Origin of the sequence: Paenibacillus swuensis (assembly GCF_001644605.1) — a bacterium.
GTDB lineage: Bacteria > Bacillota > Bacilli > Paenibacillales > DY6 > Paenibacillus_N > Paenibacillus_N swuensis.
Map to the genome: position 1 here is coordinate 2,632,501 of NZ_CP011388.1, position 57,671 is coordinate 2,690,171.

48 protein-coding genes, 10 tRNA genes, 1 rRNA gene and 1 other RNA gene are annotated in these 57,671 nt (G+C 50.7%); 56 read left to right on the top strand and 4 right to left on the bottom strand.

Annotated features, from left to right (window positions below; genetic code table 11):
• The first annotated feature begins 11 nt into the window (after positions 1–11).
• The 17 genes from SY83_RS11610 to SY83_RS11690 all read left to right on the top strand — a co-directional run bounded on the left by SY83_RS11610 (position 12) and on the right by SY83_RS11690 (position 10,947).
• Positions 12–87, top strand: a tRNA-Ala gene (locus SY83_RS11610).
• A 219-nt stretch (positions 88–306) separates the two neighbouring features.
• Positions 307–3,234: ribosomal RNA gene (locus SY83_RS11615) — 23S ribosomal RNA — on the top strand.
• 122 nt (positions 3,235–3,356) lie between these two features.
• Positions 3,357–3,447: transfer RNA gene (locus SY83_RS11620), tRNA-Ser, on the top strand.
• A 31-nt stretch (positions 3,448–3,478) separates the two neighbouring features.
• A tRNA-Met gene (locus SY83_RS11625) sits at positions 3,479–3,555 on the top strand.
• Between the two features lie 48 nt (positions 3,556–3,603).
• Positions 3,604–3,676 (top strand) — tRNA-Val (locus tag SY83_RS11630).
• 10 nt (positions 3,677–3,686) lie between these two features.
• A tRNA-Thr gene (locus SY83_RS11635) sits at positions 3,687–3,762 on the top strand.
• A 28-nt stretch (positions 3,763–3,790) separates the two neighbouring features.
• Positions 3,791–3,867 (top strand) — tRNA-Asp (locus tag SY83_RS11640).
• 22 nt (positions 3,868–3,889) lie between these two features.
• Positions 3,890–3,962, top strand: a tRNA-Phe gene (locus SY83_RS11645).
• 15 nt (positions 3,963–3,977) lie between these two features.
• Positions 3,978–4,063 (top strand) — tRNA-Tyr (locus SY83_RS11650).
• Positions 4,064–4,083: 20 nt separating this feature from the next.
• Positions 4,084–4,159: transfer RNA gene (locus SY83_RS11655), tRNA-Lys, on the top strand.
• Positions 4,160–4,345: 186 nt separating this feature from the next.
• Positions 4,346–5,278 carry an MraY family glycosyltransferase gene (locus SY83_RS11660; RefSeq protein WP_068606667.1) on the top strand — a complete coding sequence of 311 codons (933 nt, stop codon included), beginning with the start codon at positions 4,346–4,348 and terminating at the stop codon, positions 5,276–5,278.
• A 116-nt stretch (positions 5,279–5,394) separates the two neighbouring features.
• Complete coding sequence (locus tag SY83_RS11665; RefSeq protein WP_068611060.1) at positions 5,395–6,477, top strand: PucR family transcriptional regulator; 1,083 nt, start codon at positions 5,395–5,397, stop codon at positions 6,475–6,477.
• 106 nt (positions 6,478–6,583) lie between these two features.
• A complete protein-coding gene (locus SY83_RS11670) occupies positions 6,584–7,696 on the top strand; it encodes an ABC transporter ATP-binding protein (protein ID WP_068606669.1) in 1,113 nt (370 codons plus the stop codon).
• A 130-nt stretch (positions 7,697–7,826) separates the two neighbouring features.
• The gene (hprK, locus tag SY83_RS11675; RefSeq protein ID WP_068606671.1) at positions 7,827–8,765 is read left to right on the top strand and encodes an HPr(Ser) kinase/phosphatase; all 939 of its coding nucleotides are present in this window, start codon (positions 7,827–7,829) and stop codon (positions 8,763–8,765) included.
• A 25-nt stretch (positions 8,766–8,790) separates the two neighbouring features.
• Positions 8,791–9,780, top strand: a complete 990-nt coding sequence (lgt, locus tag SY83_RS11680) for a prolipoprotein diacylglyceryl transferase (protein WP_082882483.1) — start codon at positions 8,791–8,793, stop codon at positions 9,778–9,780.
• Positions 9,781–9,812: 32 nt separating this feature from the next.
• Positions 9,813–10,475: a pyrophosphatase PpaX gene (gene ppaX / locus SY83_RS11685; protein WP_068606673.1), complete on the top strand. Its 663-nt coding sequence runs from the start codon at positions 9,813–9,815 to the stop codon at positions 10,473–10,475.
• Positions 10,468–10,947, top strand: coding sequence for an acyltransferase (locus SY83_RS11690; protein WP_068606676.1), 480 nt, complete (start codon positions 10,468–10,470; stop codon positions 10,945–10,947). Before ppaX ends, SY83_RS11690 begins: the two co-directional genes overlap by 8 nt.
• A 78-nt stretch (positions 10,948–11,025) precedes the next feature.
• On the opposite strand, the gene ald is transcribed toward SY83_RS11690, so the two are convergent.
• Positions 11,026–12,141, bottom strand: coding sequence for an alanine dehydrogenase (gene ald, locus SY83_RS11695; RefSeq protein ID WP_068606678.1), 1,116 nt, complete (start codon positions 12,139–12,141; stop codon positions 11,026–11,028).
• A 113-nt stretch (positions 12,142–12,254) separates the two neighbouring features.
• Positions 12,255–13,478 carry a PucR family transcriptional regulator gene (locus tag SY83_RS11700; RefSeq protein WP_068606680.1) on the bottom strand — a complete coding sequence of 408 codons (1,224 nt, stop codon included), beginning with the start codon at positions 13,476–13,478 and terminating at the stop codon, positions 12,255–12,257.
• A gap of 292 nt (positions 13,479–13,770) precedes the next feature.
• Between SY83_RS11700 and SY83_RS11705 the strand changes: the two genes are divergently transcribed.
• From SY83_RS11705 to SY83_RS11820, 23 genes are all read left to right on the top strand, one after another.
• Positions 13,771–14,982: an ATP phosphoribosyltransferase regulatory subunit gene (locus SY83_RS11705; RefSeq protein WP_068606682.1), complete on the top strand. Its 1,212-nt coding sequence runs from the start codon at positions 13,771–13,773 to the stop codon at positions 14,980–14,982.
• Positions 14,982–15,620, top strand: a complete 639-nt coding sequence (gene hisG, locus SY83_RS11710) for an ATP phosphoribosyltransferase (RefSeq protein WP_068606684.1) — start codon at positions 14,982–14,984, stop codon at positions 15,618–15,620. The genes SY83_RS11705 and hisG overlap by 1 nt, the downstream gene beginning before the upstream one ends.
• 41 nt (positions 15,621–15,661) lie before the next feature.
• Positions 15,662–16,948 carry a histidinol dehydrogenase gene (gene hisD, locus SY83_RS11715; RefSeq protein ID WP_068606686.1) on the top strand — a complete coding sequence of 429 codons (1,287 nt, stop codon included), beginning with the start codon at positions 15,662–15,664 and terminating at the stop codon, positions 16,946–16,948.
• Positions 16,945–17,562, top strand: coding sequence for an imidazoleglycerol-phosphate dehydratase HisB (hisB, locus tag SY83_RS11720; protein ID WP_068606688.1), 618 nt, complete (start codon positions 16,945–16,947; stop codon positions 17,560–17,562). Before hisD ends, hisB begins: the two co-directional genes overlap by 4 nt.
• Complete coding sequence (gene hisH, locus SY83_RS11725; protein ID WP_068606690.1) at positions 17,562–18,176, top strand: imidazole glycerol phosphate synthase subunit HisH; 615 nt, start codon at positions 17,562–17,564, stop codon at positions 18,174–18,176. The genes hisB and hisH overlap by 1 nt, the downstream gene beginning before the upstream one ends.
• 40 nt (positions 18,177–18,216) lie before the next feature.
• Positions 18,217–18,954, top strand: coding sequence for a 1-(5-phosphoribosyl)-5-[(5-phosphoribosylamino)methylideneamino]imidazole-4-carboxamide isomerase (gene hisA, locus SY83_RS11730; RefSeq protein ID WP_068606692.1), 738 nt, complete (start codon positions 18,217–18,219; stop codon positions 18,952–18,954).
• A gap of 14 nt (positions 18,955–18,968) precedes the next feature.
• Positions 18,969–19,727 (top strand): imidazole glycerol phosphate synthase subunit HisF, encoded by a 759-nt coding sequence (gene hisF, locus SY83_RS11735; RefSeq protein WP_068606694.1) that lies wholly within the window; start codon positions 18,969–18,971, stop codon positions 19,725–19,727.
• Positions 19,724–20,449, top strand: coding sequence for a bifunctional phosphoribosyl-AMP cyclohydrolase/phosphoribosyl-ATP diphosphatase HisIE (gene hisIE, locus SY83_RS11740; RefSeq protein WP_068606696.1), 726 nt, complete (start codon positions 19,724–19,726; stop codon positions 20,447–20,449). Before hisF ends, hisIE begins: the two co-directional genes overlap by 4 nt.
• A 1-nt stretch (position 20,450) precedes the next feature.
• Positions 20,451–21,257, top strand: coding sequence for a histidinol-phosphatase HisJ (hisJ, locus tag SY83_RS11745; RefSeq protein WP_068606698.1), 807 nt, complete (start codon positions 20,451–20,453; stop codon positions 21,255–21,257).
• Positions 21,258–21,313: 56 nt separating this feature from the next.
• Complete coding sequence (locus SY83_RS11750; protein ID WP_068606700.1) at positions 21,314–22,264, top strand: ribose-phosphate diphosphokinase; 951 nt, start codon at positions 21,314–21,316, stop codon at positions 22,262–22,264.
• A gap of 959 nt (positions 22,265–23,223) precedes the next feature.
• On the top strand, positions 23,224–24,339 hold the full coding sequence (locus tag SY83_RS11760) for a hypothetical protein (RefSeq protein WP_068606704.1): 1,116 nt from the start codon (positions 23,224–23,226) through the stop codon (positions 24,337–24,339).
• A gap of 177 nt (positions 24,340–24,516) precedes the next feature.
• Positions 24,517–26,259 (top strand): tetratricopeptide repeat protein, encoded by a 1,743-nt coding sequence (locus SY83_RS11765; RefSeq protein ID WP_068611061.1) that lies wholly within the window; start codon positions 24,517–24,519, stop codon positions 26,257–26,259.
• An 86-nt stretch (positions 26,260–26,345) separates the two neighbouring features.
• Positions 26,346–27,302, top strand: coding sequence for a thioredoxin-disulfide reductase (gene trxB, locus SY83_RS11770; RefSeq protein ID WP_068606706.1), 957 nt, complete (start codon positions 26,346–26,348; stop codon positions 27,300–27,302).
• A gap of 196 nt (positions 27,303–27,498) precedes the next feature.
• Positions 27,499–28,449, top strand: a complete 951-nt coding sequence (locus tag SY83_RS11775; RefSeq protein ID WP_068606708.1) for an ROK family glucokinase — start codon at positions 27,499–27,501, stop codon at positions 28,447–28,449.
• A gap of 77 nt (positions 28,450–28,526) precedes the next feature.
• On the top strand, positions 28,527–29,414 hold the full coding sequence (rapZ, locus tag SY83_RS11780; RefSeq protein ID WP_068606709.1) for an RNase adapter RapZ: 888 nt from the start codon (positions 28,527–28,529) through the stop codon (positions 29,412–29,414).
• 12 nt (positions 29,415–29,426) lie between these two features.
• Positions 29,427–30,413: a gluconeogenesis factor YvcK family protein gene (locus tag SY83_RS11785; RefSeq protein WP_068606711.1), complete on the top strand. Its 987-nt coding sequence runs from the start codon at positions 29,427–29,429 to the stop codon at positions 30,411–30,413.
• Positions 30,414–30,420: 7 nt separating this feature from the next.
• Positions 30,421–31,350, top strand: a complete 930-nt coding sequence (gene whiA, locus SY83_RS11790; protein WP_068606713.1) for a DNA-binding protein WhiA — start codon at positions 30,421–30,423, stop codon at positions 31,348–31,350.
• Between the two features lie 136 nt (positions 31,351–31,486).
• Positions 31,487–31,756 carry an HPr family phosphocarrier protein gene (locus tag SY83_RS11795; protein WP_068606715.1) on the top strand — a complete coding sequence of 90 codons (270 nt, stop codon included), beginning with the start codon at positions 31,487–31,489 and terminating at the stop codon, positions 31,754–31,756.
• A 148-nt stretch (positions 31,757–31,904) separates the two neighbouring features.
• Complete coding sequence (locus tag SY83_RS11800) at positions 31,905–32,672, top strand: SIMPL domain-containing protein (RefSeq protein ID WP_068606717.1); 768 nt, start codon at positions 31,905–31,907, stop codon at positions 32,670–32,672.
• Positions 32,673–32,732: 60 nt separating this feature from the next.
• A complete protein-coding gene (locus tag SY83_RS11805; protein WP_068606719.1) occupies positions 32,733–34,457 on the top strand; it encodes a copper amine oxidase N-terminal domain-containing protein in 1,725 nt (574 codons plus the stop codon).
• A 27-nt stretch (positions 34,458–34,484) separates the two neighbouring features.
• A complete protein-coding gene (locus SY83_RS11810) occupies positions 34,485–36,248 on the top strand; it encodes a stalk domain-containing protein (protein WP_082882486.1) in 1,764 nt (587 codons plus the stop codon).
• Between the two features lie 126 nt (positions 36,249–36,374).
• On the top strand, positions 36,375–37,823 hold the full coding sequence (locus SY83_RS11815; protein WP_068606721.1) for an MBOAT family O-acyltransferase: 1,449 nt from the start codon (positions 36,375–36,377) through the stop codon (positions 37,821–37,823).
• 25 nt (positions 37,824–37,848) lie between these two features.
• The gene (locus SY83_RS11820) at positions 37,849–38,937 is read left to right on the top strand and encodes a hypothetical protein (RefSeq protein ID WP_068606722.1); all 1,089 of its coding nucleotides are present in this window, start codon (positions 37,849–37,851) and stop codon (positions 38,935–38,937) included.
• Positions 38,938–39,043: 106 nt separating this feature from the next.
• Here SY83_RS11820 and clpP read toward each other — a convergent pair whose 3' ends face one another.
• Positions 39,044–39,625 carry an ATP-dependent Clp endopeptidase proteolytic subunit ClpP gene (clpP, locus tag SY83_RS11825; RefSeq protein ID WP_068606724.1) on the bottom strand — a complete coding sequence of 194 codons (582 nt, stop codon included), beginning with the start codon at positions 39,623–39,625 and terminating at the stop codon, positions 39,044–39,046.
• Positions 39,626–39,876: 251 nt separating this feature from the next.
• Positions 39,877–39,951, bottom strand: a tRNA-Arg gene (locus tag SY83_RS11830).
• A 221-nt stretch (positions 39,952–40,172) separates the two neighbouring features.
• On the opposite strand from SY83_RS11830, the gene SY83_RS11835 reads away from it, so the two are divergent.
• The 16 genes from SY83_RS11835 (at position 40,173) to SY83_RS11910 (ending at position 57,624) form a co-directional block, all read left to right on the top strand.
• Complete coding sequence (locus SY83_RS11835; RefSeq protein WP_068606726.1) at positions 40,173–41,198, top strand: sugar-binding transcriptional regulator; 1,026 nt, start codon at positions 40,173–40,175, stop codon at positions 41,196–41,198.
• Between the two features lie 83 nt (positions 41,199–41,281).
• Positions 41,282–42,286 (top strand): type I glyceraldehyde-3-phosphate dehydrogenase, encoded by a 1,005-nt coding sequence (gap, locus tag SY83_RS11840; protein WP_068606727.1) that lies wholly within the window; start codon positions 41,282–41,284, stop codon positions 42,284–42,286.
• A gap of 96 nt (positions 42,287–42,382) precedes the next feature.
• Positions 42,383–43,564 (top strand): phosphoglycerate kinase, encoded by a 1,182-nt coding sequence (locus SY83_RS11845; RefSeq protein ID WP_068606729.1) that lies wholly within the window; start codon positions 42,383–42,385, stop codon positions 43,562–43,564.
• 977 nt (positions 43,565–44,541) lie between these two features.
• Entirely contained in the window at positions 44,542–45,294 is a 753-nt protein-coding gene (gene tpiA, locus SY83_RS11850) for a triose-phosphate isomerase (protein WP_068606731.1), read from the top strand.
• A 1-nt stretch (position 45,295) separates the two neighbouring features.
• Entirely contained in the window at positions 45,296–46,834 is a 1,539-nt protein-coding gene (gene gpmI, locus SY83_RS11855; protein ID WP_068606733.1) for a 2,3-bisphosphoglycerate-independent phosphoglycerate mutase, read from the top strand.
• Between the two features lie 26 nt (positions 46,835–46,860).
• On the top strand, positions 46,861–48,147 hold the full coding sequence (eno, locus tag SY83_RS11860; protein ID WP_068606735.1) for a phosphopyruvate hydratase: 1,287 nt from the start codon (positions 46,861–46,863) through the stop codon (positions 48,145–48,147).
• A gap of 220 nt (positions 48,148–48,367) precedes the next feature.
• Positions 48,368–49,144: a sugar phosphate isomerase/epimerase family protein gene (locus SY83_RS11865; RefSeq protein WP_068606737.1), complete on the top strand. Its 777-nt coding sequence runs from the start codon at positions 48,368–48,370 to the stop codon at positions 49,142–49,144.
• Between the two features lie 85 nt (positions 49,145–49,229).
• Positions 49,230–49,463, top strand: coding sequence for a preprotein translocase subunit SecG (secG, locus tag SY83_RS11870; protein ID WP_068606739.1), 234 nt, complete (start codon positions 49,230–49,232; stop codon positions 49,461–49,463).
• A gap of 146 nt (positions 49,464–49,609) precedes the next feature.
• Positions 49,610–50,392 carry an alpha/beta hydrolase gene (locus tag SY83_RS11875; protein WP_082882488.1) on the top strand — a complete coding sequence of 261 codons (783 nt, stop codon included), beginning with the start codon at positions 49,610–49,612 and terminating at the stop codon, positions 50,390–50,392.
• A 104-nt stretch (positions 50,393–50,496) separates the two neighbouring features.
• Positions 50,497–53,214 (top strand): ribonuclease R, encoded by a 2,718-nt coding sequence (gene rnr / locus SY83_RS11880; protein ID WP_068606741.1) that lies wholly within the window; start codon positions 50,497–50,499, stop codon positions 53,212–53,214.
• 184 nt (positions 53,215–53,398) lie between these two features.
• On the top strand, positions 53,399–53,878 hold the full coding sequence (gene smpB, locus SY83_RS11885) for an SsrA-binding protein SmpB (protein ID WP_068606743.1): 480 nt from the start codon (positions 53,399–53,401) through the stop codon (positions 53,876–53,878).
• Between the two features lie 176 nt (positions 53,879–54,054).
• Positions 54,055–54,416, top strand: a transfer-messenger RNA (tmRNA) gene (gene ssrA / locus SY83_RS11890).
• A gap of 915 nt (positions 54,417–55,331) precedes the next feature.
• The gene (locus SY83_RS11895) at positions 55,332–55,589 is read left to right on the top strand and encodes a hypothetical protein (protein ID WP_068606746.1); all 258 of its coding nucleotides are present in this window, start codon (positions 55,332–55,334) and stop codon (positions 55,587–55,589) included.
• Positions 55,586–55,969 carry a retropepsin-like aspartic protease gene (locus SY83_RS11900; protein ID WP_068606748.1) on the top strand — a complete coding sequence of 128 codons (384 nt, stop codon included), beginning with the start codon at positions 55,586–55,588 and terminating at the stop codon, positions 55,967–55,969. Before SY83_RS11895 ends, SY83_RS11900 begins: the two co-directional genes overlap by 4 nt.
• A gap of 121 nt (positions 55,970–56,090) precedes the next feature.
• Positions 56,091–56,414: an ArsR/SmtB family transcription factor gene (locus SY83_RS11905; protein ID WP_068606750.1), complete on the top strand. Its 324-nt coding sequence runs from the start codon at positions 56,091–56,093 to the stop codon at positions 56,412–56,414.
• A 97-nt stretch (positions 56,415–56,511) separates the two neighbouring features.
• Positions 56,512–57,624 carry an NADH:flavin oxidoreductase gene (locus SY83_RS11910; protein WP_068606752.1) on the top strand — a complete coding sequence of 371 codons (1,113 nt, stop codon included), beginning with the start codon at positions 56,512–56,514 and terminating at the stop codon, positions 57,622–57,624.
• The last annotated feature ends 47 nt before the right edge of the window (positions 57,625–57,671 follow it).

The following is a 57,671-nucleotide window of genomic DNA, read 5'->3' on the forward strand; positions in this document are numbered from 1 at the left end:
GGGTACATTACGGGGCCATAGCTCAGCTGGGAGAGCGCCTGCCTTGCAAGCAGGAGGTCAGCGGTTCGATCCCGCTTGGCTCCACCAAACAAACTCCTAGATTTTACAAGTTGAAATCGAAGAGCGTATATGGTAAGATGTTTTAGCTGTCGTTTCTGACAGTATATAACGTTTTGTTCCTTGAAAACTGGATAGTGAATGAGTGAGTCTGATTCGTTGATTGAAGCTCTGCTTCAGGAAACATTCAGACATACAACGCAAGGATCGCAAGATCCGCTAGTAACATCTCTAATTTTTATTAGCTTAGGATAAGCTATTAAGAGCACACGGAGGATGCCTAGGCGCTAGGAGCCGAAGAAGGACGTGGCGAACGACGAAATGCCTCGGGGAGCCGTAAGCAGGCTTTGATCCGGGGATGTCCGAATGGGGAAACCCGGCTGTAGTAATGTACAGTCACTCTTAACTGAATTCATAGGTTAAGAAGAGGCATACCAGGGGAACTGAAACATCTAAGTACCCTGAGGAAGAGAAAACAATAGTGATTCCGTCAGTAGCGGCGAGCGAACGCGGAGGAGCCTAAACCGGTAAGCTTGCTTACCGGGGTTGTGGGACGTCTCACACGGAGTTACAAAGGAATGGGTTAAGCGAAGAGGTCTGGAAAGGCCCGCCATAGCAGGTAACAGCCCTGTACCTGAAAGTCCATTCTCTCCGAGACGGATCCCGAGTAGTGCGGGACACGTGAAACCCCGTATGAATCCGCCAGGACCATCTGGTAAGGCTAAATACTTCCTAGCGACCGATAGTGAAGCAGTACCGTGAGGGAAAGGTGAAAAGGACCGCGGGAGCGGAGTGAAATAGAACCTGAAACCGTGTGCTTACAAAAAGTCAGAGCCCGATCTATGGGTGATGGCGTGCCTTTTGTAGAATGAACCGGCGAGTTACGTTCACGTGCAAGGTTAAGGTGAGAAGCCGTAGCCGCAGCGAAAGCGAGTCTGAATAGGGCGATTAAGTACGTGGGTGTAGACCCGAAACCGAGTGATCTACCCCTGTCCAGGGTGAAGGTGAGGTAACACTCACTGGAGGCCCGAACCCACGCATGTTGAAAAATGCGGGGATGAGGTGGGGGTAGCGGAGAAATTCCAATCGAACTCGGAGATAGCTGGTTCTCCCCGAAATAGCTTTAGGGCTAGCCTTGGATTCTAGAGTCGTGGAGGTAGAGCACTGATTGGGTGCGGGGCCCGCCAAGGGTTACCAAGCTCAGTCAAACTCCGAATGCCATAGACTTATAGCCAGGAGTCAGACGGTGAGTGCTAAGATCCATCGTCAAGAGGGAAACAGCCCAGACCATCAGCTAAGGTCCCCAAGTGTGTGTTAAGTGGGAAAGGATGTGGAGTTGCACAGACAACCAGGATGTTGGCTTAGAAGCAGCCACCATTTAAAGAGTGCGTAATAGCTCACTGGTCGAGTGACTCTGCGCCGAAAATGTAACGGGGCTAAACACGCCACCGAAGCTATGGATTGATCGTAAGATCAGTGGTAGGGGAGCGTTGTATGTGGGTTGAAGGTGTACCGTAAGGAGCGCTGGACAGCATACAAGTGAGAATGCCGGTATAAGTAACGAAAAGACAAGTGAGAATCTTGTCCGCCGAAAGCCTAAGGATTCCTGAGGAAGGCTCGTCCGCTCAGGGTTAGTCGGGACCTAAGGCGAGGCCGAAAGGCGTAGTCGAAGGACAACAGGTTGATATTCCTGTACCACCGTAAGCCGTTATGAGCAATGGGGTGACGCAGAAGGGGAACGTTGCAGGCTGATGGAATAGCCTGTCCAAGCAGTGAGGCTGATGTGTAGGTAAATCCGCACATCGTAAGGCTGGGCTGTGATGGGGAGCGAAATATAAGTAGCGAAGAACATGTACTCTGGCTGCCGAGAAAAGCCTCTAGCCAGGTGATGGTGCCCGTACCGCAAACCGACACAGGTAGGCGAGAAGAGTATTCTAAGGCGCGCGGAAGAACTCTCGTTAAGGAACTCGGCAAAATGACCCCGTAACTTCGGGAGAAGGGGTGCCTCGGTAGGGTGAATAGCCCGAGGGGGCCGCAGTGAAAAGGCCCAAGCGACTGTTTAGCAAAAACACAGGTCTGTGCGAAGCCGTAAGGCGAAGTATACGGGCTGACGCCTGCCCGGTGCTGGAAGGTTAAGGGGAGCGGTTAGGACTAGTCCGAAGCTGTGAACCGAAGCCCCAGTAAACGGCGGCCGTAACTATAACGGTCCTAAGGTAGCGAAATTCCTTGTCAGGTAAATTCTGACCCGCACGAATGGCGTAACGACTTGGGCGCTGTCTCAACGAGAGATCCGGTGAAATTTTAATACCTGTGAAGATGCAGGTTACCCGCGACAAGACGGAAAGACCCCATGGAGCTTTACTGCAGCTTGATATTGGACTTTGGTACGATCTGTACAGGATAGGTGGGAGCCTGAGAAGGCGGAGCGCAAGCTTCGCCGGAGGCGCCGTTGGGATACCACCCTGATCGTATCGGAGTTCTAACCTGCGCCCGTGAAACCGGGTGAGGGACAGTGTCAGGTGGGCAGTTTGACTGGGGCGGTCGCCTCCTAAAGAGTAACGGAGGCGCCCCAAGGTTCCCTCAGAATGGTTGGAAATCATTCGAAGAGTGCAAAGGCATAAGGGAGCTTGACTGCGAGACATACAGGTCGAGCAGGGACGAAAGTCGGGCTTAGTGATCCGGTGGTACCGCATGGAAGGGCCATCGCTCAACGGATAAAAGCTACCCTGGGGATAACAGGCTTATCTCCCCCAAGAGTCCACATCGACGGGGAGGTTTGGCACCTCGATGTCGGCTCATCGCATCCTGGGGCTGAAGTAGGTCCCAAGGGTTGGGCTGTTCGCCCATTAAAGCGGTACGCGAGCTGGGTTCAGAACGTCGTGAGACAGTTCGGTCCCTATCTGTCGTGGGCGCAGGAAATTTGAGAGGAGCTGTCCTTAGTACGAGAGGACCGGGATGGACGTACCGCTGGTGTACCAGTTGTCTCGCCAGAGGCATCGCTGGGTAGCTATGTACGGACGGGATAAGCGCTGAAAGCATCTAAGCGCGAAGCCCCCCTCAAGATGAGATTTCCCAATTTAGTAAGACCCCTTGAAGACGACGAGGTTGATAGGTTCGGGGTGGAAGTGCAGCAATGCATGGAGCTGACGAATACTAATCGGTCGAGGGCTTATCCAAATGACCTGAATTAACAGGTTAACGCGTTGAGCATGCTTACGAAGCTAGCTTTGCAAGCAAAGCTCTCATTCATTCACATTCAGTTTTCAGGGAATAATTAATCACTGAGTGAGCTTTAACACGGGGAGATACCCAAGTGGCTCAAGGGGACCCTCTGCTAAGGGGTTAGACTGCGCAAGCGGTGCGAGGGTTCGAATCCCTCTCTCTCCGCCAGATGATTTCTTGCCTGAATGAATTTCAATGTGGCGGTGTAGCTCAGCTGGCTAGAGCGTACGGTTCATACCCGTAAGGTCGGGGGTTCGATCCCCTTCGCCGCTACCATTTCTACTTTTGATCTATGAATGATATCAATTATTGCTAGTTTCATATGGAGGCTTAGCTCAGCTGGGAGAGCATCTGCCTTACAAGCAGAGGGTCGGGGGTTCGATCCCCTCAGCCTCCATTCATACCTTGCCGTTGTAGCTCAACTGGTAGAGCAACTGACTTGTAATCAGTAGGTTGGGGGTTCAAGTCCTCTCGACGGCACCACTTAAATTTATATGAAGAAGAATGTCATGGAGCCGTGGTGTAGAGGCCTAACATGCCTGCCTGTCACGCAGGAGACCGCGGGTTCGAATCCCGTCGGCTCCGCCATTCCTTCATCGAAACATTATATGGCTCGGTAGCTCAGTCGGTAGAGCAGAGGACTGAAAATCCTCGTGTCGGCGGTTCGATTCCGTCCCGAGCCACCTTTAATTCAATATGGAGGATTAGTGAAGTGGCTAAACACGGCAGACTGTAAATCTGCTCTCTGACGAGTTCGGTGGTTCGAATCCATCATCCTCCACCATAGTTCATATTTCATTGCAAGAGCCATTAGCTCAGCTGGTAGAGCACCTGACTTTTAATCAGGGTGTCGTAGGTTCGAATCCTACATGGCTCACCATTTTTACCTACACTATGTGTGTTAAGTAAGAATGTATAATATCATTACATAACCTATTAACCTTTGGTGTCGTACCCACGATGCCGAGGGTTTTTTTAATGTCATTTTTCGGACCGATCCACCGTATGCCCATTCTCCTTTTAGGTAACGATATGAACAGGCCTTGAAAGGAGGAATCCCCATTACATGTCTTATGTCATTCCCTTAATATGCAGTATCATTCTGGTCAGCGCCTTCGTGCCGGTCATGAGAAAACTGGCCATACGCTTCAACTTCGTAGACCGCCCGAACCAACGTAAAATTCATGCCGTTCCCATCCCTTTGCTTGGGGGAGCTGCCGTGTTTATCGCCATTATTTTGTGTATGTTTATTTTTGACGGATGGACGGATCGTACAGGCACTTTGTTGGTCGGAGGGATCATGCTGGTTTCCATTGGTTTACTGGACGACTGGTACAAGACGAGAGGAAAAGATTTTGCCGTCTGGCCGCGATTAATTGTTTATACGATTGTATCTTCGGTTCCGCTGTGGTTTGGAATTGAAATTGTAGGCGTGACCAATTGGGCAACGAAGAGCATGTTCTTTTTGCCGGGATGGTTGGTGATTGTAGCTACGATGTTGTGGGTCTTTTCCCTGACCAATATGATAAATTTCATTGACGGTGTAGACGGTTTAGCCACAGGAATCGCGTTAATCGCTTCTGTAACCTTATTCGCATTGGCACTATATAAAGGGCAAGAGGGAACGGCTCTGATGGCAGCAGTGGTGGCTGGGGCTTGCATGGCGTTCTTATTCTTTAACTTTCATCCGGCCAAAATATTTCTGGGCGACGCAGGCGCCACGTTCCTCGGATTTACGCTCGCGGTTACCGCGGTAGACGGCGCTTTCAAGACCTGGCTGGTACCCATTCTGGCCTTAGGTGTGCCTATTTTGGACACGACGATTGTATTCACGCGCAGGTTTCTGGAGAATAAAGGTCTGCACAAAGCCGATAAACTGCATACGCATCATTCCCTAATGAAATGGGGATTATCACAAACGCAGACGGTGTCATTTTTGTACCTCGTAGGTGTGTTGTTCGCATTATTATCCGTTTTGACCCTGGTATTGCTGAATTAATTATACTTTGAATCGATACGGAACCTTGCATGCCCCTCGGTTTTTGCTGAAGGGCTCTTTATCGTGTGTTACAATAGTGGCAAAGAGAAACTAGATAAATGAGGTCGGGAGAAATCATGGACTGGGAACGTATTCGCAAGAAATTAGAGGGCATTCTGAACGCTCCGATTCAATTGACGTACATTCAAGAAGTGGCAGCACCTGAGGATCTCCATAAGAGTTTCGTGTCTGAGCATATTGTATGGTTTCCGTTGTATCCGTTGAAAGATGGCAGCATTGCCGCATTCACCGTTGACGAGGGCATGATTACCGTATCCGAAAGATCCTTAACGGAGTTAACTATTCGCGCCTTTAAGGAACATGTGGCCGTGACGGAAATTACGGATGAAGAAACGAAAGCCGGACACCTGGGTCAATGGATCGTTGAACATCTGCACAGCAACCAGCTCCAAACGGATCTGCCGGATGCCTTGGCAGCCATGAATACGCTATATGTATCCAAAATTCCGCTGCTGCTCTATGCCGACGATACTGAACAACGTCCTGATGCCTACGGGGAGTTAAAACGTTTGTTGGAAGCTTTTTTTGATGATGAGTTGATTCTTATCCCTCTATTGGATAAAGAGTGGCTGATTCTGGCTTCTGAAACGCTTCTGCAGAACGGAACGGAGGAAACGAAGGAAGAGGGTCCGGAAGAGACGCTCGAGGAAGCTTTGACTTCGCTGGCTTCAGGTCTTTACGAAATGGTCGCAAGCGAGTGGGTGCCCGAATGTCATCTATCGGTGCATTATCCGATGATCCCGGCAAAGTCCTTGCTCGCTACAGTAGCGGATTTGAGAGAAACCGTTGTGTTGGGGCGCAAATATAATGTGGGGAATACGATTCATCTGGCATGGATGCTCCGATTGGAGAGGCTGTTGAACGGTCTTACGGAGAACAACAAAACGCAATTCATGGAACAAGTGCTTAAAGGAATCGATAAAGTGCTGGACGCGGAAACGTTAGCGACGCTGGAAACTTTCTTTCTGTTAGATTGCAATGTCAGTGAAACGGCCAAGAAGCTCTACATACACCGCAATACGCTCTTATACCGTTTGGATAAGTTCAAAGGGGAAACGGGTCTGGACGTTCGGAACTTCTCCCAAGCTGTATTAGTCAAGATCTCCTTGTTATTGTACAAAGTAACGAAAAGGAAGTAATTTTTTTGTAGGGATTGTGCATAGTCAAAATGTAAGCGCTAAGGTAAGATAAAGGTACAGTAAATGTTCATCCAATAAATCAATCTTGTTTAGGGGGATCTCACTCATGGCAGGCGTACGCTTAGAACATATTTTCAAGAAATATCCCGGTAGCGATCTCGTAACGGTTAAAGACTTCGACTTAGATATCAAAGATAAGGAATTCTTGGTACTGGTTGGTCCTTCCGGTTGCGGTAAGTCCACAACGCTTCGTATGATCGCAGGTCTTGAGGAAATTTCCGAAGGTAATCTGTACATCGGCGACCGTCTTGTGAATGACGTTGCACCTAAAGATCGCGATATCGCGATGGTATTCCAATCCTACGCTCTTTACCCGCATATGAACGTATACCAGAACATGGCGTTCGGCTTGAAGCTTCGTAAGTTCAAGAAAGCCGATATCGACAAGCGTGTACGCGAAGCGGCTAAGATTCTAGATATCGAACATTTGTTAGACCGTAAGCCTAAAGCTCTGTCCGGTGGTCAGCGTCAACGTGTCGCGCTTGGTCGTGCGATCGTTCGTGAACCGCAAGTCTTCTTGATGGATGAGCCGCTTTCCAACTTGGATGCTAAACTTCGCGGCCAGATGCGCGCGGAAATCATCAAATTGGCTAAGCGTTTGGAAACAACCGTTATCTACGTAACGCATGACCAAGTAGAAGCAATGACAATGGGTGATCGGATCGTTGTTATGAAAGACGGTATCATTCAACAAGCAGCTACACCTACTGAACTGTACAACAGCCCTGTAAACATCTTCGTTGCAGGATTTATCGGATCCCCGTCGATGAACTTCATCAACGGTCTGTTGTCCGAGTCGAACGGCGAACTTCGCTTCAAGACGACTGGTATCGATGTAGCTATTCCTGAAGGTAAAGCGAAATCCCTTCGTGAGAAAGGTCTATCCGGTAAAGAAGTGATTCTGGGCATTCGTCCTGAAGATCTTCATGAAGAAGCAATCTTCCTGGAAGCATCGCCGAACAGCATTGTAAATGCTCATATCGAAGTTGCTGAGAACTTGGGTCACGAAATGCTCCTTTCCCTGGAAGGCATCGGTACAGGCACTACAACGGCTCGTGTAGATGGACGTTCCGGTTTGAAAGAAGGCAACAACGTGAAGCTTGCCATTGATATGAACAAAATTCATATCTTCGATAAAGAGTCCGAACTCGCGATCTAATCGCATTCTATGGAAAGACCGGGGGATACTTTAAGTATCTGTCCCGGTCTTTTTGGGTTTCAGTTGAAAATCAAATTCAATTCCATTACGATGTTAACAATAGGTGTTTCAAGAAACGGAGAGAGAAGACATGGCGAAGCGAGTCAAAGTCACCGAATTAATACAACGGTTTCAACTGGAGATCATTGCGGGCGAGCAGGGGTTAAAGCGGAATATTACCGTTGCGGACTTATATCGTCCGGGTCTTGAGATGGCCGGCTACTTTACATATCATCCAAGCGAACGGGTTCAGATTCTGGGTAAGACGGAACTTACGTTCTTTGATACATTATCACAGGCGGATCGAATTGATCGGATTCAACGTCTCTGTGCAGAAGATACACCCTGCATCTGTGTTACCCGTGGCATGGACATTCCACCTGAGATTATAGAAGCTACGAATCATGCCGGTGTGCCATTACTTCGCAGCAGCGCACCTACAACGGTTCTCTCGAGCCGAATTACCGACTTTCTGGAGAACCGGCTTGCGCCTTCTACGACGATTCACGGAGTTCTGGTGGATGTCTACGGGGTAGGGATGTTGATTACGGGGAGCAGCGGAATCGGGAAGAGTGAAACCGCGTTGGAACTGGTGAAGCGCGGACATCGCCTGATAGCAGATGATGCGGTCGAGATCCGCCAGACAGCGGATAATGTACTTCATGGAAATGCCCCGGAGCTTATTAAACATCTGCTCGAAATTCGCGGCGTCGGCATTATTAACGTGATGACGTTGTTCGGCGCAGGGGCGATCCGGAACGTCAAGAGCATCAGTGTTGTCGTTAAGCTTGAAACCTGGCAGCAGGATAAGCAATATGATCGGTTGGGATTGGATGAAGAGACCACGAAGATCATTGATTCGAATGTGCCGCTGGTTACAATCCCGGTAAGACCTGGTCGTAACTTAGCGGTCATTATCGAGGTGGCCGCGATGAATTTCCGCCTGAAGCGAATGGGCTATAACGCGGCATTGCAGTTTACTAACAAACTGACGGAAACCATTGCGGAAGAAATGGACGATATGGATTAATTGAAGAAGGACGTGAACGGAAGCGATGGTTGAACCGTTAAATAAGATTGCATTTTCATTAGGACCGTTAAGTGTTCATTGGTACGGAATCATACTGGGAACAGCAGCTTTGGTTGGCTTGTTCCTGGCCATTCAGGAAGGGAAAAGGTTTAACATCATCCCGGATTTCTTTATGGATTTGCTGCTGGTTGGGGTTCCGTCCGCTATTATAGGTGCCCGGCTGTATTTTGTCGCGTTTAAGTGGGATTACTATAGTCAGCATCCCGGAGAAATTATCCGGGTATGGGAAGGCGGCATAGCGATCTATGGCGCGCTGATTGGAGCGATCATCGGAACGAGTATTTATATTCGGCGCAAAGGCTACAACTTCTGGAGAATTGCGGATATTGCGGCACCTTCGCTGCTTGCCGGACAGGCTATCGGCCGTTGGGGCAATTTCGTCAATCAGGAAGCGCACGGCGGACCCGTGGAGGAGTCTTTCCTGCGAAATACATTGCACCTGCCTGATTTCATCGTGAATCAGATGTGGATCGAAGGGCAATTTTATCATCCTACGTTTTTATACGAGTCCTTATGGAATTTGCTTGGGATCGGGGTATTGTTCTTGTTGAGAAGACAACGCTTCGTTCGTTCGGGTGAATTGTTCCTGGGTTATTTCATCTGGTACTCCATCGGTCGCTTCTTCATTGAAGGTTTGCGTACAGACAGCTTGGCCGTTGACGCGCCGGGATGGGTCGAAGGGCTAATGAACGCGCTGTGGTCTCCGATGAACGGGGTTTTTGAACCGGGAACGATGGACTACGGCAATGTGCGGATTTCTCAATTATTAGCTATTTTATTTATTATTGTGGCTGTGGTGCTGATCGTTGTGCGCAGAAAGACCGGGGCGGCCCAAGAACGCTATTCAGATCCTATCGTCTCAACAAAAGAGATGATTACCATCGTGGAAGCTCCGGCAGCCGGGACGGTCAAGCCCGTACAAACGCCAGAGAAACCTGAGGCTCCCAAAGACTAGCGGATCCACGCTTGAAGAGAGGAAAGCTTGCTGTGATAACTACGATTCTGTTTGATTTAGACGGTACCATCATCGATACGAATGAACTGATTATCGCTTCTTTTCTGCATGCGCTGGAAGGGATTGTACCGCCGGACTTCACCCGGGAGCATATTATTCCGGAGATGGGAAAGCCGCTGACGGAGCAAATGCAACGGTTTGCGGGCCGTGATGCGGTAGAGGATTTAGTGGTGACTTACAGAGCCTACATGCTGGATCGGCATGATGAAATGATGGCTGAATTTCCGGCGGTGAAAGAGGTGCTCGAAGGTTTGCGTGACCGTGGCATTCGTATGGGCGTTGTGACAACGAAGGCTCGGTTGACGACGGAGAAGGCATTGCATTTCTTAGGTCTGTATGAATATATGGAAGTCATTGTGACAATTGATGATGTAACCCATCCCAAGCCTCACCCTGAGCCTGTGGAGAAGGCGTTGCTGGCGCTAGGGGCTGATCCGGCAAGAACAGCCATGGTGGGCGACAGCATGGCCGACATCTTGTCCGCGCAGCGTGCGGGTGTAACGGCAATCGGGGTGGCTTGGTCCATGAAAGGCGCGGATTATCTGCGCTCCTTTAATCCGGATCATATCATTCATGAGATGGCGGATCTGTTGGAGCTTGTAGCTGATATAGCTAAGGAAGAAGAACATGAGTAGGAACACGGAACGTTATCCGGTCGAGGGTCCGAATGCCTTGTGGCAGGTATATCATACGGTCAGCCGGATGAAGGCGGTCAAAAATTTTATTTTCATCCAGATTACCCGTTATACTCCGTCCCTGCGGATGAAAAACTGGATTTATCGGCATGTGTTGGGCATGCAGGTAGGGAAGGAAAGCGCCTTTGCGTTGATGGTCATGGTGGACGTGTTCTTCCCCGAACGGATTCGAGTGGGCGATAATTCGATTATCGGGTACAACACCACGATTCTCACCCATGAATACCTTATTAAAGAATATCGGCTCGGCGATGTCCGAATTGGATCGAACGTGATGATCGGGGCAAACTGTACAATTTTGCCCGGCATCACGATCGGCGACGGCGCGGTAGTCGCCGCCGGTTCGCTGGTTCACCGCGACGTGGAGGCGGGCGCCTTCGTCGGCGGCAACCCGCTGCGGAGCTTAAGCTGAAGAAGAAAGCCCCCGGCTGCTGAACAGGAATCTGTTCTCGCAGCCCGGGGGCTTTGTGTTGTGACGTGAGAGCGTGCGCTAATGCAACACGTGCTCCACAGGCACATAGGTGTAGCCCAAATCGCGGGCGACCGCCTCGTACGTCACCGCGCCGCCGGCGGTGTTCACGCCGAGCGCGAGCGCTGTGGAGGCGCGAATCGCCTCCACGACGCCTTTGCCTGCGATCTGTAACGCGAAAGGCAGCGTTACGTTCGTCAGGGCGATCGTGGATGTGCGCGGCACCGCGCCGGGCATGTTGGCCACGGCATAGTGCAGCACGCCGTGCTTGGTGTAGGTAGGGTTATCGTGTGTGGTAATGTGATCGACGGTTTCGAAGATACCGCCCTGATCAATCGCCACATCCACGATGACGGAGCCAGGCTGCATCGCCTGCACCATCGCCTCGCTGACCAAGCGAGGGGCTTTGGCGCCGGGAATAAGGACGGCGCCGATGACGAGATCCGATTCGGCTACCGCTTCTGCAATGTTAAAGGGATTAGACATTAACGTTGTTAAGGATGGTCCGAATATATCGTTCAACTGACGCAAACGTTCCGGGTTTAAGTCAATCAACGACACATCGGCGCCCAGGCCGATGGCGATCTTGGCCGCGTTCGTGCCCACGACGCCGCCTCCAATGATCGTGACTTTACCCGGTCTCACGCCTGGGACACCTCCGAGCAGAACGCCTTTACCGCCCTTGGATTTCTCCAAAAATTGCGCGCCGATCTGTGCGGCCATCCGTCCGGCTACTTCACTCATTGGTGTAAGTAGCGGCAGTGTACCGCCGACGGAAACTGTTTCATAAGCAATAGCGGTCACTTTGCTATCCGTCAGAGCTTTGGCAAGCGCCGGCTCCGCGGCAAGATGCAAGTAGGTGAACAGGATCAAGCCTTCGCGGAAATAACCATATTCCGCAGCGAGAGGCTCCTTCACCTTCATAATCATGTCCGCTCCGGCCCAAATGTCTTCAGCCCGTTCTATTATCAGTGCTCCCGCACGTTCATAATCTTCATTGCTGAAACCGCTGCCGGTTCCGGCCCCGTTCTCGATCCGCACTTCATGACCCGCTTTCACAAATGCAAGCACACCCGCAGGCGTCATCGCGACACGGTTTTCATTGTTCTTAATTTCTTTCGGTACGCCAATAATCATCTGATGCAACCCCCTTAAGCTTGTTCTACATTCAGTATAAGAAGTTTACGGCGAATCGGCATTGTTCAAAAATGAAAATACACCATCTTTCGCTTGTGTAAAAATACGAATGCTTACAGATGTAACGTGTCCGCTTTCAGGTCTAAATATAAGGTTACTTTCTGATTCATATGTTCAAGATCAATCGAGCCGACTTCGGAGATTCGTTTAAGGCGGTAGTTCAGCGAATTCGTATGAATGTGAAGGGCCTCGGCGGCGCGCTTCGCGTGGCTGTCGCACTCCAGATAAGTTTGCAATGTGAGCAGCAAGGCGCTGTTATGTTCTTGATCGTAGGCTTTGAGCTTAAGTAATGAAGGGTTAGTATAGCCTGAAGCTTGGTTATGTTCGGCGATGACAGGCAGGTACCGATAGAACCCAAGATCGGCATGCACCACGCACAATGCGCCTTCCTGCGGATGTCTTTGCCGGAATCTCAGCACATCCAACGCTTCTTTGTACTTAGCAACCGTGTGGCCATAGTGATCAGACGGGTTACTGAAACCGAAGGAGCGTAATGCGATACCGAAACGGTCGGATAGGGTTTTGTCCAAAAAGGTATAGAACTTTCTTGCCGCGTCCGATGTTGGTAACGCCTGAGTCATTACAATGAAATGCGGTCCGTCCGCAGTCATAAACGGAATGGAGTAGGCGCCGGCTGTGGAAATCACATAATGCAACTGCCCCAGTTGCTGCTCGGTGACATTATGTTCCGTTTGCAGTACCGCAATCTGGTAAAGCTTCGGCAAGTTGAGACCCCATGCGGAAGCTTTACTTTCAATATATGCATGAGAAATCATATGGCCCGTCAGCATCTGCCAAAAAAAGTCCTGATGACTTTCTTGATTTCGTTTGGCATGGTTTAGCAACTGAAGCAGTTTCGGCACAGCAGCTGCGGCGGCTTCGCTCAGTACCGAGTTGTAATCGGCTTCCGGACGAAGCGGATCTTCGGCAAGCCAGAGGTAACCGAGCACATCCTTATGATGACGGATGGCCACGGCAACGCGACTGCCCAAGCCGATCTCCGGGATGGCCGGTATTCGCAGAGGCTCGCTCGAGGCGAGAAGCCTGGGCAGAAAGCCGTCGCGCCAAAGACCCGCGATTACGGCTTCGGGCACGCGTCTTCCAACAATGGTGGCAATTCGGGCTGAATCCGTATGGGGACTATGTGAACTATAGGCCAGCAATCGATGATTGGCATCTTCTATGGTTACAGGGCATTGCAACGTTTCCCCGATCCAGTCGGCCAAGTGCTCCAAACTGTTAAAGCTTCGCGGGGGGAACGGGGTAGCGTTAGGCATAATGAAACTCCTCTGACACATGAGTAGTGGTACTGCTTTTATTGTAAAGAATTTTTCGATGATAAGCTATATAGAACCCCGTTACGGAAACGCGGATAGACCGTGGGAAAAAGTGGTATAATCATGGGACTGCGGATTGACGGAGACAACATTACGTGATAAAATTCGTTTAACTTTACTTTGGTAGTATGGTAGCGCACTAAAGCGTTCTGGGAATATAGATTAATGAAGTGATATGTTTTTGATGCAAAAAAGGGAATTAAAATTATAGATAGGAACAGAGGTGGATCGCGTGTCAAAACCGAAAGTATTTGAGAAACCGACCGGTGTGAAGGATTATTTACCCGATGCCGTCGGCAAGCTTCGCGCCATTGAGCGCAGTGTGCTGGATTGTATGGAAGGTTGGGGGTATCGGCAGATTATGACCCCGTCCATGGAGTATTACGATACGGTTGGCGTGGCCAGTTCAACTTCCGATAAGAAGTTGTTCAAGTTACTCAACAATCGCGGCACGACACTGGTGCTTCGTTCAGATATGACGGCGCCCATCGCGCGCGTAGTTTCCTCAATGCTGAAGGAGGAGACCTTCCCCATTCGATTATCCTATCACTCCAACGTATTTAGGGCTTTCGAAGAGGAAGCGGGTCGGGAAGCTGAATTTTATCAAACCGGCGTGGAGCTGGTAGGTGACGCGAGTCCCGAGGCTGACGCGGAAGTCGTGGCCTTATCCATTGCCTCTTTGAAAGCGGCGGGTGTGGATTCTTTCAAAATCGCGATGGGCCATGTCGGTTTCTTGAACGGTCTGTTCGAAGAAACGCTGGACGGCCGTCCGGAGGATCAGCTTGCCTTGAAAGGCTACTTGCTAAACCGCGATTATGTCGGTTACCGGTTGTTGATTTCTGAATTGGATCTAACCGACGCGGTGCGTAAAGAGCTGGAGGGAATATTGCGGTTGCGCGGGGGACTTGAAGTTTGCGAGCAGGCGTTAAACCTAAGTCCGAATCCGCAAGCGGAGGCTTCTATCCGCCATCTGTGCCAGGTCTGGGAAGTACTTCAGGATTACGGAGTATGCGACGATGTTTCCATCGATTTAACGATGATTGGCGACTTCTCTTACTATACAGGCATGACATTCGAAGGCTATGCCGCGGATCTGGGATTTCCGGTAGTTAGCGGAGGCCGCTATGATAACTTGCTTCAACAATTCGGACGTCCCGCTCCGGCCACCGGTTTTGCCTTGAAGACGACTCGAATCCTTGAAGTTTCAACCCGGGGCGGGGAACAGGAGAAGCGCGCTCGCGTTCTGGTATTGTATCGAACCGAAGAGCGAAGGGAAGCGTTGGAGTTTGCCGCGTATGCCCGCGAGAAAGTGAATGTGATGGTCGAGACGAGGCGTATTGTGGGCGATGACGCCGCATGCGAACAGGAGAAGGCGCGTTATACAGCCGAAGGCGGCTATCAGGAAGTCGTGCTGATCGGCGCGTTGAAAGGGGAGCGGGTGTGATGCAAGAGCTGTTAAAGGTCGCGATGCCCAAGGGGCGTATCTATAAACAAGCTTGTAACTTATTGCGCGAAGCCGGGTTGCCCATTCCGGATGATTTCGACGAGTCGCGTAAGCTGATTATTCCGGTGCCGGAGGCGGGCATGCAATTTATTATGGCGAAACCGGTGGACGTGCCGACTTATGTGGAATATGGTGTGGCGGATATTGGCATCGTCGGCAAAGATGTGCTGATGGAAGAAAACAAGGATGTCTATGAGCTTCTGGATTTAGGAATCGCGCGTTGTCGGATGTCTGTCATCGGACTGCCGGACTGGAAACCTGTCATTCACCCGCGCGTAGCGACGAAGTACCCGAGCGTGGCTTCCCAATATTTCCGGGAACGCGGACAGCAGGTCGATGTGATTAAGCTGAACGGCTCCATTGAGTTGGCTCCCTTAATCGGATTGGCCGATCGGATCGTGGATATGGTGGAAACCGGGGCTACGCTCAGGGAGAACGGCTTGGTTGAAATGGAAGAGATCTTCACCATTACAAGCCGCCTGATTGCGAACCGGGTAAGCTACCGGATGAAGAATGAAGCGATTCAACAGCTGTGTGATTTGCTGCAGCCTATCATCGCGCCTGTAGGGAAGCGGTAAGGCCGGCAAGATATTAGGACAGATCGGGGGACCAACAGAACATGCGCATCATGAGAGCAAGCGAGTTTCAAATACAGAGAGACGCCGAACAAGGCACACAGGAGCAAAATGAGGCCGTACGGGACATTATCAGCGAGGTGAAGCGGGACGGCGATGACGCGCTCAGACGGCTGTCGGCGAAGTTCGACGGCGTAAGCGTGGATCAGTTCCTTGTAACGGATGCGGAGGTGGAGGCGGCATACGCGAAGGTCGATGAAGCGTTCCTGAGCGCGTTGCGCGAAGCCGCTGTTAATATTCGCCTGTTTCACGAGAAACAGCGGCGAACGTCCTGGATGGACCTGCAGCCGGACGGCACGCTGCTGGGTCAGATCATGCGGCCCCTAAAGCGCGTAGGCGTTTACGTGCCCGGCGGCAAAGCGGCTTACCCGTCGTCCGTGCTCATGAACGCGATCCCCGCCATCGTTGCCGGTGTGCCGGAGATCGTCATGGTCACCCCGCCGGCTACGGGCGGCAAAGCGGGCATCGACCCGTACATCCTTGTAGCCGCCGCGGAAGCGGGCGTCAAGGAGATCTACCGGGTCGGCGGCGCGCAGGCGGTCGCTGCGCTGGCTTACGGCACGGCGTCAATTCCGCGCGTGGACAAGATCTTCGGCCCCGGCAACATCTACGTTGCCCTGGCCAAGAGGCACGTGTACGGCGTCGTCGACATCGACTCCTTCGCCGGCCCGAGCGAGATCGCGATCCTGGCCGACGAGTCGGCCGACCCGGCGTACGCCGCGGCCGACCTGCTGTCGCAGGCCGAACATGACGAGATGGCATCCGCCATCCTCGTCACGCCTTCGGCCGAGCTGGCTGAAGCTGTCGCGCTCGAGGTCGAGCGACAGCTGGCATCGCTTCCGCGCCGCGACATCGCGCGCAAGTCGATCGACAGCTTCGGCGCGGTGCTGACGGTGGAATCGATGCCGGAGGGCATCGATGTCATCAACCGTCTCGCGCCGGAGCATTTGGAGCTGATGGTGCGGGATCCGCTCGGCATGCTGGGCAAGATCGAGAATGCCGGCGCCATCTTCCTGGGCGACTACAGTTCGGAGCCGGTCGGGGACTATTGGGCGGGACCGAATCATATTATCCCGACCAACGGGACGGCGCGATTTTCCTCGCCGGTTAATGTTGATGATTTCATGAAGAAGTCGTCCATGATCTATTACAGTAAAGAAGCGTTGCTTCAGAACGGCCATAAAATTATGACTTTAGCGCGGCACGAAGGCTTGGAGGCGCATGCCCGGGCCATCGAGATCCGTTTGGAGAAAGAGGGGAAACAAGGATGACAGAACAGGAACAGCGCAACTACAGCGCGGGACGCGCATCAAGCATCACCCGGACAACGAATGAAACGGACATCACGCTGGCCTTTGGTGTGGACGGCACAGGGAAAGCGGAGATTGAAACGGATGTCCCTTTTCTGAATCACATGCTGGATTTGTTTACGAAACATGGCCAATTCGACCTGAAGGTGGACGCCAAAGGCGATGTGGATATCGATGATCATCATACGGTTGAAGATATCGGCATTTGTCTGGGACAGACGTTGCGCGAGGCGCTTGGCGATAAGAAAGGAATTAAACGCTATGCTTCCGTTTTCGTTCCGATGGATGAGGCGTTGGCGCAGGTGGTTATAGATATATCGAACCGCCCCCATTTTGAATACCGGGCACAATATCCCTCTTCGCAAGTAGGAAGCTTTTCCACCGAGCTGGTTCATGAGTTTCTGTGGAAGCTGGCGCTGGAAGCCCGCATTACGCTGCATGTCATCGTGCATTACGGACAGAACACGCATCATATGATTGAAGCGGTGTTTAAGGCGCTGGGCCGCGCACTGGACGAAGCAACAACGATTGATCCGCGAGTGCAAGGAGTGCCTTCCACGAAAGGAGTGCTGTAATGATCGCGATTATCGATTACGGCATGGGCAATCTTCATAGTGTCAGTAAAGCGGTTGAGCGGCTGGGTTTTGCGTACAAAGTGACAGCGGAGGAGTCGGAGCTGCTGGCGGCGGACGGTGTGATTTTGCCGGGGGTTGGAGCGTTTGGCGATGCCATGGTGAATTTGCGGGAAACCGGATTGGATGAATCGGTGCGCAAAGTGGCTGAAGCGGGAATTCCATTACTGGGCATCTGTCTGGGCATGCAGCTCTTGTTTGAGCGAAGCGAGGAGTACGGGGATCACGAGGGGTTGTCCCTGTTGCCTGGACGCGTAGTCCGGTTTCAAGGAGATTACAAGGTGCCGCATATGGGATGGAACCGTTTGGAAGCCCGTTCGGAGCATCCATTGCTAAGGGGCTTGGATCAGGGGCATGTCTACTTCGTGCATTCCTATCATGTGGTTGCGGACAAGGCGGCGGACGTTCTCGCAGTAACCGATTATTATCAAAAAGTAACCGCGGTTGTCGGCCGGGAGCAAGTATACGGCATGCAATTTCATCCTGAAAAAAGCGGTGAAGTCGGCATGAAGCTGCTTGAGAATTTCCTTCGGCTGACGGTGCGGCAAGTTCAATAGATCTATGTATTCGATGCAAAATATAGGGGGAGCGTCACTCATGCCATCATCATTCATCATCTATCCGGCAATCGATATTCGCGGAGGCAAAGCCGTCCGTCTCGTGCAAGGCGATTACAATCAGGAAACCGTTTATAATGACGATCCCCGGGAAGCGGCTGCGGAGTGGGAAGCGGGCGGTGCTTCATGGATTCATCTGGTGGATCTCGACGGGGCCAAGGCGGGACATCCGGTAAACGACGCGTTGGTCGGCGAAATTGCCCGCAGTGTTAAAGTGCCTGTGCAGATCGGCGGCGGGCTGCGGACTCAAACGGATATTGAGCGTCTGTTGTCGCTGGGGGTGTCCCGGGTGATTCTGGGTACGGCTGCCATTGAAGACCGCGTTTTTGTGCAAAAAGTGCTCCAAGAATACGGCGACCGCATCGCCATCGGTCTGGATGCCCGTGACGGGTATGTGGCCACGCGCGGTTGGCTGGAAACGTCCCAGGTAAAAGCGGAAGATTTAGCGGTGGAGCTTGCGGAACACGGGGCGCGCACCTTTATCTTCACCGATATTTCCCGTGACGGCATGATGGGCGGGCCTAATGTGGAAGCGATTGTTTCCCTGGCCAAGGTATCCGGACAAACCGTCATCGCTTCAGGCGGCGTAAGCCAATTCTCCGATTTGGAACGTTTGGCGGAGCATGCGGGTCAAGGCATCGGCGGCGCCATTGTCGGCAAGGCGCTGTACACGGGCAGCATTGATTTGGCCCAAGCGGTACGCGAGCTAGAGCGGTAGGAGGGGGAAAGCGGATGTTGGCGAAGCGAATTATCCCTTGTCTGGATGTAAAAGACGGACGCGTAGTTAAGGGCGTTAACTTTGTGAATCTCAGAGACGCCGGAGATCCGGTGGAACTGGCTTCCCTGTATGATCAGGAAGGCGCGGATGAGCTGGTGTTTCTGGATATTTCCGCTTCGGTGGAAGGACGCGCGACGATGATTGAAGTGGTCAGGCGTACGGCAGGCGAAATCACCATTCCCTTTACGGTGGGCGGCGGAATCGGTCACGTCGACGACATGAAACGGATTCTGCGCGCGGGCGCGGACAAAATCGGCATCAACACAGCGGCGCTCCGCAACCCCGAGCTGGTGAGTGAAGGCGCGCGTAAATTCGGCTCGCAGTGCATTGTGGTAGCCATTGACGCCAAGTTCAACGAAGCTTGGGGCGAATGGGAGGTCTACACGCACGGAGGACGCAACGCCACGGGCATCAAAGCTCTGGCTTGGGTGAAGCAAGCGGAGGAGCTTGGCGCGGGTGAGATTCTGCTGACTTCCATGGATGCGGACGGCACGAAGGACGGGTTCGATGTGCGGTTGACCCGCGCGGTGTCCGATCTGGTTTCCATTCCGGTCATCGCTTCGGGCGGAGCGGGACGTGTGGAACATTTTGACCAAATCTTTAAAGAGGGACTTGCGGATGCGGGGCTTGCGGCTACGATCTTTCACTATAAAGAGATGACGATTGGCGAAGTGAAGGCCGATTTGAGAAGTAAAGGAGTTGAAGTGCGATGAAGGTGGATGGAATGGGCTTGTCTGCGGAGTTGAAGTGGGATGCGCACGGACTAATGCCGGCGATTGTCCAGGATGCGGCCAGCAAGGAAGTATTGATGCTTGCCTACATGAACGAAGAATCGCTAAAGCTCTCTGTGGAGAGCGGAGAAACCTGGTTTTGGAGCCGATCTCGCAAAGCATTGTGGCATAAAGGCGCAACGAGCGGGAATACACAGCATATACTGTCTATGAAATATGACTGTGATGCGGACACCCTTCTGGTGCTGGTGGAGCCTCAAGGTCCCGCTTGTCATACCGGAAAGTACACTTGCTTTAATGAAGAAGTGGCGTTGGCGGGTGCTGGAGAAGGACTGGATGCTCAGAAAACTTCCGGAATTGCTGATGGGGGTATGACTGCGTTATCAGGGCAGGGACGTTTTGAGATTCTTGGGGAGTTGGAGCGCCTTATTGCGGAACGGGAAGCGGAGCGTCCTGAAGGAGCTTATACGACTTATCTGTTCGACAAAGGTGTGGACAAGATTCTGAAAAAAGTTGGGGAAGAAGCGGCTGAAGTCATTATCGCGGCCAAAAATCGGGACAAAGACGAGCTCCGCTACGAGGCGAGTGATCTGATCTATCACTTATTGGTTTTGCTGCGCGAGCAGAAGCTGCCTTTGGACGATGTGCTCAGGGAACTTGGTAACCGTCACAACAAAGTCAAACCGGAAAGCCAGGAGTCCTGAGATGCTGATCGATTATCACACCCATCATGCGCGTTGCGGGCATGCGGTCGGAACCTTGGAGGAGTACGTGAAGCGCGGCATTGAGCTCGGTTTCAGCCAATTGGGGCTGTCCGACCACATGCCGCTGCTTCACGTTAACCCGGATACCTATTATCCCGAGATGGCGATGGCTATGGACGAGCTTCCGCGGTATTTTGAAGAGTGTGTCGTGTTGAAGGAGAAGTATAAAGATCAGATTGATATCCGCATCGGTATGGAAGGCGATTATATCGAGGGGTATGAAGAGGAAATCTCCCGGTTGATTGAAGCTTATCCTTGGGATTATGTGATCGGTTCGGTGCATTTTCTTGGGGAATGGGATATTACAGATTTTCGGCAAACGTCAGGGTGGGACGGCAAGAATCATGACGCCGTTTACGAGCAATACTATGATGCGGTGATAAAAGCCGCCCGTACGGGATTTTACGATTTCATCGGTCATATTGATGTCATTAAGCGGTTTGGTTTCAAGCCGGACGGGGATGTTACTTCGCTGGAGAATGCGGCGTTGGACGCCGTGAAAGCCTCAGGTATGGCGATTGAGCTTAATGCATCAGGACTGCGTACGCCTGCCGCGGAGATGTTTCCCGGCCGGCGGATGCTGCAATATGCGTATGATTCCGGGATTCCCGTCACCATTGGGTCCGATGCGCATCAGCCCGAGCGTCTTGGCCAATATTTGGATGATGCGCGTGCCCTCCTTAGAGAAATCGGTTATACACAACTGACAGGTTTTCGACAAAGACGAAAGTTTTGTGTCGATTTTTGAATTATTGTAAAAACGATGTATAATAGAATTACAATCTCTTTAGGAGGGTTTTTAAGTTGAACGACAAGATACGCATTTTTTCCGGTTCCTCAAACCCGGAGTTGGTCGACCGCATCTGTAAGGAGCTGGGCCAACCCGTCGGCAGAATCAAGCTTTCCCGGTTCAAGAGCGGAGAGATTTATGTCCACTACGAAGAATCCATTCGGAATTGCGACGTGTTCCTGGTGCAATCGTTCTCGCACCCCATTAATGAAGCTCTTGTAGAACTGATGGTTATGATTGATGCGGCTAAGCGGGCATCGGCAAGAACTGTAAATATTGTTGTTCCTTATTACGGATATGCCAGACAAGAGCGTAAAGCGGCTCCGCGTGAACCGATTTCCGCGAAGATGGTGGCGGATGTGCTGACAACGGTTGGCGCAACCCGTGTAATTACACTGGATTTGCACGCTCCTGCTATTCAAGGATTCTTCAACATTCCGGTGGATCACCTGACGGCATTGGATCTGATCAGTGATTACCTGAAAGCGAAGAATATTCCTAACCCGATCGTGGTATCTCCGGATGCGGGCCGCGCGGCTACGGCCGAGAAGCTGGCTAACTACCTGGATTCCCCGTTCGCGATTATGATCAAGAAACGCCCGGCGCATAACGAATCTACAATCACGCATGTTATCGGTGACGTAGAAGGCCAAACGCCGATTATTATCGAAGATTTAATTGATACGGGCACGACGATCGTTAACGTTGTGGAAGGCTTGAAAGAGCGCGGCGCTAATGATGTATATGTCTGTGCAACTCATCCGGTGTTCTCCGGCCCGGCGCTGCAACGTCTGGATCACCCGAGCATCAAGGAAGTGGTTGTGACGGATTCAATCGCGTTACCGCGGGACTGCTCCGATCGCTTCAAGGTTATCTCCATCGCTCATTTGTTAGCGGATGCGATTCAGATTATTTTGCAGGGCGGATCAATCTCCACATTGTTTAAGAACAACGGCGGTTTGTAAGCTATCCACATATGAATTTAACAGGACAGGACAGGTACCCTTGGGTGCCTGTTTTTTTGTTTCTTTGATGAGTGGGCAGCTTAGTTGGCAAAGTATAAGTTTCAAGAAACCAATTCTATATTAAATTCATTGATTTCTAATGCTAACGATGTTAACGAAGTTTAACGAATCATGGTATCACTATGGGGCCCAAATGAGCCGCTTTAGAGATGTAACGAATTCTCACAGCTTTAAAGCTGTCATCTGGTGTATTTACCGGAGGAATAGGAGTTGTAAAGTTATGAGGATTCGTTATAATGGCGCAGACCTCTAAAAAAAGGCAATTAGTGTTAAGAGGATTCGTTAGCACAGTTGGAATGTTGGAAATAATTCCAGCTGGCGAAATGGTAGTGATAACGCGACAAATGATGCAGCTCCCTACTCGCAAAGACTCAATAGCAGCGATAACGCTACAAATGCCGGTGCGCAATCCGCAAATCGACTGCCCCGCCGGTCATAGTAGCGAAATCGCTACAAATGGAGCCGTGCGCGGCTCCCACAGCCAGAATAGTAGCGATAACGCTACAAATGCCGGTGCGCAATCCGAAAATCGACTGCCCCGCCGGTCATAGTAGCGAAATCGCTACAAAAGGAGCAGGGCGCGGCTCCCACAGCCAGAATAGTAGCGATAACGCTACAAATGCCGGTGCGCATTCCGAAAATTGACTGCCCCGAAGGAGATAGTAGCGAAATCGCTACAAATGGAGCCGTGCGCGGCTCCCAGAGCCAGAATAGTAGCGATAACGCTACAAATGCCGGCACATGACACCCGCGCCAAGCACGGAACCGCTCAGCTGAAGCAACGGTTTATCTCCAGCACTGAAACCTTTCTACCTTTATCGACGTCAGAGGCATTGAACAAGGGTTGAGCGTCAAGAATCCTTGCCATACTAACTTAGACTCGAAGGGAGAAATCAATGATGAATAAACAAAAATTATTAATTCTAGTAACAAGCGTAGGCTTGCTTAGCACAACGGCTGTGGTGGGTGCGAACGGGCTTTTGGAAAAGGTGAAAGGGATCGTAAGGAATGATATCGTCGTATCTATAGACGGAACAGACACTGCGCTCCATCCTGTATACATTAACGGCAAAGCTTATCTCCCGGCTCGCGACACAGCTGCGGCTTTAGGCTACGGCTTGAGCTACAACATCAAAGATAAAGAAATTCAGATTCAAGGCAACGGCGACGGCCAAGAGGAGGCGGCCTTGATGCAGACGCAAGGGGTAATCGCAAGCGTAACACCGATTGACCAATACGTGCGCATCGAGGTTCTCGGTCACGGACCGAACAGTTGGATCATGCTTAATGTGGACAAGGAGACGGTACTGACTTCTCGCAGCGGTCAAGCGGTTACAGCCAAGGACCTCAAAGCAGGTATGCATGTATACGCGAAATACGGCCCTGTAATGGCCATGAGCTACCCGGGACAATCCCATGCCGTAAGTGTTGAGGTTATGGAAGAACGCCTGATTAAAGAGCAAGCAATCTTTACGGTGAAGAAAGGCGATGACGGTTGGCAAATTCAGTTCGGCGAACTCAAGGACGGGGTCGAAGTGCCTAGCCTGACGTTGAATGCGGGGAAAGAAACAATGCTCATCTCGGCGGAAGGGCAACCGGTCGAGTGGTCGCAGCTGAAGCCGGGCACGAAAGTCCGCGCCTACTACGGTCCGATCATGACTAAGAGCATTCCGCCGCAAAGCCCGGCACACGTCATTGTGGTGTTGGAAGAACAATTGGATGCCGCAAGCGTGAAAGAGTACAGAGACCTGGGATGGAAGCACGTGCCGGATGCGGAGAAGAAGCACCTGATTACCAAGAAAGAGGAAGCGCAAGTTAGCATCTTTCCTGCCAAAGGCGCTGGTATCATGACTTATACGGAACAGCAGAAGAAGCTTTTAGCTGAAATTGTGGCGAAGAACGGCAATCTGGTATCTGTAAATTACACAACGGATCAGGATGCTCTGCTCGGACCGTTAATGGTTGTGTTCGACGCCGAAACGAAGGAACATATCGGATTTTTCGTAAGAAAATAACCAACATAAACACGAGTAACATGTTTCGTCAAAAGCCAAGCTTGGTCCCTGGATTCGGGGTCAGGGCTTGGCTTTCTTTTGGGCGGAGAGGGTGAAGAAGAGTTTAGGTATTAGGTCGGAACTGTGGTATACTCTCCTTAATTACAACCTATAAGAATTTACCGGAGGTGCCTTATGATCAAAGAAACAAAGCTTATGGCCAAAGCTCCCAAGCCTAAAGTGATTTCCGTGCGGATGGATGCCGCGTTCTTCTTCGAGCGTGCCGTTCAGTCGATGGATCGGTTTCATTACGATAAGGCATTAAAGTATTTTCGGCGCGCAGCCGAGTATGAGCCGGACAATCCGGTGAATCACTGCAATACTGCGGGAATTCTGTCGGAGCTGGGTAACTATGAGGAATCCAATCGCATCCTGAAGCAAGTGCTGGAAGAGATCGATCCGGAGATGACGGAATGTTATTTCTACATGGCCAACAATTACGCCAACATGGAGAATTTCGAATCGGCGGAGCGGGAACTAATTCGATATCTGGAACAAGATGCCGAAGGCCATTACCTGGAAGAAGCCGAAGAGATGATGGAATTTCTGAGCACTGAAATGGAAAGACCCGCTAAGCAGGTAACGATCAAGAGCAGAGAAGGACTGAATGAACACGATAAGGCGCGCTCCCTCCTGGAAGAAGGGAAGTTTGCCGAAGCGGTTCGTGTCCTGGAGCAATTGATCAGTAAGCATCCGGAATTTATGGCTGCCCGAAATAATCTGGCATTAGCCTATTACTATATGGGGTACTTCGACAAGTCTACGGAAACCATTCATCAGGTGCTGGAGATGGAACCCGGGAACCTGCATGCGTTATGCAACATGGCGATCTTCTATCAAAATTTGGAGAAGCACGAACCCCTGCAGGAATTAGTCGAGGTGTTGAAGAAAACCTACCCGTTTCATCAGGAACATGTGTTCAAGTTGGCTACCACGATGGGGATTCTGGGCGAGCATGAGACAGCTTACCGGCATTTCCGCCGTCTGTTGAAGGACTCGGAGGCTTTCGCCGATCCAAGCCTGCACCACTACACAGCGGTGGCCGCTTGCAATATCGGCCGTTTCGACGATGCCGCAAGGCATTGGATGCAAACGCAGAAGCTGGACTCGGGGTCTGAAATTCCGCGTTTTTTCATGAGCCAGTTGAACGAGATTCGCAAGGATCCTTCCAAGCGGCCATTGAACTATCACTATCATCTGCCTTTCGAAGAGCAGTTTCAGTTGCTTGAGAAATCTTCCAAAGACGGCATTCCGGATCACATGAAGCGGGACCCTCTTGTGCGATCTTCGTTTTTCTGGGCGCTCCGCCACGGTGATCACGAGACGAAGCTCCAGGTCATTCAGGCGCTTGGCATGCTGGCGGACAGCGAAGTGAAGGACGCGTTGCGCGCTTTTATTCTGGAACCGGACGAGGATGAATATTTAAAAAAGGTGGCCATCTTTGTGTTGCGTACGATCGGACTGAAAGAGCCTATACACGCTCACCTTGAAGGCAAGCCGACCGTAGTTCACGCCATGACGTTCTCGCCTAATCTGCCGGTCTGGGAAGAGCAGTGGCAATCCGTTATGGAATTGGCGTTAACGAAGATGGACCGCCGTTATGACATGGTCCAACAGCACGATCTGCAAACGCTGTGGGTGGAGTATCTGTCCCGCGTCTATCCGAACGCGCCCAAGATTGTGAAGATGGAGGGCTGGGCAGCCGCGCTGGAATACCTGACAGCGAAGATGCACCGCCGCACCATCTCTTATCATGAGGTGGCGAGTCTGTACGGCGCTTCCATCACTACCATCAGTAAATATGTGAAGCTAATCGACGAGGCTTGCGGTATTCGGGAGAAGATGGAGGCCATTTTTCACAAATTTAATGAAAAGCTTTGATTGTTAGCATGCTATATTAAGGTAAAATGATTTTAGTGAAAATGAAGCCTTGCTTCTTTTAAATATTTGTAGGAGGTCAATTCTATATGTCTACTAAGTACAAAACCATCGTCATCGGTACCGGTCCTGCGGGGCTGACAGCCGCAATCTATCTGGCGCGCGCCAACCTCAATCCTCTCATCATTGAAGGTCCTGAGCCGGGCGGACAGTTAACGACAACAACGGATGTGGAAAATTTCCCAGGCTTTCCCGACGGTATTATGGGACCGGAGCTTATGGCCAACATGCGCAAGCAAGCGGAGCGCTTCGGAGCTGAGTTCAAGACGGGCTGGGTCAATAAAGCGAACTTGTCTCAACGTCCTTTCAAACTGCAAGTTGAAGGCATGGGCGAGCTTGAAGCGGAAACAGTCATTATCTCCACAGGCGCTTCCGCTAAATATTTGGGCATCACGAATGAACGCGAGAACGTGGGCCGAGGCGTGAGCACTTGCGCCACATGCGACGGTTTTTTCTTCCGCAACAAGAAGATTATCGTTGTCGGCGGCGGCGATTCCGCCATGGAGGAAGCCAACTTCCTGACTCGCTTTGCTTCGGAAGTTCGACTGGTTCACAGACGCGACGAACTTCGCGCCTCCAAGATCATGCAAGACCGCGCTCGCGAGAACGAGAAGGTTGCATGGAGCCTGAACCGCACGCCGCTTGAGGTTGTTGCCGGGGAGCGCGGTGTTACAGCGCTGAAGGTAAAGAACAACGAGACCGGAGAAGAAGAGCTGTTTGAGACGGACGGCATTTTCGTAGCCATCGGCCATACGCCGAATACGAAATTTCTTGAAGGCCAGGTGACCACCGATGAGACGGGCTACATCTTGGTAAAGCCGGGCACAACAGAGACGAACATCCCGGGTGTTTTCGCTTGCGGCGATGTGCAGGATCAGAAGTACCGCCAAGCGATTACAGCAGCGGGCAGCGGTTGTATGGCCGCCCTGGACTGCGAGAAGTTTCTGGAAGGAAACATCGTTCACGACTGGAGCGTTTCCCTATAATGAACAGGACGCCAGCCGCCTAGTCGGTTGGCGTTTTCTATTCAGCTATAAGAAAGCATAAGTTTAGGCCGGGACACCGTTTCACCTTTGCGTAAGTGATATGCCGGGGGCAGTTGTTCTTGACCTGTAACGGGGGTTAGCTTATAGTGGGAACAGTGTTATTATTCTAAACCTAACTATAGAGGTGACTTAACGAATGTCAGATCACATTTACATTGGCGCGGACATTGGCGGAACCGCCATTAAGGTAGGCATATGCGATGAGAACGGCACATTGCTGCACTCATATGAAGGGCCTACAGGTACGGAGGACGGCCAGGACGCGATCCTTGAGAACATCGCGGCTTATGTCCGCAAAATTGTAGAAGATTCACCGTTCGCATGGGAACAGGTTGCGGGTGTAGGGATCGGAATCGCGGGTTTTATGGATATTCCGACCGGGTTCATGAAGACTTCACCGAACCTTCCGCTTCGGAACGTTCCCATTAAGCAGATTCTCGAAGAGAAGCTGGGCAAGCTCGTGAAGATTAACAATGACGCCAATGTGGCGGCTTTGGGCGAAGCTTGGAGCGGCGCGGGTGCTGGCATTCCGAATGTCGTATGCTATACGCTGGGAACAGGCGTAGGCGGAGGCATCATCATCCATGGTAAAATATATGAAGGCTTTAACGGCATGGGCGGCGAGCTTGGCCATATGTCCATCGTTCCTGATCTGGAAGCCATTCAATGCGGCTGCGGCAAGATGGGTTGCCTGGAGACGGTATCCTCCGCAACGGGTATTGTGAGAATGGCTAAAGATGCTGTGGAGCGCGGCGACCGTACTTCGCTGTCCCACATTGACAATATCACCGCGAAGGATGTATTCGACGCGGCCAAGGCGGGCGATGAAGTCGCGAATCGTATTATTTCCCGAGCGGCATTCTACCTGGGGAAATCGATGGCGGCCATTGCTGTTGTCGTAAATCCGCAACGTTTCATTATCGGAGGCGGTCTGTCCAAAGCAGGAGAATTCCTCTTCGAGCAGATCCGTGAGGTATTCCGTAAGTTCACACCGGAGACGGCGCAGGAAGGCGTGGAGATTCTTCCGGCCATTCTTGGGAACGACGCGGGTGTAGTCGGAGCCGCCGGCCTGATTACACGATCATAATCGACTTACTGTAACGAGGAAAGTGGTAATACGATTCTCGTCAAACAACCGTAATAGATCATAAGGAGGGTATCCGCGTGGAAGATACCGTTTCATTAGGGAAACTGGTCATTATTACAGGCATGTCGGGAGCCGGCAAGACCATTGCGGTGCAAAGCATGGAAGACCTCGGTTATTTCTGCGTGGATAATCTTCCGCCCGTTCTGATCCCCAAGTTTGCCGAGTTAATCGAGCAATCCAAGGGTAAGATCGGCAAAGTGGCGTTGGTTATTGACTTACGCGGGCGTGAGTTCTTCACTGCATTGTCGGAGTCTCTGACGTTTATTCGGGAAAACTATACGCTAAGCTACGAAATTCTGTTTCTGGATGCAACGGATTCCGTCCTGGTTCAGCGTTACAAGGAAAGCAGGAGGTTGCATCCGCTTGCGGTCGGAGGACTTCCGCTGGAGGGCATACACGCCGAACGCCGCCTGTTGGAAGAACTCAAAGGCATGGCGACGCAGATCATTGACACGGGAAGTCTGAAGCCTGTCCAGTTGAAGGAGAAGATCGCGTCCAGATTTAAAGAATCCGATAAACGCGGAATCTCCGTTAACATTACTTCATTCGGTTTTAAGTACGGAGTCCCGATCGACGCGGATCTGATTTTTGATGTTCGTTTCTTGCCCAACCCGCATTACATCGACACCTTGAGACCTCACACCGGCATGGATCAGGATGTTTACGATTATGTCATGAAATGGCCTGAAACGAATGTATTCCTAACGAAATTGCTGGATATGCTGCACTTTCTTATCCCGCAATATGAGAAGGAAGGCAAGAGCCAAGTCGTCATCGGGATCGGCTGCACGGGCGGCAAGCACCGTTCTGTTGCCCTTGCCGAATTTCTGGGCAAGACGCTTGGGGCCAGCGAGACTGAAAATATCCGGGTCGGCCATAGAGATTATGAGCGGGATCGGCATTAAGAAGGTGAAGGCATGAGCGCGGAACCGTCCTTGAAGCGACGTCCCAAGATTGTGGTTATCGGCGGAGGTACCGGTCTTTCCGTAATGCTCCGCGGCTTGAAGGAAATGCCGCTGGATATTACCGCCATCGTTACGGTAGCGGATGACGGCGGGAGCTCAGGCATTCTCCGGAGCGAAATGCAAATGCCGCCGCCCGGCGATATTCGCAGCGTGTTAACGGCGTTGGCGGACGTTGAACCGCTCTTGTCCGAGCTGCTGCAATACCGGTTCAGCAGCGGGACGGGATTAGCCGGACATAGTTTGGGTAATTTAATCATTGCGGCGATGACGGACATCTCCGGCGACTTCGTTACAGGCGTTCGCGAGCTAAGCCAGGTGCTTGCCGTTCGCGGCAAAGTGTTGCCGGCTTCCGGTCAGGCGATCGTGCTGAAAGCCGAGATGGAAGACGGCACGATCGTGGAAGGCGAATCGCATATTCCCAAGGCGGGCAAGCGAATCCACAGGCTGTTTATTGAACCTGCGGATGTGCAGCCGCTCGATGAAGCGCTCCGCGCCATTGAGGAAGCTGACGCCATTCTTGCGGGTCCCGGAAGCCTGTACACGAGTATTCTTCCGAACCTGCTTGTACCCAAGATGGCCGATGCGATCCTCAAATCGGAAGCGGTCAAGATCTTTGTCTGCAATGTCATGACACAGCCCGGGGAAACCGACAACTATTCGGTCAGTGATCACTTGACCGCGGTCCATCAGCATGTCGGACACCATCTGTTTGACTATGTCATTGTGAATAACGGTGAAATCCCGGAACAGGTGCAGAGTAAATATGCCGAGCAAGGCGCCAAGGCGGTTCATCTGGATTTAGAAGAGGTGACCAAGCGCGGATATAAAGTGATTGCGGACCGATTGGTGTTGTTCAGAACTTATCTGCGCCATGACGCCGGGCGTTTAAGTCAACATATCTATCAGTTAGTGGACAGCTGGATGGTACGGAAGAGGTGATCCCCTGATGTCCTTTGCGGCACAAACCAAGAAAGAATTAACGATGGTTGAAGCGGAAGACTGCTGCGAGAAGGCGGAGCTTTCCGCTTTAATAAGGATGAACGGCTCGGTGCAATTATCGAATCAGAGAGTCATCCTCGATGTCTCTACGGAGAACGCGGCGATTGCCAGACGCATCTATTCCCTCATCAAAAAAATATACGGTATGCATACCGAGCTGTTGGTGCGCAAAAAAATGCGTCTGAAGAAGAACAATGTATACATTGTTCGGATTCCGGCCCGGGTGCAAGAGCTTCTTGCCGATTTATACATCGTTTCCGAAGGTTTTCAGTTTACCGACGGGATCGATAAAGCGGTCGTCAAGAACAGCTGCTGTATCCGCGCTTATTTGCGCGGGGCATTCCTGGCCGGAGGGTCCGTCAACAATCCGGAAGGCTCTTCCTACCACTTGGAGATTTCCTCCATGTATGAGGAGCATTGCAAGGAACTGGTTCGTCTTGCGAATACGTTCGACCTTAACGCGAGATGTATTGAGCGGAAGAAGGGGTTTGTATTCTACCTGAAGGAAGGCGAGAAGATCATCGAGCTTCTCAATATCATCGGGGCGCACCAAGCTCTGTTTAAGTTCGAGGATGTGCGGATTATGCGGGACATGCGAAACTCGGTCAACCGGATCGTGAACTGTGAGACCGCGAATCTGAATAAGACAATCGGCGCAGCCGTTCGCCAGATTGACAATATCAAGCTGCTTCAAAGGGAGTTGGGACTGGAGAACTTGCCGGACAAGCTTCGGGAAGTGGCGGAGATTCGTATGATGAATCCGGATCTGAACTTAACGGAAGTCGGCGAGATGTTGAAAGGCAAAGTCAGCAAGTCGGGTGTCAACCACAGACTCCGCAAAATTGATGAACTTGCCGAAAAAATCAGAAACGGCTAGAATAGACTCTTAGACCTTACCAATCGTCTGTTAGACGTTTTCATTGGTAAATGTTATAATAAGTATAAAATGCTTTTTTCGTCTGAATACGATGCGATAGCAGTTGTAAATTAGGTATATAGGGGGTTAGGGCTGAATGACGAAGCACCCGGTAGTAGTAAAATTAAAGACAGGCTTACATGCGCGTCCCGCAGCACTGTTCGTCCAAGAGGCTAATAAGTTTTCCTCGGAGATTTTCGTGGAGAAGGATGAGAAGAAGGTCAATGCCAAGAGTATTATGGGTATTATGAGCTTGGCGATCTCCTCTGGAACTGAAGTTTATATCAGCGCGGAAGGCCCGGATGCCGAACAGGCTGTAAACGCTTTAGTCACACTGGTCAGCAAGGAAGAACTAGAGAACCAATAAGACATGCAAAGGGAAGCTTCATCGGAGGCTTTTCTTTTTTTTGGACACATTTCTGTAGTGTAAGTAGTAAATTAGGGCTATTTTGTGCAACCTTTCCAAGTTTCTGGCGTCTAAGTAGGGGACTAATAAACGGAAGGGGTAATAAGTCATGAACCAAAAGTCCAGCAAGTGGATTGTGCTAGGTGTGGTTGCAGGCGCGTTAACGATGTTCAGTTTCACAGGCGGAGGTGTTGCATCCTTGATCGGTAATGAACCCGTACATGCGGAAGCGTTGGCCCCGGCGGTAAAGAACACGATTACAGTTACAGGTAAAGGCGAACTAAAAGTGGAGCCGGATGTAGCTTATATTTCGTTCGGTGTGGCAACAAAGGGCAAGACAGCGAATGAAGCGCAGAAAGCGAATGCAGCAGCGTATAACAAGCTTACCAAAGTGCTTTTTGAGCAATATAAACTGGCGGCGGCCGATGTAAAGACAAGTTCTTTCCAAGTGCAACCGGAGTATAACTATTCCGAGAAGGAGCAGAAGCTCATCGGGTACACAGCCAATCATATGGTACAGGTCACTTTTCGCAAAATAGACGGTATCGGAGCGCTTCTGGACGCGGTTTCCGCTGTCGGAGCCAATCGGGTAGATCATATTCAGTTTGATACCGAGAAGAAAGACGAGTACGAATTACAGGCGTTGGAGAAAGCAATGGCTAATGCGGAAGGCAAAGCCGCGGTATTGGCGAAAGCCTCCAAGCGGGAGTTAAAAGGCGTGTCCAACATTATTCAGCAAGGCGCTCAAGCCGCGCCGGTTTATCTGCAAACCGAGATGTTACAAAAGAGCATGGTTGCGGACCAAGCCGGCGGAACTTCCATTCAAAGCGGACAAATAACAATAACTACAAATGTCAGTGTGCAGTTCGATTTCTAAAGCTTTATCCGGATAGCTTACCAAGCAGCACGCGTTAGACAGAGAGAAGGATAGGTATACATGTTGTTAAGACAAATATCGATACTGGCCGTAGTCGCTGCCTTGGGGATGTCGATCTTCGCCCCAGCCGCTTCGGCCGTATCTACTTCAAGCTCATTAATACTGCTTTATCTGAACAAAAAGCAAGCGATGGTGAACAACGATACGGTTACTCTGGATTCGCCCGCAACGGTCGTGAACGGCAGGACCTTTGTGCCGCTTCGTTTCCTGCAGCAGTCTTTCGGATTCCAGATGTCCCTAGTGAACGGGAAGATTACAATCAGCACGAGTACGGCTACGCTGCTCATCGATATGAAGAAAAAGGCGGCTTACGCCAACGGAACCTATGTGCCATACAGCCAGGCGGTTGCGGTTCGAAACGGTAGAACGCTGATTCAGTTGAAATGGGTTGCGGATTATATGGGCGCCCGTTATGTGTATCATCAAGATTTAGGGCGTATTGATATTTATTACGTGAAGACAGCGAACGGTGTTTACGAATCCGACGGTTCCAAGCCGGTTGCCAAATTCACTTTCGGTAAATCCGCTTATCGCATCGGGGAACCGGTGAAGTATGTGGATTTGAGCTATGATCCCGACGCGGAGGGCATCTACCATCGCAGTTGGGGAGGAAAGCAGGAAGCTTTCTTCAAACCCGGTGAATATACCGTGTCCTTGCGAGTAATTGACTCGAAAGGCCGCGTGAGTGATACATATGAACGGACATTAACGATACTGAACGAGCCTTTCTTAACGGAGCAGGAATACCCGATCTTTACACAAGCGGTAGGCACGGAGATTGAAGGCGGCCGCAAATACTTGTCGGGCTTGCCCCAAATTGTGAAGTCAACCTTCGACAACACGAATCGGCCGCTGATCGTCAGCGACAGTCCTGAGCTTATTCTGGAGCCGGGTATTCTTTATCAGGACACGGTCAACGGTAAAGCCAGGCTCTACGCTAACCACCAGAACGGGATGGACCGTAAAGTTCAATTCGCTATCGCGGTGACGAACAAGTCGTCTGCGCCGGTGAATGTAACAACGACCAATAAAGGGGAAGTCTACCCATCAAAATACGCAAATTTGGCGGGGCATCAGGCTTCCGTTGATTTTCTCATGTATGATCCGTTGAACAGGAAAATGACCGTTCCGACAGGGGGAACGATGGTTTACGTTCTGATGCCGGATTTCTTCCCGGCGTCGGGAGTAAACGCGTTCTATGACGTGGAGACGGATGGTCCGGCGCAATTCTCTTTTGTCGCCATAGACTCAGGAACGCCGCCGGAACTGTTCTCATCCTTGATGCAGCTGGGCAGGGGCATTCATAACAGGGGTACCTTTAACTATTCCGAAACAACGTGGGATGTGGCTAAAGGCGCGATCTATCAGCCTTCGCGCATTATTATCGGAGACGGCGTAACGGATCCGTTCGGACAAGGCATCGATGCGATGAATGGGATCCCGAGCGTGAACAAAGGGAACTATGGAGTTGTAAAGAAGCTTCGCATCGACAGCCCTCCGAAGATGGCTGTTATGGTCATGGCGCGCGGCGGAACCTTCAAGGGACCGTTCAAGATTAACGGCGAATTCGTGATGGTTCGCGACAGCGGGGTGTTGTCTTACCTGGACGGACCGCTGATCATTGCGAAGACGACAGGTTATGAGCGTACGCTGGACATCGAATTTACGCCGCCCGCGGGATCGGCTTTCCCGATTGACATGATTTTTTATCCGCTCAACGACTAACCAGATCCACTAAAGGAGAGAAGCGAATTGAAACCTTGGCAACGCCTGACGGCAATGACAGCCATCGCTTCCGTCCTGGTCAGCGGTTTACCGCTGTCCGCGGCGAATGCGGTGTCTTCGACATCAAAGTTGATTTATCTTTATTTTGACAGTAAGGAAGCTTATGTAAATGGTGAAAAGGTCATGCTGGATACGCCGGCAACCGCGATCAAAGGAACGACCTACGTGCCCATTAAATTTCTCGGGGATCAACTGGGCTTCAACGTGACTTATAATGCGGCCAAGAAGATGACCGAGATTGTGGCGGGAACGACCGTCATTCAACTCGATTTCAAAAGAAAAGTAGCCTACGAGAACGGCATGCCCGTTCCGATTGATACGGTAGCAGCCATTGTAAATGAACGTACGATGCTCCGAGTAAAACAGATGGCGAGATACCTCAAGATCAAGGAACCGGCATATAACGCGGAACTGAAGCGGTTGGAGCTGTCTTTCGTGCCGTCGACGGAAAGTCTTTATGATCCGAATAAGAAAAACTCCCGTCCGGTAGCGAAATTCACCTTCAGCAAAACCTCCTACGCCAAGGGTGAGCCCATCGAGTACGTAGATTTGAGTTATGACTCCGACGGGGACCCGATTTCGTATACGTCCTGGACAGGCAAGCAGGATGCATACTTCGAGGCAGGCACCTATCCGGTAACTCTGAAGGTAACCGACCGTACCGGCCTTGTCAGCAATGTGTACACAAGAAATGTAACGATCACCGATGAGTCTTATATGACGCGGGAGCAGTTCGCTCTGCAGATGCAGAAGCCGGGCAGTTACATCTCCGATGAGGAGTTTCCGGAGCTGTTCGCCAACCTGAGAACCGCCACTTATGCGGACAAAACGGTGGAGAACGATCTGTCCAGACCGCTGTTATTCAGTGACAGCCCGGAAACCTATAAGCAAAAAGGTATTCTCTATCAAGATCGAATCAACGGGGCGGCCCGTATTTATGCGCATCACATTAACGGTATGGCCGAGCCGACCAAGTTCGCCATCTATCTGACGAACAATAGCGATCAGGAAGTGAAAATCCTGACGACGAATAAGGGTGAAGCCTATCCTTCATCGAATCCGGCGTTAGTCGGTCACGTGGCGTCCATGGACTTCTTGCTCCATGACCCGACCAACGACAACATGTCGGTAGCGCCGGGTGAAACCGTCGTCTATCGCGAGTTGCCTTCGTTCTACCCGATGATGGGCATGAACTCGATCTACGATGTGGAAACCACCGGCGAACTGACGGTAACCTTCGCGGCGACGAGCCTTGACGCCGGCCCGGAAACGATCACGGACGGCACTTATCAACCGCTGGAGCGCAGCGTGCATATCCGCGGAACGTTCCCGTATGCGGATACCCATTGGTATGTGGACGGCAGCACCATGACCGAGCCTAAGCGAATCGCGATTGCCGACGGGACGACCGATCCGTTCGCGTCCGGAGTAGATGCTGTTACAGGCACCGAAACAACGAACAAGGGAAGCTTCGGTGTCGTGTATAATCTGCATATTGAGAACCCGAAGAAGATGGCCATTCTGTTTATCGCAAGAGCAGGAGGTTACAAAGGACCGGTTCGCATCAACGGCAAAATTGTACAAGTTCCGAAGTCAGGCATCCTGACACCGCTGGACAAATATATGCTGCTAGACCGTACATCCGGAACTGAAGCCACGTTGGACATTGAGATTACGCCGCCGGCGGGTTCAAATCTGCCTGTGGATCTCGTCTTCTATCCGTTAGACTAATCTTGTCGAAATGAAGACCAAGGAAGAAATACCCTTGGTCTTTTTCTTTGCATATGATTGATGTTCTAAACTATTAATAGTATATTTAGGTTTGTCTTAAATTCCTTAGGGAGGAGCTTGAACCCTTTGCTTTTCAATTCATATCCGTTCTTATTTATGTTTTTGCCCCTAACTTTAATCGTGTATTTCTTATTGAATCGCTTTAATTACTATAATGCATCCCGGTTGTGGCTCGCTGTCGCTTCCTTGTTCTTCTACAGCTATTGGGATGTCCATTACCTTCCGTTAATGATGGGTTCGATTGTGTTTAATTTCCTCATCGGAAGCAGCCTGACGAAGACATCCGAAAAGCCGAACGCGCCGCGTAAAGGCATTCTGATCTTCGGGATCATAGCCAACGTCTCGCTGTTAATCTACTACAAATATGCGGATTTCTTTATAACGAACATCAACAACGCCACAGGCTCGGAAATCGCGCTCCTGAAGTTGGTATTGCCGCTGGGTATCAGTTTCTTTACCTTTACGCAGATTGCCTACTTGGTCGATGCGTTCCGCAACCAGGTGAAAGAGTATAACTTTGTGAACTATGTGCTGTTTGTGACGTTCTTTCCTCATCTGATCGCGGGACCGATCTTGCATCACAAAGAAATGATGCCGCAATTCGCGGATAAGGAAAACAAACGGTTCAACTATACGAATGTGGCCGCGGGTGTGTTTATTTTTGTACTGGGTCTGTTCAAAAAGGTCGTCATCGCGGACAGCTTCGCGCCCATCGCAACCCAAGGGTTTAACGGAGCCGCATCCTTGGGCTTTATCGAGTCCTGGGTGACGTCTCTGTCGTATACGTTACAGCTTTATTTTGATTTTAGCGGATATTCGGATATGGCGATCGGTATTGCCTTGCTGTTCAACGTGGTATTGCCGATTAACTTTGACTCCCCTTACAAGGCGCTGAGCATCCAAGATTTCTGGCGCAGATGGCATATGACATTGAGCCGTTTTCTGCGGGATTATATCTACATTCCTCTCGGCGGTAACCGCAAAGGGGTATTCCGTACTTACTTCAATTTGGCCGCGACGTTCATTATCGGGGGGATATGGCACGGTGCCGGGTGGACATTCATCGTATGGGGCGTTATGCATGGCGTCGGGCAAGTGATTCACCGTCTGTGGGGTAAGCTCGGTTTGAAGATGCCGAAGTTTGTCGCATGGTTCATTACATTTAACTTCATTAACATTACGTGGGTGTTTTTCCGCGCGGAGAATATGACACAGGCATTCCATGTATTAAAAGGCATGTTCGGATTGCACGGGATGGATCTCCCGAGTTTCTTCGCCACCAGACTTAACCTGGGTTCCTTAAAGTCGTACGGAGTGGAATTCGTCGCAGTTTCACCGCTGAAGCTATTAGGGATTGCTGCGTTCTTGCTGGTGTGCTTCGCCCTGAAGAATACCAATGAGCTGCGTGCTGAGATGAAGCCGAGATGGGTGACCGCGATCATGCTGGCGGCCTTGTTCGTCTATTCCCTGTTGAACTTTAACCAGATCAGCGAATTCCTGTACTTCAACTTTTAAACTTTAGAATCCGAGGTAACCTGACATGAAATCCAGAACGTTCTTGCTAGGCTTCCTTGCGTTCTCTGTCTTGTTCGCAGGGTTGATCATGACATTTACATTCATCTTCGATCCGTTCCAATTCTATCGGAAAGCGACATGGTATGAACCGCTGTTTTCGATGGAGGAGCGATTCCAGAATCCGGGTCTGGCCCGAAACTATGACTATGACACGATAATTGTCGGCAGCTCCATGACGCAGAATTTCGTGCCGTCTTATGTGGATAAAGCGTTAGGCGGAAAGACGATGAAGCTTTCCATGGAAGGCTCCACCTCCAAAGAGCATAATCTGATCGCCAACGTGGCCATTCGCACCGGTAAAGTGGAGAAGGTCATCTGGGGATTGGATTATTTCTCTCTGCGGGGCGGGGCGGATAATGTGAGGGATGATCAAGGCGGCTTCCCGAGCTTTTTCTATGATGAGAATCCGTTTAATGACGCTAAATACTTATTCAACCTGACTACCGTAAAGGAAATGATTAAGATTGGGAAGGGCATGGTGTCCGGGGATCGGAAAGCGAAAAATCTCGATATGCTGAACAATTGGCACGCTTATGCCAAGTATGATGCGGATCAAGTGTTGAAGAACTACGAAGCGGCCAAGGCGATGGAGGTCGGTTTCGGTAAGAACGAGGATGATCTGGAAAGCGTCCGGAGCACGTTCGAGAAGAATATTCTGGAGCTGGTGCGCGCTCATCCGGAGATAGAGTTCTCGTTCTACTATCCGCCGTACTCCGTGCTTCGCCAAGAGGTGTGGTACAGCCTGAACAAGAAACGCTATGAAAATACCGATTATATGCGCAAATATATGGTGGAGAAGCTGACGGCGCTGCCGAATGCGAAGGTGTATGATTTCCAGGCAGTGAAGTCGATTACGTTCGACCTGAATGTGTACAAGGACATTTCCCACCATTCCCAAAAGGTGAACGAGTTCATCATCGATTCCATCGCGAACGATCAGCACCGCGCAACAGCGGAGAATATTGATGAGTTGAACACGGCCCTGACGGAGCAGGTTTCGAATCTGGACGCAACAGTGTTCGACAGCGAGGGAACGGAAGCTGTGAAGCAGTAAGTTTGACATATTTCCCGGGGAATCGACGCAGTATGTTGTTTCCTGTCAATTTCACCTGAGATGAAAAAAGCCCGACTCATCCGAAGATGAGTCGGGCTTTCAGCGTTTATACGCGCTCGATAACCTTGTCGATCAAACCGTAGTCAGCCGCTTCCGCAGCGGACATGAAGTAGTCGCGATCAGTATCTTTCTCGATGCGCTCCAGCGGTTGGCCGGTACGCTCAGCAAGAATGTGATTCAGCTTATCGCGCATCTTCAGAATGCGTCTGGCGCGAATCTCGATGTCGCTGGCTTGACCTTCAGCTCCGCCAAGCGGTTGGTGAATCATCACTTCGCTGTTCGGAAGCGCCAAGCGCTTGCCTTTAGCACCTGCGTTCAGCAGGAATGCGCCCATGGACGCCGCCATACCCACACAGATTGTGGAAACATCGGGCTTGATGAATTGCATCGTATCGTAGATGGCCATACCGGCAGTAATGGATCCGCCAGGGCTGTTAATGTATAAGCTAATGTCTTTCTCCGGATCTTCCGCTGCAAGGAACAGCAGTTGGGCGATGATCGAATTGGCTACAACGTCGTTTACGCCGGTGCCCAGGAAGATGATGCGATCTTTCAACAGACGGGAGTAGATATCATAAGCGCGTTCTCCCCGATTGCTTTGTTCGACGACCATAGGAATGAAACTCATGGACGATTCCTCCTGATAAATGAATTTGGTTATGCGATTAACTACCGAATGCAGACGAATCCACACCCCAGTATCGCAAGCTAATTAGTAAGTATATCCCAATCCCCTAATTATAACCCTATCATACCTAAATCGAATCCGAAGGTCAAGGAAAGTCAAACTAGGGTATAAAAAAAGCTTCCCTCGCAGAGAATGATGAAGTCTGCATAAGGAAGTTGTCGTTAGTTACTGTATGTGGTGTGAAAATATAATGGCGCGCCCGCGAGGAATCGAACCTCGATCTCAGCCTTCGGAGGGCTGCGTCATATCCATTGGACCACGGGCGCATCTGCACAGTAATGAAAATTATATAATACAGCCGATCAAAAAGCAAGCCATTATCTCTATGAAAATAATGGCTTAAATTACCGCCTATTTTTAGTTTGTCAACTTGCATTAAAGCACCGAATTGAGTATGATGAATGTGGGACTTAAATTGATGATGTGGGACGTAATGAGTCCAACCCGTAATTGTAACGATGCGGGAGGCAGGAGTGACGAAGCCGATTTGAGAACACTTTTAAATATTCAAAAACAGCTTCTGCCCGACATGATCGAAGTCTTTCGCAAGAGGTATCGCATTCTTCACTACGTCATGCTGACAGGATCTGTTGGCAGAAGGACGCTCGCCAGCGCCTTGGGGATGACGGAACGTGTCCTGAGAGCTGAAGTGGATTTCCTTAACGAACAGGGACTCGTGGAAATTGATAAAGTGGGAATTCGTATAACGGATTCGGGTGAACAGTTGGTCCAAGAGATGGATTCCTTAGTCACCGAATTGTTCGGGCTAACGGACCTCGAAGAGCGTATTCGCCAGGCTTTCAACATTAAGCAAGTGATCATCGTGCCCGGTGACGCCGACGTTTCGCCGCATGTGAAGCGGCAGTTGGGGCAAGCGGTAGGGCAAATGCTTCGCAAGCATGTAAAGCCCAACGATGTCATCGGCGTGACCGGCGGGTCCACCCTGGCGGAAGCGGCGAATCAACTGGGACAAACGTCCGGTTGGAAGGGAACCTGGTTTGTGCCCGCGCGCGGCGGACTGGGTGAGAGCATGGAGTTTCAAGCCAACACGATTGCTTCCATGATGGCGAAGAAGACTGGTGCAGGTTACCGACTCTTGCATGTACCCGATAATATCAGCGAAGAAGCTTATCAATCCCTGATGCTTGAACCTAACATTCAAGACATCGTGCAACACATCCGCAAAGCCCGTATCGTAATTCACGGAATCGGGGATGCTATGTCAATGGCCCGAAGGCGCCGTGTCGGCGCGGAAACGGTGCGAGAGTTGCAAGCGGAAGGCGCTTTGGCTGAGGCGTTCGGATACTATTTTGACAGAGAAGGTAAGGTTGTACATAAGACGCGAATGCTTGGACTCAGGCTGGAAGACATTCAGAGCATGGAGCTCGTGATTGCCGTAGCCGGGGGGACCAGTAAAGCGGAGGCGATTCTTTCCGTTCTGCGTTTTGGTCATCAGGATGTGCTCATCACCGATGAGGGCGCCGCGTTAGCGATGGTTAAAGATTTGCCCTGAAGGGTACAGAGTTAGTTAATCATGACGGGCTTTACCGCCTGTCTTGAAATATAAATGAATTATATTTTAGGAGGAAAACAACAATGGTTAAAGTAGGTATTAATGGTTTTGGACGTATTGGCAGAAACGTGTTTCGCGCAGCATTGAACAACCCTGAGGTAGAAGTGGTAGCGGTCAATGACCTTACAGACGTGAAGATGCTTGCACACCTTCTGAAATACGACACAACTCACGGCAGATTGGATGCTGTAGTTGAACCGGCTGAGGGCGCGATCATTGTAAACGGCAAAGAAATCAAAGTATTTGCTGAGCGTAACCCTGAGAACCTGCCATGGGCTGAGTACGGCGTTGAAATCGTTGTTGAATCCACAGGTATTTTCACAGCTAAAGAGAAAGCGTCCCTTCACTTGAAAGGCGGAGCGAAGAAAGTTATCATTTCCGCACCTGCAACAGATGAGGATATCACAATTGTTATGGGTGTTAACGAAGATAAATACGATGCGGCTTCCCACACGATCATCTCCAACGCATCTTGCACAACAAACTGTCTTGCTCCTTTCGCGAAAGTATTGAACGACAAGTTCGGTATCGTTAAAGGCATGATGACTACAATTCACTCTTACACAAACGATCAATCCGTTCTTGACCTTCCGCACAAAGACGCTCGTCGCGCGCGTGCTGCTGCTGAGAACATCATCCCTTCCACTACAGGCGCTGCTAAAGCTGTATCCCTGGTGCTTCCTGAGTTGAAAGGTAAGTTGAACGGTATGGCTATGCGTGTTCCTACACCTAACGTATCCGTAACGGATCTGGTTGTTGAGCTTAACAAAAACGTAACGGTAGAAGACATTAACGGCGCTTTGAAAGAAGCGGCTAACGGCCCTCTTAAAGGCATCCTGAACTACTCCGATGAGCCGCTTGTATCCAGCGACTACAATGGCGACCCGGCTTCTTCCACCATTGACGCACTGTCCACTATGGTTGTCGGCGACAACATGGTGAAAGTCGTTTCTTGGTACGATAACGAGTGGGGCTACTCCTCCCGTGTTGTTGACCTTTGTGATTTCATCGCGAAAAAAGGTCTGTAATTTCATATCAGTTTCAACTATGAAGAGGAGAATTCACGTTCTCCTCTTTCCCTAGTTCATTCATACGGTTACGGATCTGAAGGAGGAAGCTAGATAATGAATAAGAAGAGTGTTCGTGATGTAGAAGTTAACGGCAAAAAGGTGTTCGTTCGCGTGGATTTCAACGTTCCGATGGAGAATGGCCAGATTACGGATGACACGCGTATTCGTGAAACATTGCCGACCATTAAGTTTCTGATTGAAGGCGGAGCCAAGGTTATTCTGGCGAGCCATATGGGACGCCCTAAAGGCGAAGTTGTTGAAGAGCTGCGCTTGAACAAAGCTGCGGAGCGTTTGTCCGAGCTATTGGGTAAGCCGGTAGCTAAGGCTGACGAAGCGGTTGGCGAAGCGGTAGAAGCCGCGGTGGCCAAGCTGGGTAACGGCGACGTGCTATTGCTGGAGAATGTACGTTTCTATGCGGGCGAAGAGAAGAATGATCCGGAATTGGCGAAGCAATTCGCGGCGCTTGCGGATCTGTTCGTAAACGACGCGTTCGGCGCGGCTCATCGTGCTCATGCTTCCACAGCAGGTATTGCCGAGTATATTCCGGCGGTTTCCGGATTGCTGATGGAGAAAGAGCTCGAAGTGTTGGGTAAAGCGTTGTCGAACCCGGATCGTCCGTTCACAGCCATCGTCGGCGGAGCTAAAGTGAAAGACAAAATCGCGGTAATTGAGAATTTGATCAATCTGGCGGACAACATCATCATCGGCGGCGGATTGTCTTATACCTTCCTGAAGGCGCAAGGCCATGAAATCGGAAAATCCCTGTTGGATAACGAGAAACTGGATCTGGCGCTGAGCTTTATCGAGAAAGCGAAAGCCAAGGGCGTAAACTTCTTGTTGCCGACGGATATCGTCGTTACGGACGATTTCTCTCCAACAGCCAACACCCAAATCGTTGGCGTGGACGCGATTCCGGCGGACTGGGAAGGCATCGACATCGGGCCTGAGACTCGCGAGCGTTATGCTCAGGTAATTAAGGAATCCAAGCTGGTCGTATGGAACGGACCGATGGGCGTGTTCGAAATCGAGCCGTTCTCCCACGGTACACGCGCGGTAGCTCTAGCTTGCGCGGAAACATCCGCTTACACCGTCATCGGCGGCGGAGACTCTGCGGCAGCAGCTGAGAAGTTCCACCTCGCTGACAAAATGGACCACATGTCCACAGGCGGCGGCGCTTCTCTGGAGTTCATGGAAGGCAAAGCCTTGCCGGGCGTTGTCGCTTTGAACGATAAGTAGGAGGGGCATGGTCCAGGGTGAATAGTAGCGATATCGCTACTATTCGTCTGGCTTCGCGGGAGTGAGTCACCATTTGCAGCGAATTCGCTACTAAATGGCGGATATTCACCGCAGAAGCCAACCAGACTTACCGATTAGTAGCGAATCCGCTACTAAACGAGCATGCTGTTGCTCCCTGAAACTCATTTGGTGCGATATCGCTACTATTGCTGAGGCGGTACCGGGGAAAGTAACCTTACTTGTGAGAATAAGTAGCGGTTTGCTACTTGTTCGAGCGAGGACGCGCGATTTGAGCACCTTAGGTAGTGTTTTGCTATTTAATTCAAGGTTGCACCGCGGAAAGTAACCAATCCGGCTCAAATTAGTAGCTATTTGCTACTTATTCGAGCGAGTACGCGCGATCTGATCACATTAGGTAGTGTTTCGCTATTAATTTCAAGGTGGCACCGGGGAAAGTAACCGATCCGGCTCTAATTAGTAGCGATTTGCTACTTATTCGAGCGAGTATGCGTGATCTGAGCACATTAGGTAGTGTTTCGCTATTTAATCCTAAGTAGCACCGGGGAAAGTAACCAATTTTGGCTTAAATAAGCAGCGATTTACTACTTATTCGAGCGAGTACTCGGGATATGGCCACATTAAGTAGTGTTTCGCTACTTGCTCTTAGGTGGCAACGCTCAAACACACTATTCACTCAGGCAGCATGCATCAGGCTGCCGTCCACATTACCTGTGGAACTTGCTTGAGAATCATTCTTTTTAAGGGTTTAAGGTTTTTCTTTGCGACCGTAGCTTTAGGTGTTGGTATCTGAGCGGAGAGTTTACGGACCGCCTTTAAGATCGTTTTCTCACCGCTTAAACCTAATAAAGAGAAAACGAGATTAACAGCGGTGGAGCCAGATACCAACACTGCGAGCGAAGCGGAGCAAAGAGGCCTTAGGCTCTTAAAGGGAAATAATGATAAAGGAAGTGTAACTATTGCGTAAACCCATCATCGCAGGCAACTGGAAAATGTTCAAAACCATTGCCGAATCCGTTGCATTTGTTAACGAAGTTAAAGGCAAAGCTGAAGTCTCAGGCGTAGAAAGCGTGCTATGCGCGCCTTACACCAACCTGCCGGCCTTAGTGGAAGCTGTGAAAGGCACCGAGATCAAAGTCGGCGCACAAAACATGCACTGGGAAGAAAACGGCGCATTCACAGGCGAAATCAGCGGCGTTATGCTGAAAGATCTTGGCGTACATTACGTCATTCTGGGGCATTCCGAGCGCAGACAGTATTTTGCCGAGACGGATGAGACTGTGAACAAAAAGACCCTGGCCGCATTCAACTACGGCATCACGCCGATCGTATGCGTTGGCGAGAAGCTGGAAGAACGCGAAGCAGGTCAAACCAAAGAAGTGTGCCGCGTTCAAACCGAAGGCGCATTGAAAGGCCTTTCCGCGGAGCAAGCGGCTCAAACCGTGATCGCTTACGAGCCGATCTGGGCAATTGGCACAGGCAAATCCTCCACAGCGGACGACGCGAACGAAGTCATCGCATACATCCGTGAAGTTGTGAAAAGCCTATACAACGAGCAAACGGCTGAAGCGCTTCGCATTCAATACGGCGGCAGCGTAAAACCGAACAACGTTAGCGAATACATGCAACAAAGCGACATCGACGGTGCGCTTGTCGGCGGAGCCAGCCTAGAGCCGGCATCCTACATCGCACTCGTCGAGGGGGCGAAGTAAGATGGTCAGACCTAAACCCGTAGCCCTCATCATTATGGACGGCTTCGGTCTTCGCAACGATGTGGTCGGCAATGCGGTGGCGCAGGCCAACAAACCGAATTATGACCGCTATCTGGCCACCTATCCGAACACGACGCTGGTCGCTTGCGGCGAAGCGGTTGGCTTGCCGGAAGGCCAGATGGGTAACTCCGAAGTGGGTCACCTGAACATCGGCGCAGGTCGGATTGTATATCAGGATTTGACGAGAATCTCCAAGTCTATTCGGGATAAAGAGTTTTTTGACAATGAAACGATTCTGGGCGCCATTCATCATGCGAAGACAAACAACAAGAAGTTGCACATGTACGGACTGCTGTCCGACGGCGGCGTTCACAGCCACATCGCGCATCTGTACGCCCTGCTGGAGGTTTGCAAAGCGCATAACTTCCACGAAGTGTACATTCATGCGTTCCTGGACGGACGTGACGTAGCTCCGGACTCCGCAAGAAATTACATGGAGCAATTGCAAGCGAAAATTGCGGAAGTGGGCGTAGGCAAGATTGCTACCGTCCAAGGCCGTTACTACGCGATGGACCGCGACAAACGCTGGGAACGTACCGAGAAATCATACAACGCTATGGTCTACGGACAAGGCCCGGCTTACACAGACCCGATGGAAGCGATTCTCGAATCCTATGAGAAGTCCGTATTCGACGAGTTCGTAATGCCAACCGTTATTGTGAACAACGACGGCACACCGGTTGGCCTCGTTGAATCCGGCGATGCCGTGATCTTCTTCAACTTCCGCCCGGACCGCGCGATTCAGCTGTCGCAGGTGTTCACGAACACCGATTTCCGCGGCTTTGACCGCGGACCGCAGCCGGCGCTTAACCTGTACTTCGTCTGCCTGACGCTGTTCAGCGAATCGGTCGAAGGCTTTGTAGCCTACAAACCGAAGAACCTGGATAACACGCTGGGCGAAGTGCTGGTGCAGAACAATCTGAAGCAGCTGCGCATTGCGGAAACGGAAAAGTACCCGCATGTCACCTTCTTCTTCAGCGGCGGACGCGACGTTGAGCTCCCGGGCGAAACACGCATCCTGATCAACTCGCCGAAGGTTGCCACGTATGACTTGCAACCCGAAATGAGCGCCTATCAGGTAGCAGCGGCGGCTGTAGCCGAGATTGAAGCAGAACGTCAGGATGTAATCATTCTGAATTTTGCCAATCCGGATATGGTTGGACACTCGGGTATGCTTGAGCCGACGATTCGCGCGGTGGAAGCTACCGACGAATGTGTAGGCAAAGTCGTTGAAGCGGTGCTGGCTAAAGGCGGCGTGGCTCTAATCACGGCCGATCACGGCAACGCGGATATGGTCATCGGTCCGGACGGCAAGCCGTTTACGGCGCATACGACGAACCCGGTTCCTTTTATTGTCACATCCAATCATGTTACACTAAGAAATGACGGCATCCTGGCGGACATCGCTCCGACGATGCTGGACCTTCTGGGCATTGCCCAACCGGTGGAAATGACCGGACATACCATCATTAACAAATAAAATTCCCTATAGGAGTGACTATTCCCATGACAATTATTTCTGATGTTTACGCACGCGAAGTATTGGATTCCCGCGGTAACCCTACCGTTGAAGTTGAAGTTTACCTGGAGTCCGGCGCAGTAGGCCGCGCCATCGTTCCATCCGGCGCATCCACAGGCGCATACGAGGCTGTTGAGCTTCGTGACGGCGACAAATCCCGTTACCTGGGTAAAGGCGTTCTGAAAGCCGTTGACAACGTTAACGAAATTATCGCTCCTGAAATCATCGGTTTGGACGCGCTTGACCAAGTTGGCGTTGACCAAAAGATGATCGAGCTTGACGGCACGCCAAACAAAGCCAAATTGGGCGCCAACGCGATTCTTGCGGTTTCCATGGCGACAGCACGCGCTGCTGCAGAAGCTTTGGACGTTCCTCTGTACGTTTACCTTGGCGGATTTAATGCGAAGACATTGCCAGTTCCAATGATGAACATCATCAACGGCGGCGAGCATGCGGACAACAACATTGACGTGCAAGAGTTCATGGTGCTTCCAGTAGGCGCTGAAAACTTCAAAGAAGCATTGCGCATCGGTGCTGAGATTTTCCACAGCTTGAAAGCTGTTTTGAAAGAAAAAGGACTGAACACAGCTGTTGGCGACGAAGGCGGTTTCGCACCGAACCTGGGTTCCAATGAAGAAGCGCTTCAAACGATCATGTCCGCTATCGAAAAAGCTGGCTACAAAGCAGGCGAAGATGTATTCCTGGGTATGGACGTTGCGTCCACGGAATTCTTTAAAGACGGTAAATACCACCTTGCGGGCGAAGGCAAATCCTACACTTCCGCGGAATTTGTTGACTTCCTGGCAGCTTGGGTAGACAAATACCCGATCATTTCCATCGAAGACGGTTGTTCCGAAGACGACTGGGAAGGTTGGAAACTGCTTACCGAGAAATTGGGCGACAAAGTGCAATTGGTGGGTGACGACTTGTTCGTTACAAACACTGAGCGCCTGAGCACAGGAATCGAGCAAAACATCGGTAACTCCATCCTGGTAAAAGTTAACCAAATTGGTACGCTTACAGAAACGTTTGATGCGATCGAAATGGCTAAACGCGCGGGTTACACCGCTGTTATCTCCCACCGTTCCGGCGAGAGCGAAGACAGCACGATTGCGGACATCGCGGTTGCGACGAATGCGGGTCAAATCAAGACCGGTGCTCCTTCTCGTACAGACCGTGTGGCTAAATACAACCAATTGCTTCGCATCGAAGACGAATTGGCTTATGTTGCTCAATACGCGGGCCCGAAAGCATTCTACAACATCAAGAAGTAATCTGCGTTCCAAAATCATAGCATGACTAAGCCAAGCAGTCCGGGGATTCCCCGGGCTGCTTTTTATTTTGCGCGTGCAATCGGCAGGGTGGGCTAAATCGCATACATATACAACAAGATCGTTCATAGACAGAATTGGGTCATTTTTCTATAATCAACAGTGAACTGAAGTATGAATGGGCTTACAAAATATAGATCCACATTTGAAGGAGATGCCAAAAATGCCGAAAATTCCTGTTGGTTTGCAATTGTATACACTGCGTGATGCTACGGGTGAAGATTTCATCGGAACACTGAAAAAGATAGCGGCTATGGGTTATGAAGTGGTTGAGTTTGCGGGTTACGGCGACGTGCCGGCGAAAGAAATGGCTTCCGTGTTGGACGGGCTGGGTTTAAAGACTTCTTCCGCACACATCGGACTTCCTTTCGGAGAACCGGAAAAAATTGGCGACGAGCTGAAAAAACATCTGGAATACAATCATGAGCTGGGCACCAAATATATCATTTCTCCGTTTGCGCCGATCGAGCAGTTTACGCAACCTGAAGAATTCACCAACTTCTACGCTCAATTGCAACAAATCGGGGAAGAAGTGAAGAAAAACGGATTCCAATACGGCTATCATAACCATGCTTTTGAACTGGAAATTCTGCGCAACGGCAAACCGATGCTGGACGAGCTGTTCGCATCCGTATCCGCTGACAACCTGATTGTGGAGCTTGACCTGTACTGGGTGCAGAAAGCCGGTTTGAATCCGGTGGAATACCTGCAGCAGTACAAAGGACGCACACCGCTTGTACATGTGAAGGATATGACAGGCGATGACCGTAAATACTTTGCGGAAGTGGGTCACGGCATTATCGACTTCTCCTCAATCTTCAACATTGCAGAGGAAATCGGGATTGAGTACTACATTGTGGAGCAGGATTCCTGTGAGCGCGATCCGTTAGAAAGTGTCAAAATGAGCATCGATTACCTGAAGTCCATCGGAATTGCTTAATAGTTTGATTAATCAAGACCCCTATGGTAAAATAGGAGTGCTGAATTCTCGGCCTAGGTCTTAGCTAACCAAATGAGGTGGAACGATGGAAATCTTCTTGAAAGTACTATTAATCATCTTTTCTGTAGGTCTAATCGCAGCTGTATTGTTACAAAAAGGCAAGAGCGCAGGCTTGTCCGGAGCGATTTCCGGCGGTGCGGAGCACTTGTTCGGCAAGACGAAGGCCCGCGGGATGGAATTGTTCCTGAACCGCTTAACGATGGGACTAGCGGCAGGATTTTTCATACTTACCATAATCGTGGCGTTCGTCACGAAGTAATGAAACCGAAACGGCAGGGGATACTAATAATCCTCTGCTGTTTTTATTTTTATAATCCTGTTTCGGGAATTCGTTTAAAAAGCGTTCATCGTAGGTAATACATTGCACATGGGTTGTTTAACTCGGGCTAAAGGGGAAAAAGTGTGATGATGGAGCGCGAATACAAGACGCCGGAGCCCTTCTTTCTGAACGGACACGGTATACGGAAGGACCATGGGGTTCTGCTGATTCACGGGTTTACAGGATCGCCTGCGGAGCACCGTAAATTGGGATATTACCTTAATGACACGGGATATACCGTGAATGCCGTTCAGTTGCCCGGTCATGGGAAGAGTCCGGCAGAAATGAGCCTTACAGGTTGGATGGACTGGTGGAATCATGTCAGGGATTCATTGAAAGATATGCAGACACAAGGTTTCGAATCCTTGTCCGTTGTGGGTTACTCCATGGGTGGATTGCTGGGCATGAAATTGGCAATGGAGAATCAAATTAACGGCATGGTGAGTTTATCCGCGCCCATTTATGTTAACAGCACAAGGATTATGTTAAATGCATGTTTACAACAAGTGATTCAACAATTCAGGTATCCGAAACAGGACAAGCCCGCAGAATACGATATAGAGCGGTCGTTCACTTATACAACAACGCCTTTTCCTTGCGTGATGAGTTTGCGAAGCTTGATGGGACAAGTGAAAAGCTCATTGAAAAAAGTGAAAACACCGATTCTTATAGCGCACGGCATGAAGGATAATATCGTTCACCCTCGGAGCGCGCATTATATTTATCAGAACGTATCCTCGGATCAGAAGAAATTGCTGTACTACCCTAAAGCTACACATGGCATTCTCCACGACCACGAACATGAGCATGTGTATAAGGATATTGACCGTTTTTTGCGCAGAGTGGCGTTAAAAGAGGATGCCCGTTGAAATTTTCGTGTATACTATAGAGTATATATTTGCCATCCTTGCGATCATTCATGTATAGAAGTTCAGATGGCATGTGTTTTAGGAAACGGATGAGGTGAAGTTTAATGGTAACAGTGGAACAGGTACTTGAACTTATGGTAGAGCCGGCATATAAGCCGATGACATATCAGGAGCTTGAGAAGGAATTTAAGATTGACGGGGCGCAGGAATTTAAAGATTTTCTGCAGCTTTTGACGGGATTGGAGAATGACGGTCGGGTATTTCGAGGCAAAGGTGAACGTTACGGGCTTCCGGAACGGATGGATCTGGTACGAGGACGGCTGCAGGCGCACGCTAAAGGCTTTGGATTTCTAATTCCGGAAAATCGCGAACACGCTGACGTGTATATCGGCGCTAATGATATGAAGGGTGCCATGAACGGCGATATTTTGCTGGTAAAGGTAACCAAACGCGGGGCGGCCGGCGGCAAGCTGGAGGGCGAGATTGTTAAGATCGTTAAACGTTCTGTAGCCCGCGTCGTAGGTACATTCCAACATCACGAAACGTACGGATTTGTGTTGCCAGATGACAAGCGAATTAACCGGGATATTTTTATTCCCCAAAATGCGTTTATGGGCGCTGACGAAGGCCAAAAAGTCGTAGTTAATATCGTTAACTATCCGGAAGGAAAAGCGGCGGCAGAAGGTGAAATTATTGAAATTCTGGGTCACAAAAATGATCCGGGTGTTGATATTCTCTCCATTATCCGAAAGCATGGTTTGCCGGAAGCCTTTCCTGATGAAGTGATGGCGGAAGCGGAGAAAGCGCCGGACTCCATTACAGAGGAAGAAATTGTTCAACAGGGACGCCGGGATTTACGCGGAGAACGAATCGTGACGATTGACGGCGCCGATGCCAAAGATTTGGATGATGCCGTACAGGTTGTCCGGTTAGAGAATGGCAACTACAAGCTTGGCGTACATATCGCGGATGTGAGTTACTACGTTCGTGAAGGATCCAAGCTCGATCAGGAAGCTTATAACCGCGGATGCTCCGTGTATTTAGTGGACCGGGTTATTCCGATGCTGCCGCACCGGTTGTCGAACGGAATCTGTTCCTTGAATCCTCAAGTGGACCGTTTAACGATGTCCTGCGAAATGGAATTCGATGCCGAGACGATGAAGGTCGTGAAGCATGATATTTTTACGAGCGTAATTCGGACGACGGAGCGTATGACTTACACGAATGTTAAGTTAATTATCACCGGTGAGGCGGATGAGGAGCTTAAAGAGCGTTATGCGCATCTGTTGGACGATTTCAGTGTCATGGCAGAGCTTTCGGGAAAATTACGTAAGCGGAGAATGAACAGGGGCGCAATCGATTTTGATTTTAAAGAGTCGAAGGTGATTGTGGATGAAGAGGGTAAACCTGTTGATATTATCCAACGTGAACGCTCTGTTGCCGAGATGTTGATTGAAGAATTCATGTTGGCGGCGAACGAGACGGTGGCGGAACATTTTCACTGGTTGAAAGTGCCGTTCCTGTACCGAATCCATGAGGATCCCGATCAAGAAAAGCTGATGAACTTCGCGGAATTCGTCACCAACTTTGGACATGCTCTGCGCGGCGGACGCGGTTCGTCTGTGCATCCGAAGTCTTTGCAGGCCTTGCTGGAAGATATTAAGGGTACAAAGGAAGAGACTGTAATATCGACGGTGATGTTACGTTCCATGAAGCAGGCCAAATACGACGCGGAGAGTACAGGGCACTTTGGCTTGGCGGCGGAATTTTATTCCCACTTTACCTCCCCGATTCGTCGTTATCCCGATTTGGTGATCCACCGTGTCATTCGTGAAATTCTGGAGGCCGAGGGTAGAGGGTTGAGTGATAAGCGCCATGAATACTTGGCAGGCCGGATGTCCGACATTGCTACGCAATCATCGGAACGTGAACGTGTCGCGGTTGATGCCGAGCGGGATACGGATCAACTGAAGAAGTGTGAGTTCATGCTGGACAAAGTCGGCGAAGAATTCGTCGGCATGATTTCCAGTGTAACGGGCTTCGGTATGTTTATTGAGTTGCCAAACTCGGTGGAAGGATTAATTCGATTAAGCGATATGAATGATGACTACTATAACTTCCATGAGAATCAGTTGGCGCTTATAGGCGAGCGTACATCAAAAATCTACCGCATCGGCGATGAGGTTAAGATTCGCGTGGCTCGTGTTAACATGGACGATCATACGATTGATTTCGAGATGGCTGATGCGCCAAAGGGCGGCACGGGTACGCGGGATCGCATTGTTGAGCGGTTTACGGGCCGCGGAGCGCGGGGCGGCGAAGGCGGCTTTGGCGGCGGACGAGGCGGTAAAGGTCGGGGCAAGGGCGGCTTTGGTGAGGGTAGCAAAGCAGGCGGTGCGCCCGGAGGCGGAAGAGGTAAGAGAAGTGAAAGCGGTCCAGCAGGCGGTGTGTCCGGTGGTGGCCGCGGGAAACGCGGTAAAGGCGGTGCAGGCGGGAGTGTAGGTGTTAGCCCTGCGGGCGGCCAAGGTGAGGGTAGAAAAGCAGGAGCTAGCCCAGCGGGCGGCAGTTGGGGTGCCAGCGCCGGCATGGGCGGGCGCTGGGGCGGTTCTGCGAGCGACGGCGAGAAGAACGACGCGTATTACGCCGAGCGGCGGCGTGCGGCGAAAGCCGATAAGGCCGCCGGAGGCGATGCGCCCGCGGGCGGCGGCGGCAGCAACGGCATCGGCGGAAGCCGCGGTGGCGGTGGTGGCGGCAAAGCCGCAGGCGGGCGCGGGTTGAAGGCCGTCGCCAAGAAGGCCGGCGGCAAGCGCAAGCGGAAGTAACGCGGGAGCGGGCGGAACGTGCACATACGGAGTATGGGCATGTTCTGTTCGCGCGGAGCGGTAACATATGTGTATAGGCGTTCTCCCCGCTTGATTTCCGCGGGGAGAGTTGTTACAATTAGCTCCTGACCGGTTATATAATATAACGGTTGGGAGTATTTTTGATTCTAAGGGGAGCGAGATCATGGCTAAGAAAAATGACGGCAAGCAACTTGCCCAGAATAAAAAGTCTTTCCATGACTACTTCATCGAGGATACGTTTGAAGCGGGCATGGTGCTGACAGGGACGGAGATCAAGTCGTTACGCGGCGGTCGGGCGAATATTAGTGACGCTTTCGCCACCATTCGGAACGGTGAGATTTTCATTCATAACATGCATATCAGTCCTTTTGAACAAGGTAATATCCATAATCCTACGGATCCTACCCGGACACGGAAGCTTCTAATGAAGAAGTTGGAGATTTATAAGCTGTTGGGGTTGTCCAAGCAGGAAGGCTATACGATTGTGCCGCTTAAGGTTTATGTGCGCAACGGATACGCGAAGATGCTGATCGGCCTTGGCCGTGGTAAGAAGAACTACGACAAGCGCGAAACCGCTGCGAAGAAAGATGCACAACGTGATATTCAACGGGCGTTGCGCGAGAAGCAGAAGGTGGCTCGGTAATCTTTTGTACGTGAAATTGTTAATATAGTTAATTATTTGGTTCGGTTATTCCGGTTCCCAGTGGAAGGGTTGTTTTCCATTAACATTTTGTAAAGAAATGCGGGTGCCTGTGATATAATGTTTATGTAGTACTTTTGTGTGTGAGATCGATTGTTGTGACTCATGCTCAACATCTCGGGGGCGTTCTTGGATTCGACGGGGATAGTTTGAGCATCGGTTGCGGGTAGTGGGGACGCGTCCGCTTCATCAACGCTAAAGCCTATTAAATGGCAACCAACGTACAACTTTAGCAGCAGCTTAATAACCTGACTGTTAAGCTTCTACCAAGCATCGCCCATGTGCTAGGATAGGGGCTCACTTTAGTGGGATACGCTGTAAGGTCTCCGCCTGGGGTCTTGCAGAAGAAGACAATCAGGCTGACCCAACGAGTAGCGGGTTACAGCGCGACTCTCGGGTGACATCAAATCTGTGACTACACCCGTAGAAGCCGGTGTGGCGATATTTTCGGACAGGGGTTCGACTCCCCTCGCCTCCATACCGATTAAATGAAAGAGCACCCGAGAGGGTGCTTTTTTCATTTTCGGTATGGAGGCGAGCAGGGAGGCGAACCCCGGGGGTTTAGTCCGCGCGCAGGAAGTGGTTAAAGTTGGTGCTGTTGGCGCCAACTGTGAACGGACGAGCACGGCATTGATATCTACCGACAGATGTCGTCATCTTCGAGAAGGCTTCGTCAGCAAGTTAAATCAGGATTATCGATACTCCCCTCGCCTCCATACCTAAACGAAGAGCACCCTTAGGGGTGCTTTTTTCGTTAGGTATGCGAGGGGAGGAGAACCCCGTGAGGGTTCAGTCCGCGCGCAGGAAGTGGTTCGAGTTGGCGCTATTGGCGCCAACTTTGAACGGACGAGCACTGCATCGATATCTACCGCCAGATGTAGTCATCATCGGGTAAGCTTCGTGAGCAGGTTAGATCAGGATTATCGATACTCCCCTCGCCTCCATACCTTTTCAAAAAAGCATCGATCCTCTGGATCGATGCTTTTTTGCGTGAATGGAGGCGATCAGGGAGGAGAACCCCAGGGTTCAGTCCCCGCGGACGAAGCGTAGCGAAGGAGCACGGCATCGATATCAACCTTTAGGTGTTGTCATCATCGAATAGACTTCGTCAGCAGGTTAAATCAGGATTATCGATACTCCCCTCGCCTCCATAACAATGAAAAAGTACTCATTGGATACTTTTGTCATTGGTATGCGGAGGAGAATCCCTTGTGGTTCAGTACGCGCGCAGGAAGTGGATTGAGTTGCCACATTTCGCGTTAACTGTGAACGGACGAGCACACATCGATATCTACTGCCAGATATCTTAGAATATGCTTAGATGTATATTAATTTCTAAGAGTTTTAATTATGATAGTATATATGTAATAAGAAATAATATATCGGAGGTGGCGAAATGCGGTGGCAAGAAGTTCAGGAACGGTTTCCGGAAAAATGGGTTGTTCTGGAGGCTACGAAGGCTTATTCAGAAAAAGGACATCGTTACATTGAAGAAGTTGTTGTAATCGATGCGCTGATTGATTCAAGAGAAGCCCTTCGCCGTTACAGCGAACTGCATCGACAGGAACCTAACCGTGAATATTGCTTCTTTCACACTTCTCGACCGGAACTAGTAGCGAGGGAACGCTATGTCGGGATTCGAGGTCCAAGATGAACTTAATTGAGTTTTACGGATTACCTTTTGTAAAGCTAACGATAGTATATAGAGGAAAAGAGCTTGAACTGAGCAGAGTGCTACTTGATACAGGTTCGGCAAGCACGCTTTTCAGTGCTGATGTGGTTGGAGATATCGGTATTGTCCCTGAAGAGAATGATGTCGTTGATATCATCCGTGGAGTAGGTGGAGTGGAGTACGTATACACTAAATACATGGATGCCATCCATTTCGATGGTCAGTCATTCTCTCATTTTCAGGTCGAGATCGGCAGTATGGACTATGGTCTAGAGATTGACGGTATACTTGGATTTGATTTCATGAAGGCAGCAGGTCTTATAATAGATACTAATATAATGAATGTCAGATCGCAGTTATAATTTAATTGCTACATCAAGTCCGTGTAAGTATAAACCCGTCACGAAGCGTTTATATATTTTTTCTACGCATTCCACTTTTGATATAATAAAAACAACATCTGAACGAAATGAGTGTCATACCATGAACAACGAAGACAAACAGGCCGCCATTAAAGCGATTTCTAACGAGACGCGCTTTAAGATCCTATGCTGGCTCAGGGAACCGGAGACGAATTTCGGAGCTCAAGTGATGCACGCCGAGTTTCCGAGTGGCGTATGCGTGGGCAGTATCCAGGAGAAGTCGGGTCTTACCCAGTCCGTGATCTCGTCCTACCTCACTTCCATGCAGAAGGCGGGACTGCTGGAATCTCGCCGATTCGGTCAATGGACTTATTACCGCCGCAATGAAAAGGGAATAGACTCGTTACTGAACGAATTGAACGCCAATCTGAAAGGGAAGGATTGATAAGAGTTCGTTAATGGCTTGCATTTTAAAATAAATATCTATATATTTAGAAATCTAGATATATAAACGAACTACATAATTTTAGGAGGAGATTTAGATGACCTTGTCCAAAACCGCAGATGCTTTATTCCAGCCGTTCAATGGAGGGAATCTTGAGCTTTCCAATCGCATAGTCATGGCCCCGATGACCCGTACGTTCTCACCGAAAGGCGTTCCAGGCGCTGAAGTCGCCGCCTACTACCGTCGCAGAGCCGAGAACGCTGTCGGTCTCATTATTACGGAGGGCACCGTCATCAACCATCCTGCGGCTGCATCCGACCACAACGTGCCTCATTTCTACGGAGAGGAAGCGCTGAAAGGCTGGGAGCACGTTGTGCGTGAGGTACATGCGGCGGGCGGAAAAATTGCTCCACAGATCTGGCATACGGGTACGGCCAGAACACGCGAGAAATTCCCGGAATCCGACGCGGCTCCAGTCGGGCCATCCGGCCTTAACCTTATGGGACAGCCGGTATCCGAGCCGCTGACCAAGGAAGAAATCCATGGCATCATACAGGCCTACGCCGACGCGGCATCCGATGCGAAACGCATAGGCTTTGATGCGGTCGAGATTCACGGCGCACATGCCTACCTCATTGACCAATTCTTCTGGGGTGTCACCAATAAGCGTACGGACGAATACGGCGGCGACCTCGTGGGACGCACTCGGTTCGCCGTTGAAGTGATTGAAGCGGTTCGCAAGGCCGTCGGCCCCGAATTCCCAATCATCTTCCGCTTCTCTCAATGGAAGCCCGTGGACTATTCCGCCAAACTCGCGCATACACCGGAGGAGCTTAAGAACTTCCTCGAACCGTTGTCGGCGGCGGGCGTGGACATTTTCCATGCCTCCACACGACGCTTCTGGGAACCGGAGTTTGAGGGATCAGACCTTAACCTTGCGGGCTGGACACGCAAGCTAACAGGCAAGCCAACCATCACCGTAGGCTCTGTCGGGCTGGACTCAGACTTTATGAGTATGTTCACGGAAGGCAAAGGTAGTCAGACCGCCGGCATCGGCGAGATCATCGAGCGTCTGGAGCGCAACGAGTTCGACCTTGTGGCCGTGGGCCGCGCGTTGCTTGGCGATCCGGCGTGGGCCGCCAAGATTCGCGACGGACGTACCGAGGAATTGGAAGTGTTCACCCGCGAGGCGCTAGGCACGTTGAGCTGACAAGGTTGTCCCAAAAGGTAAAGGAACAATTGACCTGAAGCGTGACT

What these genes read in the sequence shown, in the direction of transcription:
- hisD (WP_068606686.1), top strand. Translation starts at nt 15,662, where the DNA reads ATGCGCATCATGAGAGCAAGCGAGTTTCAAATACAGAGAGACGCCGAA.
- hisF (WP_068606694.1), top strand. Translation starts at nt 18,969, where the DNA reads ATGTTGGCGAAGCGAATTATCCCTTGTCTGGATGTAAAAGACGGACGC.
- whiA (WP_068606713.1), top strand. Translation starts at nt 30,421, where the DNA reads ATGTCCTTTGCGGCACAAACCAAGAAAGAATTAACGATGGTTGAAGCG.
- hisG (WP_068606684.1), top strand. Translation starts at nt 14,982, where the DNA reads ATGCAAGAGCTGTTAAAGGTCGCGATGCCCAAGGGGCGTATCTATAAA.
- SY83_RS11900 (WP_068606748.1), top strand. Translation starts at nt 55,586, where the DNA reads ATGAACTTAATTGAGTTTTACGGATTACCTTTTGTAAAGCTAACGATA.
- SY83_RS11690 (WP_068606676.1), top strand. Translation starts at nt 10,468, where the DNA reads ATGAGTAGGAACACGGAACGTTATCCGGTCGAGGGTCCGAATGCCTTG.
- hisIE (WP_068606696.1), top strand. Translation starts at nt 19,724, where the DNA reads ATGAAGGTGGATGGAATGGGCTTGTCTGCGGAGTTGAAGTGGGATGCG.
- hisH (WP_068606690.1), top strand. Translation starts at nt 17,562, where the DNA reads ATGATCGCGATTATCGATTACGGCATGGGCAATCTTCATAGTGTCAGT.
- SY83_RS11845 (WP_068606729.1), top strand. Translation starts at nt 42,383, where the DNA reads ATGAATAAGAAGAGTGTTCGTGATGTAGAAGTTAACGGCAAAAAGGTG.
- lgt (WP_082882483.1), top strand. Translation starts at nt 8,791, where the DNA reads ATGGTTGAACCGTTAAATAAGATTGCATTTTCATTAGGACCGTTAAGT.
- SY83_RS11865 (WP_068606737.1), top strand. Translation starts at nt 48,368, where the DNA reads ATGCCGAAAATTCCTGTTGGTTTGCAATTGTATACACTGCGTGATGCT.
- SY83_RS11665 (WP_068611060.1), top strand. Translation starts at nt 5,395, where the DNA reads ATGGACTGGGAACGTATTCGCAAGAAATTAGAGGGCATTCTGAACGCT.
- smpB (WP_068606743.1), top strand. Translation starts at nt 53,399, where the DNA reads ATGGCTAAGAAAAATGACGGCAAGCAACTTGCCCAGAATAAAAAGTCT.
- SY83_RS11800 (WP_068606717.1), top strand. Translation starts at nt 31,905, where the DNA reads ATGAACCAAAAGTCCAGCAAGTGGATTGTGCTAGGTGTGGTTGCAGGC.
- eno (WP_068606735.1), top strand. Translation starts at nt 46,861, where the DNA reads ATGACAATTATTTCTGATGTTTACGCACGCGAAGTATTGGATTCCCGC.
- hisA (WP_068606692.1), top strand. Translation starts at nt 18,217, where the DNA reads ATGCCATCATCATTCATCATCTATCCGGCAATCGATATTCGCGGAGGC.
- SY83_RS11660 (WP_068606667.1), top strand. Translation starts at nt 4,346, where the DNA reads ATGTCTTATGTCATTCCCTTAATATGCAGTATCATTCTGGTCAGCGCC.
- SY83_RS11905 (WP_068606750.1), top strand. Translation starts at nt 56,091, where the DNA reads ATGAACAACGAAGACAAACAGGCCGCCATTAAAGCGATTTCTAACGAG.
- SY83_RS11700 (WP_068606680.1), bottom strand. Translation starts at nt 13,478, where the DNA reads ATGCCTAACGCTACCCCGTTCCCCCCGCGAAGCTTTAACAGTTTGGAG.
- hisB (WP_068606688.1), top strand. Translation starts at nt 16,945, where the DNA reads ATGACAGAACAGGAACAGCGCAACTACAGCGCGGGACGCGCATCAAGC.
- clpP (WP_068606724.1), bottom strand. Translation starts at nt 39,625, where the DNA reads ATGAGTTTCATTCCTATGGTCGTCGAACAAAGCAATCGGGGAGAACGC.
- hisJ (WP_068606698.1), top strand. Translation starts at nt 20,451, where the DNA reads ATGCTGATCGATTATCACACCCATCATGCGCGTTGCGGGCATGCGGTC.
- SY83_RS11760 (WP_068606704.1), top strand. Translation starts at nt 23,224, where the DNA reads ATGAATAAACAAAAATTATTAATTCTAGTAACAAGCGTAGGCTTGCTT.
- ald (WP_068606678.1), bottom strand. Translation starts at nt 12,141, where the DNA reads ATGATTATTGGCGTACCGAAAGAAATTAAGAACAATGAAAACCGTGTC.
- trxB (WP_068606706.1), top strand. Translation starts at nt 26,346, where the DNA reads ATGTCTACTAAGTACAAAACCATCGTCATCGGTACCGGTCCTGCGGGG.
- SY83_RS11875 (WP_082882488.1), top strand. Translation starts at nt 49,610, where the DNA reads ATGATGGAGCGCGAATACAAGACGCCGGAGCCCTTCTTTCTGAACGGA.
- SY83_RS11820 (WP_068606722.1), top strand. Translation starts at nt 37,849, where the DNA reads ATGAAATCCAGAACGTTCTTGCTAGGCTTCCTTGCGTTCTCTGTCTTG.
- hprK (WP_068606671.1), top strand. Translation starts at nt 7,827, where the DNA reads ATGGCGAAGCGAGTCAAAGTCACCGAATTAATACAACGGTTTCAACTG.
- SY83_RS11910 (WP_068606752.1), top strand. Translation starts at nt 56,512, where the DNA reads ATGACCTTGTCCAAAACCGCAGATGCTTTATTCCAGCCGTTCAATGGA.
- gpmI (WP_068606733.1), top strand. Translation starts at nt 45,296, where the DNA reads ATGGTCAGACCTAAACCCGTAGCCCTCATCATTATGGACGGCTTCGGT.
- SY83_RS11795 (WP_068606715.1), top strand. Translation starts at nt 31,487, where the DNA reads ATGACGAAGCACCCGGTAGTAGTAAAATTAAAGACAGGCTTACATGCG.
- gap (WP_068606727.1), top strand. Translation starts at nt 41,282, where the DNA reads ATGGTTAAAGTAGGTATTAATGGTTTTGGACGTATTGGCAGAAACGTG.
- SY83_RS11670 (WP_068606669.1), top strand. Translation starts at nt 6,584, where the DNA reads ATGGCAGGCGTACGCTTAGAACATATTTTCAAGAAATATCCCGGTAGC.
- SY83_RS11895 (WP_068606746.1), top strand. Translation starts at nt 55,332, where the DNA reads ATGCGGTGGCAAGAAGTTCAGGAACGGTTTCCGGAAAAATGGGTTGTT.
- SY83_RS11775 (WP_068606708.1), top strand. Translation starts at nt 27,499, where the DNA reads ATGTCAGATCACATTTACATTGGCGCGGACATTGGCGGAACCGCCATT.
- rnr (WP_068606741.1), top strand. Translation starts at nt 50,497, where the DNA reads ATGGTAACAGTGGAACAGGTACTTGAACTTATGGTAGAGCCGGCATAT.
- SY83_RS11805 (WP_068606719.1), top strand. Translation starts at nt 32,733, where the DNA reads ATGTTGTTAAGACAAATATCGATACTGGCCGTAGTCGCTGCCTTGGGG.
- SY83_RS11785 (WP_068606711.1), top strand. Translation starts at nt 29,427, where the DNA reads ATGAGCGCGGAACCGTCCTTGAAGCGACGTCCCAAGATTGTGGTTATC.
- secG (WP_068606739.1), top strand. Translation starts at nt 49,230, where the DNA reads ATGGAAATCTTCTTGAAAGTACTATTAATCATCTTTTCTGTAGGTCTA.